This window comes from Flavobacterium sp. FlaQc-52, from assembly GCF_044007495.1.
Taxonomy (GTDB): Bacteria; Bacteroidota; Bacteroidia; order Flavobacteriales; family Flavobacteriaceae; genus Flavobacterium; species Flavobacterium cupriresistens.
In genome coordinates, this window is record NZ_JBIPCV010000003.1 from 57,672 (window position 1) to 115,342 (window position 57,671).

Consider the following 57,671-nt stretch of genomic DNA (forward strand, 5'->3'; position numbering starts at 1 on the left):
TGATTTCTTGAGCAGAAGGAACATTAGGCAAATGATTATTCTCTTTAGTAAATTTTTCTATTTCAACTAAAGTCGGCATCACGTAATCCGATTTCAAATCAGATTTCCCTGTGTAATATCTTTGAAAAACGTAATCGGCGGGAACTTGTAAATCTACTCTAACTTCCTCTGCATGAATCTTTCCTTTCACTGTAAGTTTTTCATCTGGCCTAATTGAACCTATACCGACATTCCCACCTATATCAATTTTTATTCTTTCTAGTCCATTAGTAAAAAAATTAACCCCAAAATAACCCGAATGAGATACTATTGGTTCATTTGCAGCATTTCTAGATATAGACATTCCATAATGCGCAATAGTACCTGTCGGAGTGGTTAATTTATCCGTTGTATTAAATCCAATCTTTTGATTAATTCCGGTACTTGAAATATCTCCATCAACTTGAAGTTTTGCAGCTGGATTATTGATACCTATTCCAACATTACCTAATGTCGGTGTTGTAGTTGAATTTATGGCTCCTTGTTGTGTGTAAATTTGCCCAAAAGTCAAATTTGTAACTAGTAACGCAAATAATAAATGTTTCATAGCAAAAAATGTTAGTTATTTAATAATTTTCAATAATACGAAAAAAACTACAAAAATAACTTACCTTTTCTGCTTTTTAAAAATATTATTTGAAATCATTTAGAGCTCGATTAAATTTTATTCCATAATAATTTTATGATGCAATTTTAATCCAATTTTCGCATGTTCCCATTCGCTTTACAAACGATTTTTTATATAGGTTTGGATTAAATCGATTGAATACATCTTTCTATTATTTAGTCATTACAAAAAGACAAATTTCAATCGATTCCTTATAACCCACATTCATTATACATACATCGAAAATGTAATATATCTGAAAATTATAAAGACTTCTCTGAAAAACTGTCTAAAATTAATTTGACTCCATTTACAACGTCTTCATACAATTAATCAAATATGTTTAGTACAACAACCATCTAAAACCTTCCTTTTTAACGTTACAATTTAAATTATATCAATGAGAGAACTTTAGCTTTTTTACTATCCATTTTTATTCTGTTTAACCTATTTTTACGCTTAAAAAATATAACTATTTTGAAAGTTGTACATGTTATTGAGGCTTTAGGTGGTGGGGTTTATACTTATTTCAGAGATCTTTCTACGTTTTTTGGAGAAGAGAAGCAAAGCAGAAGTATTTACACAACAATTATTTATAGCGGAAATCGAAAAGAAATTGACCCTAAGAAAATAAAAACCGATTTTTCAAATGGGGTCGATCTGATTGAGATTAATATGGTTCGGGAATTTTCACCTATTGAGGATTTAAAATCAGCTTTTAAATTATGGAAGGAGCTTAAAAGAATTAATCCTGATGTAATTCACCTTCATTCTTCTAAAGCCGGAGTATTGGGCAGAATAGCTTACTTTTTCCTGTTTAGAAAAAAGAAAGTATTCTATACACCGCACGGGTATTCTTTTCTGAGGACTGATATCTCAGACATAAAAAAGAAATTATACTGGCAAATTGAAAAGAGAATTCAGCAATTATTTGGCGGAATTACTATTGCCTGCGGAGATACAGAATATGAGATCGCAAAAAAAACAGGTAATTCCTTACTCGTTCGAAATGGTATTGCTATTTCCGAAATTCAACAACATTTAGCACCTCTTCAAAATGCAAAACTAACAATTGGTATTGTCGGACGCATTTCTTTTCAAAAAAACCCTGACTTATTTAATCTCATCGCATTGCGCTTTCCTGATTTTAATTTTGTCTGGATAGGAGACGGTGATTTAAATTTTTCACTTACAGCTCCAAACATAAGAATTACCGGCTGGTTATTGGACCGAAATGAAGTCTTGAAGGAATTAAACGCAGTTGATATTTACTTACAAACTTCTATTTGGGAAGGCCTGCCCTTGGCTGTTCTAGAGGCAATGGCTCTAAAAAAACCAATTATTGCTACCAAAATAATTGGAAATAAAGATATTGTTTATCATAATGAAACGGGGTTCCTCTTTGATGAAATCGCTGAATTAAACTCGTATTTTGAGGTTCTAAAAGATCCAAAGAACAGAACTCTTTTTGGAGAAAATTCATTTATAAGATGCAACAACTTATTCGATAAAGACAAAAACTTTCAAGAATTGTTATCGATTTACAATGCTTAATTTATCCTGCAACCAATAGCTTCCAAAAATAGAAATCCAAAATCCGCTGAAAGCTATTCCATCAAAACGAAGTAAAAAATCATCCGTTAAGTTTGAAGTGAAAAAGATTAGAAAAAATGAAAGTATTATGGCGTTTTTCAGATCATATCCCAAATAAGCAATAGTAAAAATATAGAGTGTTACTACTAACGGCCCTAAGATTCCAAATTTTAATAAAAAATCCAGAAACTGATTGTGTGTCGGAAACTCATACTTTGCTAAAAAGTGCTGATTTGTTTGTTTATAATACTTAACTAATTCCGGTTTGCCATCAGAAGCGCCAACACCAAAGGGAAGATTTTTTTTCGCTAATTCCCAAGCAGATTTCCAGATAGAAACTCGGGTCACAAGCGAATTGAAAACCTTGACTTCGGGATGATCAATTTCGTCCAATTTTCCAACTTTATCCATATGTGCAAATGTAACCGCTGAATATTTTTCTTTCATGTAAGCATCTTTTTGAACAAATAAAAATAAGATTACGCCTAATACCGCAAAAAGAACTCCGCTTACCAAAATCAGTTTTTTTAAATTGACTTTGTCTCTAATTTCCAAAAATAAAACAATTAAAAACCCAACAAATACATTCAGTAATGCCATTCTGGTATTAACAAAAAGCACGAAGAAAAACGACAGTAAAAACAGCAGTACGGCTGCGATCTTTAATTTTAGAGTCTCCTGATCTCTAAAACTGGAAAAAACAAAGTACAAAGCACAAACAGATACAAAAGCCAGGTGCATATTTAGTGCCGGCGCATGAATTCCAATTGTTTTAGAAAATTCATATCCCATTTCCCATAAATGAACTCCGTTTAGGTATTTATTCATTAATTCGGGGAAAATAATATTAAATCTGATAAAGAAAAACAACAAAATTAAAGTCGTTGCCACTACATAAATCTTCGTTAATTTAAAAAAATGAACACGCTGGTAGTTTCCTATAATAAACAAAGGGAAAATTACTAAAGAAGTGCTTTTTTCAATTGCTTTTAATCCTTTTGCAAAGGAATCATTATTCCAAAAAAACAGTAATTCCAATAAAACGGGTGAAGCAATACAGGCCATTAGTATCAAAGATGTTTTGGTATACTTTAGTTTTTTAAAAAAAAGCAGATTAAATACCGCAAACAGAATAATTAACAACGAACATGGTTTTCTAAAAATCATGGCAATTGCTATTAAACACAAAAAAAGATGAACTATATTATTGAATTTTTTTTCTGAAATGTTCATAATACAACGCAAAATAAATTAATGGAAAAATACCCGTTTTATGTCTAATTGCTGAACCTAAATCAGGTTCAAAAACGCCTTGAAGAATAAAAAAAGAAAACAAAACTAATAATATAAAAAGTTCAAACTGATATTCATTTCTGTTTCTCAAACACTTAGAAAAACGAACCAATAAAATGTAAAACAATAAAAGCTGCCATATAATGAATACCACAATTTGCGGTGAAAGTATGTGCTTTAATCCATTTACCGGGACATTTACTGTAAAAAAACCATAAAAAATTGCGATCATTTCTCCATACCATGTATCCGGTTTGACAGGTGATAAGATTAATGAATTTGCATCTGCTGAATTCATACGGGTTTTGTTAACCAATTCACGGCTCATTTCAGAAAAGTACTGTCCTTTTAAAATCCCACTGCTTAGGGACAAAAAAAAGGCGATTAGCAGGCCATAAAAAATAACGGTCATCGTTTTATTTTTAAAATTGATACAACTTATTAGATACATCCCTCCGGCAATTATAGGAATTAAGGCAAAATAAGGTCTGTAGAAGGCTCCAAAAACAACCAACATTAAAACGGACAGAACAACAGTTTTTCGGAAAGAAAACCGCTTATTTGCGCACATAAAAACAATTGGAGTGATAAACAAATAGGTAAGAAACTCTTTTGATGGCATTGCTATAAAAATAGCAATCATAAAAATACCCAAGTAGGCTAAAACATTCTTTACATTTAGTTTTTCAAAGCCTTCGGGAATCCCTATTTTATATAAAACATACATTAAAATAGGAAATTGTAAAAGAGCTATTAAAGGAAAAGGCAAATGCCGTAATCCGGTAACCTTATAAAACAAAATCGTAAGCGGATAGCTCCCAATATATCCCACCTCGTTTAATTTATCATAAATAATTATCGCAGAATCATAAAAGAATTTAGGTGGCAAAACAAAAAAAGTGGCAAAAGCAACAACTAAATTAGCCATCGCAATAAGCAAAAACGCTGCTGTACTTCTTTTAATTAAAAATTGCATAATAAAATAGATTTATTTTGATGCTCTATATTGTTTTGATAAAGCCGTCTTTATTCGGTAACCGTTTAGAAAAAATATCAATCCTCTAAAAGGTAAATACTTATAAAACCCCATAACTTTATCTACTTTTAAATTCCGTCCTCTTTGCAATAAATATTTCCAGGAAACCAAATCACTCCACATCTGTCTTTGTATTTTGGAAGACGACACATAAAAGTCTTTTAAAATTACGACATAACTGCAAGCCCAATAATTCTCTATAGCCTGATTTAATGCTACCGAACTCACTCTTGCTTCCTGTAGACCATGTTTAACAATAATGTATAAATCATTTACATTTTTTTCTGTTACCGAGGTAGTTGATGAACCTTTTCTAGCCTGACGGTATATGTAGAATGATTTAGAATAAACACTGAATGTATCAATAAAATACATTAGTTTCCCGCTCCATTCTATATCTTCTCCTTTTCTTCCCGGTGGAAAAAATAACTGATTATCTATCAAAATTGATCTTCTGACTACTTTATCCCAGGGAGCGGCAGCGTATAGATCGTAATAAACCAAATCTAATATGTTTTCTTTAAAACTTCCTTTTAGATTTTTTAAAAATTTTTGATTGTATTTACAGTTTACATCCTTATCCGAAAAAAAACGACTTTCTTCATGTAATATTAGGTCGGGATTTGATTCTTCGATTAAAGCATTCAAATTCAATAATGCATCGTTCCCGGTCCAATAATCATCACTGTCCATAAAAAGAATATAATCTCCTTTTGCAGCTGCTAAACCAACATTTCTGGCCTCAGATACTCCTTTGTTTTCTTTATCAATCAATCTAATCTGATGATACTGTTGCTGATAGTTTTTACAAATCTTTAATGACGAGTCTGTTGAACCATCATTCACTAAAATAAGTTCAAAATTAGAGTAATTCTGCTTTAGAATACTGTCTAAGCACTGCTCTAAATAATCCTCAACATTGTAAACAGGAACAATAATGCTAAAAAAAACTGTTTTATTTGAAATACTTGACTCTTTCATTTTAATGCAAAATAATATTTACTTTATCCTTTCTATAAATAATTATAGCCGAAATGCAATTCCAGAAAAAAGTACTTGAAACAAAAGCAACGGCCGCTCCGTTCATTCCGTAAATTGGAATTAAATAGCGATTTAAACCAAAATTTAAAATTACCGCACTAAGCAAAATAATTTGAAATATCTGCTGTCTCCCCGTCATGTTCAAATATACTGACGCAGAACCGAATGCAGAACAAATTCCCTGACCAATAATCAATATCAGAAAGGCTTGTTTCGCTGCAATATACTGATTCCCAAAAAAGGACAAAATATGCTCTGAAAAAAAACTAAGAATCAAGATCACTGGAAAGGTTATACCAAAAATTGCGCGAGCACTATTCTTTAAAATCCTGACTAATTCTGCCTTGTTCTGACCCGAAAAATGCTCCGAAATTTTAGCCGACACGGTAATATTTACCGTAACAATAATGATGGAAACAATGGTCATTATTTTAACTCCAACGGAGTAAAAAGCAACAGTTTCATCATTCCAATATTTTTTTAGAAACAATATATCAAAACTCATTAGTAAAAATAGCGCCATTCCGCTAATTGCGATGGGATATGATTTTACAAAAATTTCTTTAGTTGAAAAGTTTTCTGTTCTTTTTATAGCACTAATTTTGCTAAAAAAAACAAAAACAAAAAAAGTGCTGACAATTGATAAAACAACAAAACCAATTAAAAAAACATCTACCAGATACGTTTCTTTTTTATAATAAAATAAAGCAAACGATCCCAAAATTAATGGCACATACTTAATTATATTTCTAAATAATTCAGCAACATACAATTTATCTAATGCTCTGAAAATCTCTGTATTTAAAACCGAAATTCCATAAAAAAACAACGTTACTGATGCTTTTAAAATTATAGAATATACTTCCGGATCTGAAAAGTAATCGTTTATAGTTTCCTTATCAATAATCAGAACAATAATTAATGTTGCTAATGATGTGAAAAAGAGCATCGCAATCATTTTAGCATATATTACTTTTACTTCTTCTAAAGCATTCTGACTCGCCAATTTCCCTTTAAAATACAGAATTGACTGATCAAAACCCAGCAAACAAATACTACCAACGACCAAAAGAAAAGTACGCACAAAATCATATTGTCCGACCGTTTTTGCACTAAAGAACTTTGTTAAAAATACGGTAAACCCAAATAAAAGAAATGCTCCTGAAACCCTCAAAAACAAGGTAAAAAAACTTTGTTTCAGAAATGAATTTTGAGAAATCCTTTCAAAAATAGCTTTGGCTTTCAATTGAGATTCAGATAAATTGCTTTCAAGTGGTCTGCTCTTTTTAAGAATGAGTTTGTTTACTTTTTAGAAGTTCGTTTCTGTAAAACTTACTAAACAAATGAATAAAAATAAAAATAAGAATAAAGACAACAGGAAGTGTAAACTTGTTAATACTACTTATCTTTTTAATACTGTTTATATTTAAAGTTGAATTTACATCCTTAACCGTTTTATCAAAACGGATTAATTTTAACTTGTTATTGCCTTGCTCGTTAATCAAATACTGCTTCGTTTTTATAATATCATCCAACTGTGTATTCTCATTATAATACACTAATTTATCATTTCTTGAAGTGTTTTTTCTCGTACTCGAAAAACCATCCAAAACAGCATTAATCTGAGCAATTATAGTATCGTTTTGAGTAATTTGCTTCTCCAGATTTTTATATCCGATTTTTTGAAGTTTAGAAAAATACACTGAGCTATTTAAATATTTTAATAAAGGTGTAACGACATCTTTTTCATCTATGGTTTTATTTGAAACAAAAGATATCGTATGAAAAGTATAATTTTTACTTGTAATATTATCTTCTAAAACCTTTTTTACCTCACCAACCTCAGCCATTAATTTTATAAGTTCAAAGTTTTGTTCCTTGTCTTCTATAAATTTATAAACGTCAGCTACTGGTTTAATTTCAATTTCTCTGATCGCTTTCGGGTCTGAAATTCCAACTACATTTTTCAAAAAAACAGTATCTCCTGAAGCGATTTTAGCTTGTAATAAATCAATTTTTGAGTACAAATAGTCAACACTTCCAAAATTTGGAGTTACAATTATTCTATTATCGTATATTTTTTTTGAAAAATCTAAATACCAACCAATACTAAAACCAGCCACAACTAATACTAAAACTATAATCCAGTTTCTGACAAAAAACTGGATTCCATTAAAAATAGAAGTTTTTAGTGATTCAAAAAAGCCACCGATTTTTTTAGAAATCTGCAACAAATCAATTTCCTGATCTTCTTGGCTTTGAGGTACTTTTGTACTCATCTATAAGTTCTATTTTATGTTAAAAATTTGCTCTAAAATCTTAATCGTGATCAAATAAGTTGGTTTTACACCAGTCGTTCCAAGACCTCCTGAAGCTAAGGTGCTTCCTGTTTCTAAAGGATTATCTGATGCATAATAAGCATATCTTACTTTGATATCGTGTGGCACACTTTTTCTGATTTTTGATGCCGATTGTATTGCTTTTTGATAATAAGAACCTTCCATTTCAAGACCAATCACTCCCCAGGTCGATTCGTGAAAGAATTTTAACAAGTCTCTGTTCTGCAATGATGTCCCTAAAACAGTTACCATAGCACCTTCAAAAACGGCAATGTCATTTCCTTCAAACATGGCTCCTGTTAATTCATTTTCGAAGAAATAATTATCCGCTGTTCCTTCATTTATATGAGCAGTCGGAATCATGATATCTCCTTTTCCACCCTCTAAAATTCCAGCTTTCCCCATTATTGACACTGATTTTACTTCTAATAAAGTGTCTTTTTTGAACGGTTTTAAAAGTTCATCAATGGTTTCATACGCTTGTTCTCCAAAAGCATAATCCATTACAATGATTACCGGTTTTTCTTCCTCCAGTTTTGCTTTTGGAAAAGCTGTTTTTGTCCAGTCAATTTTTGCGGTATCAAAAATCTGAACGTCAATATTGGTTCCTGAGGTATCCAATAACGAAATCATTCCGTTTTTCAATGCCAGGTCTTCAACTCCTTTTCTGGTTTCTTTAGCACCTGATTTACTTAACTCTTCATAAATAAAGAAATCAGATTTGTCCTTGAATTTTGTTTTCAACAACGGAGTTGCAAAAATAGAATTCATTACACTGTGCATGTTGGCACTAATAACGTGTATTGGACGCTTTAGCAGATTATTTGCTTTTAAAACTTCCTTAATATTTGTTGCCCAGATCTCTCCGTGAATATGGTGTCCTAAACGCTCTCGTAAAACCGGACTAAAGGTAATCGTACGTTTATTGTTGTCAATTACTTCTTCGATTGCTAGTTTTCCTAACCAATAAATAACATGTAAAAAGCGATCCGGAACGTCATCTGAACCAAAAGCATCATAAATATCCAAAACCTCTTCAAAAGTTCTTCCTAAAATATTCGCAACATGCGAGATTGCTTTTTCCTTTTCTATTAAAGATAATTTTTTGGTTTGCATTACGGCTTGCTCCAGTTTCATCCAATCGCGTGAAACTTCGCCTCCATCATCCAGTAAAACTCTGTTTTTTATTTTATGTGATTCAATGAAAATAAACGTCAAATGCGTAAGTATATCGTAAATATCTGAACGACCACGTGTGATTTCAACATTCATTTGCTCCTCATCAATACGGTAACAGTTTCTTCTTCTTTTTGGAGGAACAATCGCTTGAAAATGAGATTTAGAATACCCTTCATCTGAGGTTAAATTAATAAATCGGCATTGTTCAATTCCAATTGGAAGACGTTCTATTACGTACAAAAGTCCATTTAACTCTACTTTCTCTTCAGCAATGTTTCCATAAATTTCCGGACGAAGCGCCAATAAAGATTCACGTAAACTATCCCCTGAGACTCCCATTGGTTTGTAAAAACCACGGTTGAACAAATGACGCATGGTAATGTACATTTTTTCTATCGCTGCTGATGATTCCTGTGCTCTTGATCTTGATATGTGTTTTGTCTCTTTCATTTTATTTAATTTTCAAACTTATAAATAATAAGCTGTATTTCTATTTTAAATTATCCGCTATATCCCTATTATTTGATAGTCGTGGAATTTTATTTTGTCCGCCTAATTTTCCCTGTGATTTCATATAGTCCTGAAATCCGTTTTTCGAAACTTTTGTCACCACTACTTTTCGCAAAACATTCCCGGTAATCAGATCATCGTAATAAATGTTTTGCTTGCGCATTGCGTTATCAATTGCTTCTTCAAAGACTTCCATACTTTCCGGCTCTGTTTCAAACTCTACAAACCATTCGTGATAAGGTAATCCGCTTGACGGTATGATTTGTGGTGCAACTGTAAATTCGTTAATTACGACTTTTGTTCCTTCTGTCGCCTCTTTCATTGCATTTTCTACTTCGTTGGCGATAACATGTTCTCCAAAAGCAGAAATATAATGTTTGATTCGGCCTGAAACAATCACGCGATGCGGAAACAAGGTAGTAAACTGAACGGTATCTCCAATATTATATCGCCAAAGTCCTGCATTTGTAGAAATAATCAATGCATAGTTTACTCCAATTTCTACTTCGCCAACTGTATAACTTTTTGGGTTATTTTCGAAGAATTCATCTGCTTTGATAAACTCGTAAAAAATTCCCGAGTTCAGTAACAAAAGCATTCCTTTAATTTTTTGAGAATCCTGATAGGCAAAAAAACCTTCAGAGGCCGGAAACAACTCAATGCTGTCTACTTTTCTGCCAATCATGTTTTCAAACTTGGCCCGATACGGTTCGTAATTAACTCCGCCGTAAATAAACAAATTAAAATTTTTGAATAACTCCCCTATTTTTTTTCCACCGCTTTTTTCCTGCAAACGCTCAAAATACATTTGAACCCAAGATGGAATTCCCGAAATAATGGTCATGTCCTGTTCAATTGTTTCTTCAACAATAGCATTTACTTTGGTATCCCAATCTTCGATGCAGTTGGTTTCCCAGGATGGCATTCGGTTTTTTTGCAAATATTTCGGTACAAAATGTGCTCCAATTCCAGATAATCTGCCAAATTTAATTCCGTATTTCTCTACTAAAATAGGGCTTCCTTGCAGAAAAATCATTTTTCCGTCAACAAAATCTGCATTTCCACTTTCGTAGATATAGTGCAAAATCGCATTTCGGGAAGCTTCAATATGATACGGCATTGATTCTTTGGTCAACGGAATGTATTTTGCTCCGGAAGTTGTTCCCGAAGTTTTTGCAAAATAAAGAGGCTTTCCTTTCCACAATATGTCCTTTTCGCCCATTCTAACCTTATCAATGTACGGTTTTAAATCTTCATAATCCCGAATTGGAACTCTTTTCTTAAAATCGTGAACAGACTTTATTTTATCAAAATGATGATCAACGCCAAACTGAGTTTCTTTAGCACTTTGAATTAACTGCTTAAAAACTTCTTGCTGGGTTTCGACCGGTTTATTGGCCCAGGCAAATGTTTGATAGTATATTTTACTGGCAAATAATTTTGCCGCTACAGCTTTAATAGACATCCTTTATGATATTATTTCTTCTCTTTTTTATTTTTATCTCCTATTTTTCCGTTGGACTCCTTCTCTGCTTTATTTACTTCTTCCCTTAATTTAAGCTCTTCTTCTGTAACTTTCATATTTACTTCAGCAGCTTCATCGGTTTCTGCGAGAATGGAATCTTTATTGAATTTTGCATACTCCAATTCACCCCTCAGCACTTTCTGAACTCCTTTTATATAAGCCTCATTTTTCTTTAAGGCTCTTTCTAAAGAATCTGATTTTATGGCTAACTCCGTGGCATTTCGTTTCAATTCAGAAGAAGAATATCCCGGAATAAACTCGCGCAGTGGTGTAAATGCAATGATGAAAGTAGTAATTAAAATCAAAAAAATACCGCCTAAGGAGAAAACAACAAACACATTCATCAAGGTCAGTTTCAACGAAAACTGCTCTTCGAAAGTATCTTCATTCAAAATAATTAACCGGTTTTTGATGAATAATTTTTTTCTGAAATTGAATTTCTTCCTGGCCATTATCGTTATTTATTGCGAGCAAATATAAGAATTAATCATCTTTCTGATACCTGCCAAAATTAAGGGAATGTTCGTAAATTACTATTTTATGGAATATTTAACGCCTATTAAGATAAAAAATTACCAGCAAAATCATTTCCCGTATGCTAATTCTATATACCTTTGCCTAAAATTAGATACAAATTTGCTTCGGCATTAAATATACAATCATGGGAAGATTAGGTCTTACAGAAATCCTCGTAATAGTAGGTATTGTGATATTACTTTTTGGAGGTAAAAAAATTCCAGAATTAATGAAAGGTTTAGGAAGCGGAATTAAGGAATTTAAAAATGCTGCCAAAGACGATCAATCTGCTCCTGCTGCCAAAAAAGAAGAGGAAGAAACAAAACAATAGTTTTTTTAAACGTATTAAAAATCCCAAGCTACACTGTAGTCTTGGGATTTTTTTTATCTCAAAAATTCCAATAAATTTGGAATTTGGAATTTCAATATTGGAATTTTTTTAAAGTACCATCGTCAATTGAATCCTTTTTCTGTCCTCATCAACCTCTGTTACTTTCACATCAACATGTTGATGCAGTTTTACCACTTCGTTTACATCGCTCACAAAGCCGGCTTTTAGCTGCGAAATGTGAACCAATCCGCTTTCTTTGATTCCGATATCAACAAAACAGCCAAAATTGGTAATGTTATTCACAATTCCGGGTAAAATCATTCCGGTTCTAACGTCTTTGATTGATTTTACATTGGCATCAAATTCAAAAACCTTTGCAGACTTTCTAGGGTCTAATCCGGGCTTTTCAAGCTCTTTTATGATGTCTTTTAACGTTAGTAAACCAATTTCAGGTGTAATATAGTTTTCGGCCTTAATTAGGGCTGTTTTCTCTTTGTTGGCAATTAAGTCGTTTACGGAAAGTTTCAGATCTTTTGCCATTTTCTCTACCACCGGATAAGCTTCCGGATGCACAGCTGAATTGTCTAATGGATTTTTTGCATTCGAAATTCGGATAAACGCCGCTCCCTGCTGATACGCTTTCTCGCCTAAGCGAGGCACTTTTTTTAACTGTTTTCTATCTTCGAAAGGGCCGTTTTCTGAACGGTATTGCACGATATTTTCGGCCAGCTTCTCTCCTATTCCACTCACATAGCTTAGTAAATGTTTACTTGCCGTATTGATATTGATCCCCACCGAGTTCACACAACGAATTACCGTATTGTCTAATTCTTCTTTAAGTTTCGTTTGGTCAACATCATGTTGGTATTGTCCTACTCCAATTGCTTTTGGGTCGATTTTTACCAATTCTGCCAAAGGATCAGAAAGTCTTCGCCCGATAGAAACCGAACCACGAACAGTAACATCATAATTTGGAAATTCTTCACGCGCAATTTTTGAAGCCGAATATACTGATGCTCCTGCCTCAGAAACAATAAAAACCTGCAACGGTTTGTCAAACGCAATTTTTTTAATAAAAAACTCTGTTTCTCTTGAAGCCGTTCCGTTTCCGATTGAAATGGCATCAATCTGATACGCATTTACCATCGAACGGATTTTCTTAATTGCCATGGTTTCCTCATTTTGAGGGGCATGCGGGTAAATGGTTTCGTTGTACAACAAATCACCTCGTTCGTCCAGACAAACTACTTTACAACCACTTCTAAAACCCGGATCTATCGCCAGAATTCTTTTTTCACCTAAAGGCGGTGCTAGTAACAACTGTCCTAAATTATTGGCAAAAACCTGAATAGAATTAGCATCGGCTTTGGCTTTGGCTTCCTGGAGGGTTTCATTTCCAATTGCCGGATTTAACAACCGTTTATAACTGTCTTCAATCGCCAATTGTAAATGTGCTGTGGTGCTATTTTGTTTTTTGATCACAATCTCGTCTATTATATCATAGGCTTCATCAAGATCCACTTCGATTTTCATTTTAACAAAACCTTCATTTTCTGCACGAAGCATTGCTAATAATCGGTGTGAAGGCGCTTTGGTTAAGGGTTCGTCCCAGTCAAAATACTGACTGAATTTCTTGGCATTTTCATCTTCCTCCTTCTTTTTTACCACTTTTGTAGCGATCGTTGCTTTGCGCTGATATAACCTTCTAAGTTGTTTACGAACATAAATATTCTCATTAATCCACTCTGCAACAATATCACGCGCACCTTGCATTGCAGCTTCTTCATTAATAACGTTATCATTAAGATATTGCGTCGAAATAAAATCAACGTCAACATCATTTTGCGACATTATAATTTTGGCCAACGGTTCTAAACCGAATTCACGGGCCACATCTGCTTTTGTTTTTTTCTTCTTTTTAAAAGGCAGATAAAAATCTTCTATCTCCTGTAAATCAAAACTTTGTTCAATTTTTTGCTTCAATTCCGGCGTAAGCGCTTTTTGTTCTTCGATAGATTTTAAAACTGCTTCTTTGCGTTTTACAATCGTATCATACTCTTTCTGAAGCTTCGCAATTTGTTCAATCACTACTTCATCCAGATTTCCCGTAGTATCTTTTCGGTAACGGGAGATAAACGGAATTGTACAATCTTCGTCTAATAATTTTACCGTGTTTTGAATGTTGATCGCTGCTGTTTGAACAGACTTGGCAATGAATTGAATATTAGTCATACTTTAATGAAATAATTTCTTGATTATAAAATGAGATAATTTGTAACCTGAAACGATAGCCACAAATTGATCATTCACTTGGCTAAAATAATATCTTTGTTTCTAATTTTAGTCCCATGAAAGTTTTATTACTCTATTTTTTAATTGTAAACAGTCTCACTTTTCTCATTGCTGGATATGATAAATACCTGGCAATCAAAAATAAAAGCAGAATTTCCGAAAATACATTGTTTACAATGGCCTTAATTGGCGGCTCAGTCGGATTATTACTGGCAATGATATTGTTTAGACATAAAACGAGTAAAACCTCTTTTATTGTAAAGTTTTTGATAATTATATTGCTTCAAATTTTAGCACTCTTTCTTAAACTAACTAACAAAATCTAAATAATTAGTATTCAAATTTTTAGATAATTATAGTTTATTTACCCGTTTTTGTGCTGAAACTTATTTCTTTGGCCTCAAAACTACTGATGCTTTTGTAAAATCTGAAGCTGCATTAACAACCATTCTATAATCTTGATATAATTCTTTTGGATAATTAATTGAATTATAGATTTCAAAAACCTCAACTATTAATTGGTTTCCTTCTATTTTAGCAATAGATTTAAAAGAACAGTTTTTACTTGCGTCCCCTTCCATTTTTTTATCTATTATCAAGTCCTTAAAACTCTCTACTTCGTAACCATTTGGAATATCAAAAATTATTTTATGCCTAAAAGTTTTGGCACAACCTAGATCAACATCCCATTTTCTTTCCGTTTCTTGGTATAAATTAATATGGCTACCGATTATTTTTCCAAGATTAACCAAAACTAGATTACCAGCATTTTCAATTAAAGACTCCTCAGCTTCGGCCTTAACTTTTACAACATAAGGTGTATTGATATAATTATACTTAAATTCTTGATTTTCGAAGCTGTAAGTAGTTATTTTTAAATTAAATTTATCCCCAAATGTTTTCGTCTTAATTGCTTCAACGAGTTCTTTTTCGTCTTTATTTTCTTTAAGATATTTTATCCAATTTCTATACATTTGTCCATCATACCCGCTGCTTGAATATGTTTTTTCTATTGTTGCAGTAGTCAGATCTTCTGAGAGCGAAACCGTACTTTGTGATTCGTTTACAGTATATTCAGCGGGAGCTATTGGAAAAGTAATTCTGGAAATTATATTTCCTTTTTGAGCTGGATTATAAGATACCCCTTTTGATCCTTGTATTTCATACATTGGATAACCATAACTTAAATATTTCTCATAAGGAGATAAAAATTTCCTTGTCTCCGGAATATAATACATAAACTCATGTGACAATGGCAAGACAAACCTTTCTCCATCTACTTCACCTAAAAATCTGGACATACCAACAACAACTTCGTATTGGATTTTTGATTCTTTTAATACAAATCCATACAATTCAAAAAGATCACTTGACTTCAATTTTTGTTTTCCATCGTTCAAATTCGTTATCTTTTTGGCTGTTTCTCCTCTCCAAACAAAATCAAAATTCTCTTTTATATAATTATCTATTGTAATTAACTTTTCTTCCGTTGATAGACTATTAATATTCAATTTTTCTATAAAATCACGAGCTTGATTTTTTTTGAAATATTGAAAAAATGGCTTCTTATAATAAGTAGGTAAAAAATAATTCCACCTATATGTATCTACCGGTGGTGTAGAAACCATATAAATTAATTTTATTAAATTCTTTACATTTCGCGCATTTGCCTCTTCTTTATATGGAGGAATATTTGAAGCTTTTGCAATGGTTTTGCCATTAAAATTGCTCATTTCAAATTCTGATGAAGCGAAAGTGTTGAACGTTACTCCATCTTTTGTAGTGGTAAACTCAGCTAATAAAACGGGAATATCTTTTTGAAAAATTTCAACTCCATACGAAGATGGACTTTCTTTTACAATAAAATAATACTCTAAAATATCTCCAGCTTCGACACCTTCAAAAACAATCGATTTTACTTTATCGATCTCAGTTTCAATAATTTTATCCTCAGGTAATATTTTTATATCTCCATTAGGTTTTATAACACGTGCATGAAAATCCCTAACATCTCTGATATACCCATTATCTTGAGCTTTAATCTTATTGTATTTATTAATTTCCTCCGCTTTATTAATTTTTATTGCAGTGTGGTTCATTGCAAAAGTAGCAAAGGCATAATATCCTACTCGCGTATGTATCCAACGTTTATCAAAAAGAACTACTGCGGGTTGATTTTTATATTCTTCCGGAATTTCATTAAAAATAGGTTTTTCATCCCATGCGTAATTTTTTATTTCTTGCGAATAACTGTGAACAGAAAAAAATAAGACAAGAATTAAGGTAATTTTTTTTATCATTTTGAAAGAATTATAGATTGATTGTATTGTTTAATTACTGCTTTTATAAAAGAATTCCATAACACAAAATCTTTAGTTTCTAGCAATAATTTTTTATGTTCAACCCTTTGTGTTACATTGATTGTGTTTTTCTGTACTTTGTATTGAATGGCAAAACTTCCTAAATCATTTTCTGTTTTTACACTTTCCGGCAAAAATTCAACTTTATAGTTTGAAGGTAATTCATACTCATATTGGATTTCGTATACATAAGTAAAACTATTTTCTATTGAAAGTTTTCTGTTTTCTACATCTATTAAACTTTCTTTTAAAGGAAAAACTAATACCGGTTTTAATAATAATTTACCATTAACATCTTTTACTCCGTCTTCTAATTTTAATTTAAAATTTACTTTTGAAGGAAGTTCTTCATAATCATTCTTTTGTAATTCCTTTATTTCTAATTGTATTTTTTGATTATAAGCTGTAACCGTATTTTTCCAAATTTCATTTCCTTTTTGATTGTACGCTGAAAGATTATTTAATAATTCACTTTTTTTTAGTCCTGAAACTGTTGCACTTACATCTCCTAAAATATGATTATTTTCGATATTCAATTTCATAAAAATTGCCACTTTATTCTTATCGGATTCGACTTGCGGAACAATCTCTAATTTAAAATCATTTTCCGTTTTACCACCTATTAAAGCTTCTTTTCCTTGTATAAAAGGAGACGGAAATGTAAAAGGGCAAAATTTATCTGTTGCATCCAAAAAATAACTTTTACCATCAATAACAACATTAGTTATCATGTGATTATCAACCAAAGGAGTTGGAACTTCGGCATAGGTGTAAGGTTTCCCACGAGTTCCGATCCAGGTAATATTAGAATCTAAATTTGCATATCGTAGCATTTGATTCAAAATATTGGCCATGTCCTTACAATCACCATATAATTTTTGATAAACAGCTCCGGCATCTCTGGGAATAAAACCTTCCATTCCATCTTCAAAAGCAACATAATGCATATTTTGTTGCACCCATTGATAGATTGCTTTAGCTTTCTCAAAATCAGTTTTTTTATCTTTTATTATATCTAATGTTTTGTTTTTTAAAACTGTTTGATCTGTTTTATTAATATCTTTTAAAAGTGAAAAATACCATTCATATAATCTTTCCGGTGTGCCTAATAGTTCCTTTTTGTTACCTTCATAAGTATAACTTTTGATGTAGTAAATAACGTGTGGCATAAAATATAGTAAACTTGGCATGTTTTCTTCCTTTTTAAACTCCGGAATATCTTTTGCCTCCCAAGTGTAAACATCAAAGCCATCTTTTTTTGTTTTGGTAAAAACAATTTTGTCTTGGTAATTCCCAAAAACTTTATACCCAATTTCTATACTGGGCGCACATTTAATTTGAAATTTTGAAGCTTCTGTTTTTATTGAATGTTGAAATTGAAAAAAGGATAACAAACGAGGTTGTTTAATTTTACTTTTATAAGAGAATTCAATTATCGAGTTGTCTTCTACTTTTGGAAGTACAAAATATTTGAATTGACTATCGCTCTTATAAATATTTTCAATTTTTGTATCATATGTTTGAACAGATGAAGAATTTAAATCTGTTCTTTTTTGAGTTTCTACAACAAAAGTAGATCCTTTAATATCTGAAATCTCATTAAAACTATCAAATGGAATTCGAATCGAATATTCTTCTGTATTTTTACTTTTCGAAACTACTCTACTTTCATATACAAAAGATTCAATTTCTAAACCATTATCAGAATTAATAACAATGGTTTCGCTTGCCAAATTTATTTTAGACTTTTCCTGAGAAAACAATTGAAAGGAAAACAGGAATATTGTAATGTATTTTTTCATTTTTTTTATAAGATATTCTTTAAAATGACTACTATTTGAAATAACTTTTTTCAATAATAGCCGCAGAAAACTTTTCTTAAACTATAAAATCTTAAGAATTTTCTACTTTTCTATATTTTTGATTGAATACTGACTAGTAACTTTTCTCCTCTATACTTTTAGCAACAGTATTAGAAGAGAAATTCAACCAATAAATTTATATTCAATTTTTTGAGGGCAAAATAGCGCACAATTTCATCATAAAGACAAAGCCACAATTATTAATGTTAAAACACTAACAAAAGCGGCTATCAATTTATCTATTTTATAACCAAATGTTTATTTTCTGTAATTGTGGTTTTAAACATACCACAAAATATATTAGCAACTTATTTTATCCACTCTATTTTGGTGTCTTCCACCTTCAAATGCTGTAGTTAAAAACGTTTCAACTATTTCTACAGCCTGAGGAATAGAAGTAAAACGTGCCGGAATACTAACAATGTTAGCATCATTGTGTAAACGGGTTAAATAAGCAATTTCTTTAGTCCAGCAAAGACCAGCTCTTACTTTTGGGTGTTTGTTTGCTGTCATTGCTATTCCGTTTCCACTGCCGCAAATTACAATTCCGAAGTCGGCTTTCCCCTCAGATACATCAGTGGCCACCGGATGTCCAAAATCAGGATAATCAACAGAATCCTCAGAATCAGTTCCATAATTGGTTACTTCATATCCTTTTGCTTTCAACATCGCAACAATTGCTTTTTTATACTCTGGTCCTGCGTGATCGTTTCCTATCGAGATTTTCATTTTTAAATACTATTAAGTTGTGTGGCACAAATTTAACCAAAGAATTTTGAAGTAAATCTATTTCAAAAGAAAAGTTGAACACCGATTACACTAATTTTCACTAATTCCTCCTTTTAAAATTACAGGAATAGACATTTTATGAAATTTGGGAAAATTAGCGCGATTAGTGACTGAAATAACTATTTAATTTTCAATACATTAAGGTTATTAACAATTATTAATACCTATATAAATAATTGATAATCAACATATAAATGGTGCACTTTTATTATAAACTAACTTAAAACCTAAAGCTCAACACGGATTACACTAATTTTCACTAATTCCTCTTTTTAAAATTCTACGAATGGGCATTTTACGAAATTCGGGAATGAAATAACTATTTAATTTTCAATACATTAAGGTTATTAACAATTATTAATATTCATATAAATCACTGATAATCAAGACATAAATGGTGCACTTTTATTATAAACTAACTTAAAACGTAAAATTCAACACCGATTACACTAATTTTCACTAATTCCTCTTTTTAAAATTGCAGGAATGGGCATTTTATAAAATTCGCGTAAATTAGTGTAATTCGTGGTTTAAATAACTATTTAATTTTCAACACATTAAGGTTATTAACAATTATTAATATCTACATAAATAACTGATAATCAATATACAAATAGTGCATTTTTATTATAAACAAACTTAAAACGCAAAGCTGAACACGAATTCTACCGATTTTCACTGATTTTTCTTTTTAAAAATTACATAAATAGATATTTCATAAACACTTTTTTCCAATTAGTGAAAATTAGTGTAAGTAGTGGCAAAAAAACACTAAATAACTATCTGATTTTAAATAAATTAACGTTATTAACAATTGCTAACATCTATCTAAATAACTGATAATCAATATACAATTAGTGTATTTTATTCTAAACCATATCCTAATTATTACCTATATCTAACTCGTTGATACTAAACATAACAAACACTAAATAAAATAACTTAAAAATATAAAGTTAGCCACAAATTATACCAATATTCACTAATATTTCTTTTAAAACTACAGAAATACACACGTTATCAACATTTTTTTTCAATTTGCGGTAATTCATGTAATTCGTGGCAAAAAAAAGCTAAATAACTACCTAATATTAAATACGTTAACGTTATTAACAATTATCAACATCTGTATAAATTACTGATTATCAATATATCAGTAGTACATTTTATTTTAAGCCAATTTTAAAAGAAAAGTTTGCCTCGAATTACACCAATCTTTACCAATTTTTCTTTTAAAATTTATAGAAATAGCCACTTTATAAACACTTTTTTCAATCCGTGGAAGTTATTGCAATTCGTGGCGAAAAAACATCTAATACAACTGCCTTAATTTCAAAATGTTAACGTTATTAACAATTTTAGTATCTCCATAAGAAGCTGATTATCAATTAAGAATAAACAATGTTTTTGTTAAAATTTTAGAATGTTAATACTGAAACCTAATTCATTGATATTCAGTTAACCTTAAATTAACATTATCTGTTAATAACTAAAGATAGAAAATTAGAAGTTTTTTTTGGTCGTGTCGAAAAAAAACCTAATCCAAAACCGGAATGAAATAACCTAATAAAGTTTCATGAATTTTTAGAAAAGTTATCAAGATCAAAAATACCATTTTCAACAAAAATCGACATATGAACTTATCTACAAAATCAATTCATTTTAGGTTGTCAACCGTTGTTAATTAAAATTCAAAAAGTCTTAAAAACTAATCCTTTAACAAAATATAAGTATGTTGATAACTCTAGATAACTAAGAGAAACTTCATTTCAATACTTTTAAAAATAAAATTATTGTACCTATTAACACGCTATAATAACAACCAAAATTTAATTAAATTTAAAATTTCTTTTTTGTTGTATTTAATATATGTTGACAACTTTGAAAGTTTAAAAAGAAAAAAAACTGAATTTGAGTTTTCAGATTGATTTGTAATTGAAATTGATTTTTGAAATTGTAAATTGTTTCAAACGATTTTCAAAGGATTGTTGAGATTGTCCAGGATTTCCTGAACTTGTTCGAAATCGTTGGGATGTACTTTGAGTTTGATTCCACCCAGCGCTGCAGAGTAGAAGGGAACCACAGATAAAGTGATTTCGTTTTCAAAAAAATAAGGAATTCCTTCTTGCTCCAGTAAGTGTTTGAGAATTACCGTTTCGTGCTCGAAATTGAATATGGCAATCGTTTTAAAGGTTTCCATAAAAGGTCTTTTTGTAAAGATACGAAAGTTATATTTTTAATAATTCTATTTGTTAAAATCTGTTATCTGATATCTTATTTGTAATTTTAAACCTTATAAGAAAAGATATATGAGTAAGAAAATTAGAAAGCCGATAAAAAATGAGAAAGATTTCTCCAGTAAGATAGTAAAGATTTTATCGCAAAGCCCGAATAAAGCATTTAATTACAAACAGATAGGAGCAAAGTTAGAACTTGATGATACCAAAAGCAGAAACCAGATTATTAAAGATTTAAAGATTCTGGCTGCTTCAAAAAAAATTATAGAATCTGAACCCGGTAAATATTTAGTAAAAGCAGAAAGTCAGGATTACTACGAAGGAACAATTGATATGACAAGCCGTAAAACAGCTTATTTCATTTGCCCTGATTTTACAGAAGATGTTTTTATCCCAACGAATAATTTGAATCGTGCCCTGGATAAAGACAAAGTTAAAGTATACGTTTACAACCGAAGAAAAGGGAAAAGACCTGAAGGTGAAGTAATTGAAGTTGTAGAAAGAAATAAAACTGATTTTGTCGGAGTTATTGACATTCAGGCCAATTTTGCCTTCGTTTCTACAGCAAATCCTAAAATGTATACCGATATTTTTATTCCAAAAGATAAAATAGGCGAAGCAGAAAATGGTGATGTTGTTTTGGTTACCATTGAAGATTGGCCAAAAAGAGCCGATAGTCCGTTTGGATCTGTGGTTCGTGTTTTAGGAAAACCCGGAGAACACAATACAGAAATTCATGCTATTTTAGCAGAATATGGTTTGCCGGCAGATTTTCCGGTAGAAGTAGAGGTCTATGCACAAAAGATAGACACTACCATTCAGGAAGCTGAAATTGCAAAACGTCGTGATATGCGTGATACGCTTACGTTTACGATAGATCCAAAAGATGCAAAAGATTTTGATGATGCCTTGTCTTTCAAAAAGTTAGAGAATGGAAATTATGAAATCGGAATCCATATTGCCGATGTTTCGTATTATCTGGAAGAAGGAACTATTTTAGATGATGAAGCTTATCAACGTGCTACTTCGGTTTATTTAGTTGACAGGGTAGTGCCAATGCTTCCGGAAGTTTTGTCTAATTTTGCCTGTTCGCTACGTCCGAATGAAGAAAAATATACATTCTCTGCTGTTTTTGAAGTTTCAGAAAATGCACAAGTTATCAACCAATGGTTTGGAAGAACTGTAATTTATTCTGATCAGCGTTTTGCTTACGAAGAAGCACAATATATCATTGAAACAAAAGATCATACCATCCCGGTTGATATTTCAATTACCGGAAGTTCGTATTTAGTTTCAGATGAAATTGTTCAGGCTACTTTAAAATTAGATGAATTAGCTAAGATTCTGAGAAGAAAAAGAATGGCCAATGGTGCGATTTCGTTTGATAAAGTAGAAGTAAAATTCAATTTAGACGAGCAAGGAGAACCGGAAGGTGTTTATTTCAAAGTTTCAAAAGATGCCAATCATCTGATTGAAGAATTCATGCTTTTAGCCAACCGAAAAGTGGCCGAATACATTGGAAAACAAAAGAAAACATTTGTTTACAGAATTCACGATGAGCCAAATGAAGACAAACTAATTGCCATGCAATCGGTTATTGCGAAGTTTGGTTATAAGATTGATTTTAGAAACAAAGGAGATATTTCGAAATCATTGAATGCTTTGATGGAAGAAGTAAATGGTAAAAAAGAGCAGAATTTAATTGATACTCTTGCCATTAGAAGTATGAGTAAAGCCAAATATTCGACAGAGAATATTGGACATTATGGTCTGGCTTTTGATTATTACAGTCACTTTACTTCGCCAATTCGTCGTTATCCGGACGTTATGGTGCATCGCTTATTGCAGTATTATTTAGACAAAGGAGCTTCTGTAGACGAAGAAGTGTATGAAACAAAATGTTTGCATTGCTCAAATATGGAAAGTTTAGCGACTAATGCGGAACGTGATAGTATCAAATACATGCAGGTGAAATACATGCAGGACCATCAGGACGAAGAGTTTTTGGGTGTTATTTCAGGTGTTACGGAATGGGGAATTTATGTTGAAATCGTTTCGAACAAATGTGAAGGAATGGTTAGAATTCGCGAAATAAAAGACGATTATTATACTTTTGATGAAAAGCAGTATGCCTTAGTTGGTGCGACTTCAAACAGTATTTTACAATTAGGAGATGAAATTTACGTTAAAGTAAAAAATGCAGATTTAGTTAAGAAACAATTGGATTTTCATTTTTTAAGAAGAGCTGAATAATTGTTAAATTAAAAGAAAAGTAACATGAAAAAATTAATTATAGGTGCCGCGATATTAGTGGCACAATTGTCTTTTGGACAAGTAACCAAAGAGTTAGGAGATTTTGATTCTGTAAAAGTTTTTGATAAGCTAAGTGTAAAACTGGTGCCGTCTTCAGAAAATAAAATTGTTATAAAAGGGACTCGTGAAGCAGAAGTTGAAGTGGTTAACAAAAAAGGATTATTAAAATTAAGAATGCCTTTCCCTAAATTATTATCCGGTAATGATTTGGATATTACGCTGTATTACAAACATCTTGAGCTAATAGATGTTAATGAAGGCGCAACTGTAGACGGAAAAGAAGCTATAAAAGCTACTGTTTTTAAAGTTAGTGCACAAGAAGGCGGAAAAATCAATGTAGTATTAGAGGTAGATAAACTAAATGTAAGCTCTGTTTCCGGTGGTGAAATCACTTTATCAGGTAAAGCAGCGAATCAGGATGCAAGTTTGGGAGCAGGAGGATATCTTCTGGCAAGTAAATTAAGTACCTCTCAAACGAAAGTAAGCGTTTCTGCGGGAGGAAAAGCAGATGTGAATGCTTCTACCCTTGTAGATGCAAAAGTAAGCGCAGGAGGCTCTATTTACATTTATGGAAAACCAAAACAAATCAATCAGAAAACGGTTTTCGGAGGAAAAATTGAAGAAGTAAAGTAAATTAATTGTATTTGAATGATAAATGATATTTTAGCTGGACTGCCGTGGGGACTTTTTCTGAGTTTTATGGTAGGTCCAGTATTTTTTATACTGCTGGAAACCAGTATTACAAAGGGATTTAGAGCTGCAATAGTTTTTGATTTCGGAGTAGTATTAGGTGATATTTTTTTTATAGCTATTGCTTATTTAGGGAGTTATCGACTCATCCAGAGTTTAAAAGATAAACCGGCTCTTTTTATTTTTGGTGGAATTATAATGCTGGCGTACGGTATTATCTCCTTTGTAAAACTAAAGAAAGAAGAAAAGATTAATGACGAAGAAATTGATCGCGATATTATAAAAAGAAATTATGCCAGTTTGTTTGTAAAAGGTTTTTTATTGAACGTTATCAACATTGGTGTCCTTGGTTTTTGGTTAGCGGTTATTATTTCTGTCGGACCAAAATTACAAATGCAGACTCCAAGGATGATGACTTTTTTTACTTCAGTTATCATTACTTATTTGGCAGTTGATTGTATTAAAATATTATTAGCCAAGCAATTAAAGTCTAAAATGACACCGACAAATATCTTAAAAATCAAAAAGGTAATTAGCATCGTTTTAATGGTTTTCGGATTAGTTTTAATCGTACAAGGCTGGTTTCCTAAAGAAAAAGAAATGGTAAAAAATGCCTTTGAAAAGATTGAAAATAAGTAGTTTAGCATTTAGATAAAAATAGAAAACCTCTCAATTTGAGAGGTTTTTTTATGTTTTATAAAAATTACACCTAACAGGTTTTTAAAACCTGTTAGGTGTAGTAAATAATATCTTTTAGATTCTAATCTAAATTTGTAGTTAGTTTATATTTTCCTGCTTTCGTAATAATTTTCCAGAACGATAAATCCATTTTGAATTATATCTCTCATTGCATTATCTTTTTCCTCAGCATCTTTATCATCGATATAATTAACAGCAAAAGACATATTTATAAAACGATCACTTAAAGGATAAGTAACATGTAAGCTTAGTTTTTTTTCTTTTTTAAGTTTAATTGTTCTGATAAAGACATTTGTTTCGTCAGATTTAACAATCGATTTATTGATTTCTCCCGGTACTGATTGTTTATTTTCAAATAATGCCTTAATAAGCTCATTAGTATCTCCTGAATACTTTTTATCAATTAAAATCGAAACAAAGGGGACACCTTTAGATATATAACTACCATCTTTTTGCAACACGTATGGTGTTATTTTATCTTTGTTTTGAAGGATATAAACTTTAGTTTTTCCTAATTTTAGAATAGTTGCAGGTTGGTTATTACTTAACAAAGTGTCTCGGGCTATGTTTTGAGCAGATGCAAAACTTGAAAATAGAATTATAAACAGTAGCTTTCTCATATTTATGTTTTTTAAATAAAAATAGGGAATAATACCTATTAAATGTAACTTGCTTTAACATAATTTATTAAATACAAAAAGGTAGTATAATTTTATGCCTAACAGATTTTTAAAACCTGTCAGGTGTAATGTATTGATTGTTTTTTCTCCTTCATCAAAAGAAAAAACGGAACCTTTAAGCTTTGCAACTTTACAACCTTTACAGTATTTTAGGAGATTGGAATTTGGAATTTTAAAAAATTGGGATTTAAGAAAATTTTCAGCATAAAAAAAACCTTCAAATTGCTTTGAAGGTTTTTGAGGCATCGTCCGGATTCGAACCGGAGTAGGAGCTTTTGCAGAGCCCAGCCTAGCCGCTCGGCCACGACGCCGTACTTGAACGGATGGCAAAAGTAACTAAAATCTTTAAATTTCAAAAGTTTAAAGAGAAGAATTTTAAAAAAATACGCCTTTTTTAAAAAGGATTACTTTCTCTTTTCCGTCATTTTTATGGTAACCGTCTCAACATCACCACCAATAGGAGGATTTATTTTAGATACCCAAACGGTAGTTTTTTCTATAGATTTTATCTCTTCCAGAACACGAAGTACGATTCTTTTAGCCACATGCTCTAATAAATGCGAACGAATAGCCATTTCTTCGGTTACAATTTTGTTCAAATGGACATAATCTACCGTGTCAGCTAAGTGATCTGTAGTTGCTGATTGCTGTAAATTAGCTTTAATTTTTAGATCGACAGTGTAATCAGATCCAATTTTTCCTTCTTCAATTAAACACCCATGGTACGAAAAAGTACGGATGTTTTTTAATTTTATAACTCCCATTTTATCTTTGTTTCAAGTTTTAAGTTTCAGGTTTACTGTGACTAAAATAACTTTAAACCTGAAACCTGAAACCTTTTTTTTTATCTTTGCTAAAATTACTATAAAATAATGGCATCAGAAGAGAAATCACTCAATTTTATTGAACAAATCATAGAAGAAGATCTGAAATCAGGTCTGTCAAATAACAAACTTCATTTTCGTTTTCCACCCGAACCAAACGGTTATTTACATATCGGACATGCAAGCTCTATTGCATTAAATTTTGGTTTAGGACTTGATTATCAGTCGCCTGTAAACTTACGTTTTGACGATACTAATCCGGAAAAAGAAGAGCAGGAATTTGTTGATGCAATTAAAAAAGATGTTAAATGGCTAGGGTATACCTGGTCAGAAGAACGTTATGCCTCAGATTATTTTCAACAATTGTATGATTGGGCAGTTTTATTAATTAAAAATAATAAAGCCTATGTTGACAGTCAGTCTTCTGAAGATATGGCCATTCAAAAAGGAACACCTTCAACTGAAGGAGTAGACGGTCCGTATAGAAATCGTTCTGTTGAAGAAAATTTAGATTTATTCGAAAGAATGAAAAACGGTGAATTTGAAGCCGGAACTCATATTCTTCGTGCAAAAATAGACATGAAATCGACAAACATGTTGATGCGTGATCCTATTATGTACCGAATTTTGCACAAAGAACACCATAGAACAGGAGATACCTGGAAAATCTATCCAATGTACGATTGGGCACACGGACAAAGTGATTATTTAGAACAAATTTCACACTCGTTTTGTACGCTTGAATTCTTGCCTCACCGTGAATTATACGATTGGTTTTTAGATCAGATTTTAGATGAAAATAAGTTACGTCCAAAGCAAAGAGAATTTGCAAGACGTAATCTTTCGCATACTGTTGTAAGTAAAAGAAAGTTACAGCAATTAGTTAAAGAACAACATGTTAATGGTTGGGATGATCCTAGAATGTCGACTATTTCGGGCTTAAGAAGAAGAGGATATACTGCTGCTTCTTTACGTCATTTTGCTAATACTATTGGTATTGCAAAGCGAGATAATTTGATTAGTGTATCGGTTTTAGAATTTTGTATTCGTGAAGATTTGAACAAAATTGCACCTCGTGTAATGGCTGTTTTAGATCCTGTAAAATTGGTTATTGCAAATTATCCGGAAGGAAAAGAAGAGTGGTTAGAAGCCGAAAACAATCAAGAAGATGAAAGTGCTGGTTTCAGAAAAGTACCTTTTTCACGCGAATTGTTTATAGAAAGAGAAGACTTTTTAGAAGAAGCTCCGGCTAAATATTTCCGTTTGACTTTAGGAAAAGAAGTACGTCTTAAAAATGCGTATATCATTAAAGGGGAGAGTGTTATAAAAGATGCTGAAGGTAATATTACCGAAATTCATGTAACTTATGATACGGATTCTTTAAGCGGAAGTGGGACAGAAGCAAGCCAAAGAAAAGTATCAGGTACCTTACATTGGGTTTCTATTGCTCATGCCGTTAAAGCAGAAGTTCGTTTGTACGATCGTTTGTTTACAGATGAAGCTCCGGATGGTTATAAAGACAAGAATTTCTTGGATTTTGTGAACCCAAATTCATTAGAAATTGTGACAGGTTTTGTAGAACCAAGTTTGGCTTCAGCACAAAATGAAGACAAATTTCAGTTCCAACGTTTAGGTTATTTTACGGTTGATAAAGATTCAACTGCTTCAAAATTAGTCTTTAACAAAACGGTTGGATTGAAAGATGCCTGGGAAGAAAAAGGTAAAAAAGAAGAAAACAGTATTAATAATTCTTTGAAAGATATCAACAAATATTTCAAAGTGGAAACAAAAGCAGAACGTATTGCAATTGAAAGTGCAATAGGGGAGAGCATAAAAAATGTTAGTAGTTTCTCTTTATTGCAAAATTCTTTAAAGAAAAATAGCAATAATAATAAGAGTTCGTTATTATTTGCTCAGTTTATTTTGAAATATTCAAGTTTGAAATCTTCTGATTTTGAAGAAGAAGAAATCAAAAAATTATATACAATGTCTTTAAGAAGTGAATCGACTTATGTAAGATCAAAAGCACTTTTAAATTTAAGAGATTTGGAAAATGAAGCTTTCAAAAATCAGTTTGAAGATGATATTTTGAAATTATATTCAAATCCGCCGAAAAATGCTTCTGAGAGAGAAATTGAAATTCTTGGAGAAATGGTAAAGAAATAATATCAAGATTATTTATTAAAAGCGCTTTTATAAGCGCTTTTTTTTATTATATAGTTTTTCTATTGAAAATTGTAATTTAATAATTTTTATAGATTAAAAATAGCTTTCATAAATTGATTTTAAGACGTCTTTTAGTTTTTGTCGACTCATTAATCATCTTTTGAAAAATAATTAAAGAAAGAGCTTTATTTTAATTTTAGCGTCTGTTTCACCTTGCTTTTAGGGTTATCAACATTAGATTGTTTATAAAGTTGAGAATTATAGTCCTTTTGTAGTTTTTTGCCACTCGAAGAATGGATTAAGTTTTAAAAAGAGACTTTCATACTTTAGTATAAATTTTATTGATAATTTTTTTTGTAATTGTATATTTTAATTATTATATATTTTATCTATTATAAAGTTAATATTTATAATTATTATATATTGAAAGTAACTTTCATAAATGTTTTTTAAGGCATCTTTTTATTTCTTGCGACTACTAAATCGTATTTCGAAAAATATTTGAAATAGAAGCCTTATTTTAAATTTACCTTTTTTTGCCTTCATTTTTGGGTTGTGAAGCACTGAATCCTCTATAAAATTAAGAATGCAATTTATTTTATAGATTTTGACTCCTAAAAAAAATAGAAGAGGACTAAATGGGTTTTTAGACTAATCATCAATTATGCTGATAGTTGTTTTATTATTTTGAGTATTCATTTATTATTGATTATGATTATTGATTTTTAAAATTTAATAGTTATTTATAATTAAAAACGGCTTTCATAAATGTATTTTAAGACGTTTTTTTATTTCCTCCGACTCCTAATTCCTCTTTTTTAAAATCATTAAAAAGAGAGCTTTATTTTAATTTTAGCCTTATTTTTGCTTGAATTTTTGGTTTATTAACACCAAATTGTTTATAAAGTTGAGAATACAATTGGTTTCCTACTTTTTGAGAGATTTGTCATTTTTAATGTGTGTGAATTTCTGTAAAAAGAGAAACGCTAAGTTTTAATCAATTTTAGTTATGATAAAATCAATTGAGTAAGTATTTTACAATTATTTATAAAAACTATTATTTTTTGATTTTTTATAGTTGTTTGTAATTAAAATTGACCTTCATAAAACTATCGTAAGCTGTTTTTTATTTTCTTTTATAGCAATAGGTGTATTTTAAATTATTGTTGATTTGGGTGCTTTATTTAAGTTTTTATCTTCGTTTTTCTTAGTTTAACGGGTTATTAACATAGAATTGTTTATAAAGTTGGTATTTTTACGATCATACCAGAAGTCAGTAATGATTTTTTAAAAATTCATGATTTCGTATTAAGATGTTAAAGAGAGTTTCGCTGGAATCAAAAAAGCAATTTTTGTTTTAGTGTGTACTCTAAATTGATTTCTTAAAATAATAATTTTATGATCTAATTCTTATTGTGTTCCAATTTTGATGCTGTTTTTTCTATAAAACATTTTTCAAATTGGTTTCATAATTTTCGAAATTTCATAACATTGATTATGCGATAGTTTTGAATTTTAAATTTCGTTCTGATTTTTAGTTTTAATTTTAAATCTAAATTTATGAAAACACTATATTTTACATTAGCCGTATTATTTGCCAATGTGGCAATTTCTCAAACACATCAAATTGCAAAACACAATGGAGAACAAATGGATGTTAATTTCATTAAAAGTGAAAATGATTTAATTTATTATTCTTTAAACGGAAGTGCTGAAGAAATGAAAATTAGCAAATATGCAGTTTCTCAAGTTACCAACAAACAGACCAATCAAACTCAAAAAGTTTCAGATAGGGTAGAAGTAGTTTCAAAATCTGATTACAATAAGGTTCAGGTTTTGTCTCAGGATAAAACGGTTGGTTTAAAAAAAGTGGCAAACTTTGAAGGAGTTTCTGTTAAGACAAAAGGAGAGGGACCATTGGGACAGCAAAAGCAAACTGCGATGTTGATTAAAACAAAATCAGCTTTAAAGGGTTATCCGTTTGTAAGTATTGTCGAGAAAGATAACGGGAAATACGAAGCAGTTGCTTATGTGTATTAATTAGTTTGTTAATTTTTTGTAAACATCTTTTAATCAATATTTTATAATTATAAAAAAGAGTATCTTTATTAATCACTTAAATCTAATAATATGTCTAATAAATCAAATACAATCGCCGCAATTTTGGCCGGTGCCGCAGTAGGAGCCGCAGTAGGAATTTTATTTGCTCCGGATAAAGGATCTAAAACACGAGCAAAACTTAAAGAAGGTTTAGATGATGCAACACATAATTTGAAGGATTCAATAGGAGCAAGTTCAGAAGTGTTACGTGAAAAATTTGCACATGCAAAAAAGAATCTTGACGGAACATACGATGATTTACTTTCGAATATGAGTTACAAAACAGAAGAAGTAATTTCATTTTTAGAATCTAAGCTTGCGGATTTGAAAGCGCAAAACGCCAAACTTCAAAAGTAAATTTCTAAGTCAGGCACAAAACGAATTTTTTAATAGGTTGCATTTCCAGTTTATTTGGTTACTTTTAATAAGGAAATGGCAATTTTTAAAGTGCGTTTTGTGCTTTATTATTTAACTAAAAATCAAATTATGGCTTTTGAAGAATTAAAAGAACATACCGAAAATATGCAAGATCAGGCTAAAGAGTATTTAGACAGTCACTTAGCATATTACAAACTTTGGGGTTTTAAAGTAGCCATGAAGTCTACCACACTAATTTTTAAGTTTACTTTAATTTTATTGTGTTTTGCTATGGTTTTGTTATTTGGTTCTGTTGCAGCAGCGTTTGCTTTTAGCAACATGTTTGGGAGTTATACCTTAGGATTTTTAACAGTAGGAGGGATGTATTTGGTGGCGACTATTTTACTTTTCTTTATCAAAGACAAGTTTGTTGAAGGACCAATTTTGGAGAAATTTTCAGAAATCTTTTTTAATGATTAATTATGGAAACAAAAAAATACGCTTCATACGCTGAAATTGAAAGAGAGTTAGAAATACTGAAACTTCAAAAAGACATTAATTATCAGAAATTAGTTTTAAGTTTTCAGAAAACTAAGGAGACGATAACACCACAGAATATTGTTAATGGCTTTTTGTCCTCGTACAAAGAGTACTTTTCAAATTCTTATGTGAGTATTTTACAGTCTATTTTGCCCTATATTATCGGGTGGTTTATCAATAAAAAAAGAGGCAATTAAGCCTCTTTTTTGTTTTTATGATTATTTTTCTTCCGGTGTTATATCATCTTCATAACCCGATTGTGGCTGAATTGGTTTCGGTTTTTCAATTTTCTTATTGTTTTTCTTCATCATTTCACCAACTTGGTTAGAAGCAGTAAACGAAGCAACCATATTATTTAGCATATCACTTCCGGCTTGCGGAGAGTTTGGAAGAAGTATTAAATTAGAATTGGCATCAGCTCCAATGGCTTGTAACGTATCATAATGTTGTGTCACTACAATTAGGGCAGAAGCTTCTTGAGAATTAATTCCAACATTGTTCAAAACTTCAACACTTTCTACTAAACCTCTTGCAATTTCACGACGTTGATCTGCAATACCTTGACCTTGCAAACGTTTACTTTCTGCTTCGGCTTTTGCTTTGGCAACAATTCTGATTCTTGAACTTTCTGCCTCAAACTCAGCAGCAGTTTTTTCTCTATCGGCCGCATTAATTCTGTTCATTGCATTTTTTACCTGGATATCCGGATCAATATCAGTCACCAAAGTATTGATAATATCGTACCCATAAGTAGTCATCGCTTCATTTAATTCTCTTTTTACTGCAATGGCAATATCATCTTTTCTTTCAAAAACATCATCCAGTTTTAGTTTAGGAACTTCAGCACGAACCACATCAAATACATAAGCAGTAATCTGATCGTGTGGATATTCCAGTTTATAAAAAGCATCGTATACTTTTTCCTGGATCACTTTAAACTGAACCGAAACTTTCATTTTGATAAAAACGTTGTCTTTAGTTTTGGTTTCAATGATAACATCTAACTGTTGAATTTTCAAATTAACACGTCCTGCTAATCGGTCAACTATCGGGATTTTCAATTGCAATCCTGAATTTCTAACGCTCAAGAATTTTCCAAATCTTTCTATAACTACTGAAGATTGTTGTTTCACAGTAAAAAAGGAAGACATTAGAATAAAGAACGCAAATACTAAAATGATAATAAATGGTGTGAACATAATGATTTTGATTTAGTTTTATGATCCGGTAAATTACGAAAATTCCTCGGATTTATTTTTTTTGCAACTATAAAAAAACGCTAAGAACATTTAAAGGATGTTTCTTAGCGTCTGAATTTTATTGAAAGTTGGTTTTATATCGAACTTATTGCTTTCTGAATTCTCGAAATAGTTTCTTCTTTTCCGATGATTTCTACAATGTCAAATAGGTGAGGGCCTTTAAGCGCTCCAACCAAACTCAGTCGGAAAGGTTGCATTACTTTACCCATTCCAATTTCGTTTTTTGTCAACCAATCTTTTACAATTGTTTCGATATTCGAAGAAGTAAAATCAGTAATATTTTCTAAAACAGAGATCAGTTCCTGCATTAAAGCCGGTGTTTCTTCCTTCCAGTTTTTGCTTGCTTTCTCGTCATAAGAAGTCGGTGCCTGGAAAAAGAAATCAGTAAGATCCCAAAATTCAGAAACAAAATGAGCACGTTCTTTAATAAGAGACACAATACGTGTTGTCAGTTCGAGCGAAGTCGAGAACCCTTTTTCTTCCAAAATAGGAGTAAAGTCTTTAGCTAAATCTGCATCATTTTGTTTGATCAAATGCTGGTGATTGAACCATTTGTTTTTCTCAGGATCAAATTTTGCTCCTGATTTGTGCACTCTGTTTAAGTCAAAAGCATCTACTAGTTCCTCCAATGAAAATAATTCTTTATCCGTTCCGTCATTCCAACCTAATAAAGCAAGGAAATTGATAACAGCTTCCGGGAAAAAACCTTTCTCTCTGTAACCCGATGAGATACCTTCTTCGGTTTTCCATTCTAACGGAAACACAGGGAATCCTAATTTATCACCATCTCTTTTAGATAATTTTCCATTGCCAACTGGTTTTAATATCAAAGGTAAATGAGCAAATTCAGGAGCATCCCATCCAAAAGCTCTGTATAATAAAACGTGAAGTGGCATAGATGGCAACCATTCCTCACCACGAATTACATGTGAAGTTTCCATCAAATGATCATCCACAATATTAGCTAAGTGGTAGGTTGGCATTCCGTCACTTTTAAACAAAACTTTATCGTCAAGAAGATTCGTTTCAAACTTTACATCTCCACGAATGATGTCTTTCAAATGTAAAGTTTCATCAACCGGAGTTTTAAAACGGATCACATAATGTTCTCCATTTGCGATTCTTTTAGCAACTTCATCAGTAGAAATTACAAGCGATGTATCTAACTTTTCACGATTGTGATGGTTGTAAATAAATGTTTTTCCATCTGCTTCATGTTCTTTTCTTAAAGTATCAAGTGCTTCCGGAGTATCAAAAGCATAATAAGCCCAACCCGAATTGATCAGTTGATCGGCATATTCTTGATAGATTGCTTTACGATCACTTTGTCTGTACGGACCAAATTTTTCATTTTTTCCAACGGTTTCTTCTGGAGCAATTCCCAACCATTCTAATGCTTCCATTATGTAAGCTTCAGCACCGGGAACAAAACGAGTCTGATCTGTATCTTCAATTCTTAGGTAAAAAACGCCGTTGTTTTTTTTGGCAAATAAATAATTAAATAGGGCAGTACGAACACCACCAATATGTAATGGCCCTGTTGGACTTGGTGCAAAACGCACCCGAACTTGCTTTGACATTTGTTTGAAATTTTGATGCAAAGATACGATATTAGTTAAAATCCAAATTTTTTAAAATTCCAAATTCCAAAAGACTACAGCAGTTGGAATTTGGAATTTATTTTTTGGAAATTGAATTGCTATAATTAGTACTTTTATAGGTTATAAGTAAAACAGATTCATTTTGAAAACAACGTCTGCCATATATCTAAAGCTAGAAGCCTTTATTAAAAAATATTATACCAATGAACTCATAAAAGGAATGCTTCTTTTTACCGGTTTTGGACTTTTGTATTTTTTGATTACTCTTTTTATTGAGTATTTCCTTTGGTTAAAACCATTGGGAAGAACCCTTTTGTTTTGGCTTTTTATAGGAGTGGAAGTTTTCCTTTTGTTTCGTTTTATTTTGTTTCCAATTTTTAAGTTATTCAAACTTCAAAAAGGAATAGATTACAATCAGGCTTCTGCTATTATTGGAAATCATTTTACAGAAGTAAGTGATAAACTGACTAACTTTTTACAATTGTCAGCCTCTGAGAATTCGGCAGAAAGTTCAGAATTAATGCTGGCTTCAATAGAGCAAAAAGCAAATTCATTGCAACCAATTCCATTTGGAAATGCAATCAATTTTAATTCGAATAAAAAGTACTTGCCATTGGCATTGATTCCAATTTTGCTTTTTGCAGTGTTTTATATTTCAGGGAACAGCACGATTATTTCTCAAAGTTTAAATAGGGTAGTCCATTTTAATGCTACTTTTTTACCTCCTGCACCTTTCAAATTTGTGGTGTTAAATCAGAATTTGCAAGCAGAACAAAACAAAGATTTTGTTGTAAAAATGGAATCTGTTGGAAAGATCGTTCCGGAGAATGTTATGATTCATATTGGTGATGAAAGTTATTTTATGGAATCTTCTGAACCAGGAAAGTTTGAATTTAAAATCGAGAAGCCGATAGAGAATGTTACTTTTTCGTTTGAAGGAAATTCGGTTTCATCTAATGAATATGAATTGAAAGTAATCACCGTTCCATCCATTGCCAATTTCGAAATGATTTTAAACTTCCCATCTTACTTAAAGAAAAAGTCAGAAACCATTCAGGGAACAGGAAATGCTATTGTACCGGAAGGAACTTTAGTGACGTGGAAAATGAAAACTCAGGCTACGGAAGAGATCGTTTGGAAGGATGAAAAATCAGTTTTTAAGTTCAATAAAGCCGAAAATGAGTTTAAATTGAGTAAAAACATAGGTCAAAATACAGAATATCAAATTCTTACCTCCAATAATAAGGTCAAAAACTACGAAAAACTCGATTATCAGCTTTCTGTTATCAAAGATCAGCATCCAACGATCACTGTTGCACCGGCACCGGACAGTTTGAAGTTAGACAAAAATTATGTTTTAGGAAGATTGGGTGACGACTATGGTTTATCTAAATTACAGATTGTTTATTACGAACGCAACAAACCACAGACTGCCAAACGTGGAACTATTCCGGTAAAACAAGCTGTTTTTGATCAATTCGTTTTTTCGTTTCCAAGCAATTTGGCAGTTGAAGAAGGAGTATCGTATGAGTACTATTTTGAGATTTTTGACAATGACGCGCCTCATAATTTTAAGAGCACAAAGTCTTCTGTGTTTTCAGATCGAGTGGCTACTACTGATGAAGTGCAAGACTTAGAATTACAACAGCAAAATCAAAACATTAATAGTTTAGAGAAATCTTTAAAGAATCAAACCAAACAGTTTTCTGAAATGGATAAGATTCAGAATACCGGAAAAGAGAAAGATAATTTAGAGTTTAAAGATCAGCAAAAGATAAATGAGTTTCTGAAACGTCAGAAGCAACAGGATGAATTGATGAAGCAGTTTGCAGAGAAGATGAACAAGAATCTGGATAAATTCAAAGAAGATAAAAAGGATAAAACTGCAGAAGATTTACAAAAGCGTTTAGAGAATGCAGATAAAGATTTAGAAAAAAATCAAAAGTTATTAGACGAATTGAAGAACTTAAACGATAAATTAAACAACGAAGAGTTGTTTGATAAGATGGAAAAGTTCAAACAAATCAGTAAAAACCAATCGAGAAACTTAGAGCAATTGGTAGAACTTACAAAGCGCTTTTATGTTTCAAAGAAAGCCGAACAAGTGGCAGATAAATTAGATAAGCTTGCTGAGAAAGAAGAACAGCTTTCTAATAAAGAAAAAGAAAACACTTCCGATAAACAAGAAGAAATTAATAAAGCATTCGAGAAAATTCAGGATGATTTAAAGGACTTAAAAGAAGAAAATAAATCATTAAAAACTCCTTTAGAAATTCCTTCAGATGCTTCAAAAGAAAAAGACGTAAAAGAAGATTTGAATAAAGCTTCCGAAGAATTGAATAAAAGGAATACTTCTTCGGCCAAACCAAAACAAAAGAGTGCTGCTAAGAAAATGAAAAGCTTGGCACAAGAGATGAAGTCCGGTATGGAAGGTGAGGAGAAAGAACAAATGGAAGAAGATGTAGCTATGCTGCGTCAGATTCTGGATAATCTTTTAGCTTATTCTTTATCTCAGGAAGATGTAATGAAACAATTTAGATCGATGAAATTGGGATCATCTATATATACGAAGAATATAAAAGTGCAGCAAAATCTAAAACAACAATTCAAACACGTTGACGATAGTCTGTTTGCTTTGTCTTTAAGAAACCCTAAAGTAGCCGAAGATGTAACGAAGGAAATTGGGAATGTACAATACAATATTGATAAAGCTATAGAGTCGTTAACCGATGTTCAGGTTCCAAAAGGAGTTTCGCACCAACAATATGCTGTTTCATCTGCCAATAAATTAGCTGATTTTTTAAGTGATTTATTAAACAACATGCAGATGTCAATGTCTAAACCCGGAAGCGGAAAACCAAAACCTGGTGATGGACAAGGAATGCAATTGCCGGATATCATTCAAAAGCAAAAAGGATTAGGGGATAAAATGAAAGAAGGAATGAAACCGGGCAGTCAACCGGGACAAAAACCGGGAGAAGGTAAAGACGGAAAATCAGGTCAGGGACAAAGCGGTCAAGGTAAAGATGGACAAGGTAAAGATGGTAAAAGTGGAAATGGAGGAAGCAAAGGAAACCAAAATGGTAAAGGAGAAAAGGACGGAAAAGAAGGTGAGGATGGAGAAGGAGATGCTGAAGCGATAATGGAAATTTATAAAGAACAAGTTAAACTTCGTGAAGCATTACAAAAGGAGTTAGCCAAACAAGGATTAGATTCTCAAGGAAGATCTGTTATTGAGCAAATGAAACAATCCGAAAAGCAACTTTTGAATAAAGGTTTTAAGAATGAAAATTTGCAAAGAATATTAAATATCCAACAAGAATTATTGAAATTAAACAATGCAGTGCAGCAACAAGGTCAAGATACCAAGCGCCAATCTGAAACAAATAAAGCTGAATTTACAAATAGAACTAATGCGTTGCCAAGCTCGTTATTGGATTATTTAAACAGTGTGGAGATTTTAAATAGACAATCACTACCTTTGCGCTCGAATTTTAATCAAAAAGTTCAAGAATATTTTAATACAAAATGATCAATTTTAATTACGAAACAGAATTTAATTTAGAGAACGAAGAAGCCTTTACTGATTGGTTGAGTGCTGTAATTGTTTCTGAAAACAAAAACGAGGGAGAGATAAATTACATTTTTTGTGACGATGAATATCTTCATAAAATAAATGTAGAGTATCTGGATCACGACACACTAACGGATATTATCAGTTTTGATTATACAGTTGGTAACGAATTAAACGGAGATATTTTTGTTTCTGTTGAAAGAGTAGAAGACAATGCTAAAGATTTTAATGTTTCTTTTGATGAAGAATTGAAGCGTGTTTTAGCCCACGGTATTTTACATTACTGTGGATACAAAGATAAAAGTGATGCTGATGCAGCGTTAATGCGCTCAAAAGAAGATGAAAAAATCGCCATGTTCCACGTGGAACTATAGCTTAAACATCTTTTTTAAAGTTTGAAATAAGGTGTTCCACGTGAAACATATTTTGTTTTTGTAGACAGATTGAGAAAACGTTCCACGTGAAACATAAAGAAATTTTGAGATTGAGTTCTTGAAACGTTCCACGTGGAACGCTCAGTTTTGAAATTTCGAAATCAAATCCGTTCCACGTGGAACAGTTTTAACCTCGTTTTAGCGCAGCTAAAACCCCAAGTTTTGGAATTTGGATTTTCATTTTTTTTTAATTTGACAACAGTTCCACGTGGAACAAAAGAGTATAAAGTTAATTCTGAGAGCCATCTTAAAGGGTTTCCGGAGAATAATAAAACAAAATGTTTTTAGAAGAATACGATGTTATTGTGGTGGGTGCTGGTCATGCCGGTTCCGAGGCCGCGGCAGCGGCAGCAAATTTGGGATCCAAAACGCTGCTGGTTACAATGAGTTTGCAGAACATTGCGCAGATGTCTTGCAACCCTGCAATGGGTGGAATTGCAAAAGGACAGATCGTTCGTGAGATTGATGCACTCGGAGGATATTCCGGAATTATTTCAGATCGGACGGCAATTCAATTTAAGATGTTGAACAAGTCAAAAGGTCCTGCAATGTGGTCGCCAAGAGTTCAAAGTGATCGAATGCGTTTTGCCGAAGAATGGAGAATGATGTTGGAGGGAACTCCGAATTTGGATTTCTACCAGGAGATGGTCAAAGGTTTGATTATTGAGAATGGCAAAATCAAAGGTGTGAAAACTTCGCTTGGAATTGAGATTCGTTCGAAATCGGTGGTCTTGACGAATGGTACTTTTTTGAATGGTCTGATTCATATTGGAGACAAACAGTTTGGTGGGGGTAGAGCAGGCGAAAGTGCTGCGTACGGAATCACCGAAGATTTAGTTCAGGTAGGATTTGAATCTGGAAGAATGAAAACAGGAACGCCACCGAGAGTCGATGGACGTTCTTTGGACTATTCTAAAATGAACGAAGAAAAGGGAGATGCGAAGCCGGATAAGTTTTCGTACTCCGATGTGACGTCACCTTTGATTCATCAGAGATCATGTCATATGACGTACACGTCCTTGGACGTGCATGATATTTTGAGATCTGGTTTTGATCGTTCACCAATGTTCAACGGTCGTATAAAAAGTATCGGCCCAAGATACTGTCCTTCGATAGAAGATAAGATTAATCGTTTTGCTGATAAAGAACGTCATCAGTTATTTGTTGAACCGGAAGGTTGGAATACTTGTGAGGTTTATGTGAATGGATTTTCGACTTCGCTTCCTGAGGATATTCAATTTAAAGCATTGCGTTCTGTTGCCGGTTTTGAGAACGTGAAGTTCTTCCGTCCTGGTTACGCGATCGAATATGATTATTTCCCGCCAACACAATTGAAGCATACTTTGGAAACAAAGCTGGTGGAAGGATTGTATTTCGCAGGACAAATAAACGGAACGACCGGATATGAAGAAGCTGCATCACAAGGTTTGATGGCCGGTATAAATGCGCATTTAAAAGTGCACGAAAAAGCGCCATTGATTTTGAAACGTGATGAAGCGTATATCGGAGTTTTGATCGATGACTTGATTACGAAAGGTACAGAAGAACCATATCGCATGTTTACTTCAAGAGCAGAGTATAGAACTTTGTTGCGTCAGGATAATGCCGATTTTAGATTGACACCAATGTCACATGAAATTGGTTTGGCTTCTGAAAAGCGTTTGCGTAGAATGGAACACAAATTAAATGAGTCTGAAAAGATGGTTGCCTTTTTCAAAGAAACAAGTGTTTCGGTTGGAGAGGCAAATCCTATTTTAGAAGCGAAGGATACAGCATTGATTACACAAGGTGATAAAATGTTTAAAGTGTTCTCACGTCCACAAATTGATTTGGAGGATATCATGAAATTTGAGAAAGTGAAAGAATACATCGCAGCAAACGATCTTGATCAGGAAATTTTAGAGCAAGCCGAAATTCAAGTGAAGTATTCCGGATACATCGAGAAGGAAAGAAATAACGCAGACAAATTGACAAGACTTGAAGAAGTAAAAATTCCGGAGAATTTTGACTATAACAAAATCAAATCAATGTCAATAGAAGCAAAACAAAAATTAAGCAAAATTCGTCCCGTAACCATTTCGCAAGCATCAAGAATCAGCGGCGTATCACCAAGTGATATTTCGGTGTTATTGATTTATATGGGAAGATAAAGGTATTTTAGATTGTGGATTTTAGATTTTAGATTGTTGAGCGTAAAGGTTAGATTCTGAATTTTTAGATTTCACGCAATCTAAAATCTAAAATCCGCAATCTAAAATTTAAATTGTTCCACGTGAAACTATTTTGTGATAGATTTTATTTAAGTTATTGTTTAGTGATGAAGATAATTGAGAAAGAAGTTTTATCATTGCAAGATAAAGAAACGTTGTTGCAACTTTGGAATAACGAATATCCGGTGAAATTAAATTATCAGGCAATGCATGACTTTGATTTGTATCTGGATGCTTTGACGGAAAAGAAGCATTATTTGTTGCTTAATGAGAATAGCAGGATCAAAGGCTGGGCTTTTACTTTTTTACGAGAGGAAGAGGATTGGTTTGCTATAATTTTGGATAGCGATATTCAAGGGAGTGGTAACGGCAGGCTTTTGATAAACGAATTAAAAAAGAATAAAAAAAGTTTGAATGGTTGGGTGATCGATCATGAGAATGACTTGAAACAAAATAAAGAGCCATACAAATCTCCATTGCCATTTTATATTAAAAATGGATTTGTAGTGATTGAAGACAAGAGATATGAAGGCGAGAAAATGTCTGCCGTCAAAATAAATTGGAAGTATTAAAAAAGTATATAAAATAGAATAAGCCCTAAAAGTGAATTTTTCATTTTTAGGGTTTGCTATAAAGTTAAATCAAAACCCCAATATTTATAAAATGAACGTTTTAAATAAAAAACACTTTCTTACGGTAAAAGATCATTCCGTTTCTAAAGAAATTTTCGAATTGTATTATGATGAAAACCTGGACATGTTAATTACGTCTCCACAGCCGGATTTAGAAAATTTAGGAAGGTATTACGAAAGTGAAGATTATATTTCGCACACAGACAACAAACGTTCGTTATTTGAAAAAGCCTATCACTTTGTGAAAAATATTGCCTTAAAAAATAAGCTGAATTTGATTAACGCAGAGCAGGCTCAGAAAGGCAGAATTTTGGACATTGGTGCCGGAACTGGCGATTTTTTATTAACAGCAAAAAATGATGGTTGGGAAACGATTGGAGTAGAACCAAGCGCAAGAGCAAAAGAAATTGCAGTTAAAAAAGGAATTTCATTTGTGGACGAAATCAACGCTCTGGAAAATAATTCGTTTGATGTAATTACAATGTGGCACGTTTTAGAACATGTTCCAAATTTGGAATTGCAAATTGCGGAATTGAAACGTTTATTAAAACCAACTGGAACTTTAATTGTTGCGGTTCCAAATTTTAAATCATACGACGCAAAACATTACGATACATTTTGGGCAGCTTATGATGTGCCGATTCATTTTTGGCATTTCTCTAAAAAAGCCATTCAATCGCTTTTTGAAAAAGTGGATATGAAATTGGAAAAAGTGCTTCCGATGAAATTTGATTCTTTTTATGTGAGTTTATTATCCGAAAAATACAAAACAGGAAAAATGAACTACATCAGTGCTTTTTTGATCGGTTTGAAGTCAAATCTAAAAGCCAGACGTACGATGGAATATTCTTCGCACATTTACGTGCTAAAAAACAGCTAAAACTTATTTTTAGCGCGTTTTAGCGACGTTTTTAGGCAAGAAGGACTCTGAATATGTCTTTTTTTAGAAATTCGCTTAAAAACGAGCTATGAAATCCATTATTAATAACAGTAAATTATACATAACTTAAGTCCGATAACAAAAATTGATACAAGAAAAAAAGAGCATTTTTTAAACTTTATGTTGATGCTATTTATTTTTTTATATTTTTGTCTTCAACATTAAAAAAATAGAAATTAAAGAAATGAAAAAAGCATTAGTAATTATCGCGGTTTCAATTTTAGTTGTTTCATGTGGTAAAACAGCAGAAGTTAAAGAAGTAAAAACAGCTTACGTTGATACTTCGGTTTTAATGAAAGAGTACACTGAAGCAAAAGATCTTGAAGCAAAATACAAATCTCAAGCAGAAGAAAAAGGAAGACAACTGCAAGCTGAAATTACTCGTTTTAAACAAGACGCTGCTAATTTTCAAAGTCAAGCGCAAGCAAACGGTCAGGCATGGGCACAACAAAGAGGTGCTGAATTGCAAAAAAGAGAGCAACAATTGGGTTATGCTCAACAAGCTTTGTCGCAACAATTGCAACAAGAAAGCGGAGTTGAAATGGATTCTCTTGTAAGTGGAGTGAAAAAATACATCAAAGAATACGGTAAGAAAAACGGTTATTCTTATATCTACGGTACAGGTGATGCTGCAACAGTATTATATGCTGAAGATAAATACGATATTACAAAAGTAATCGTTAAAGAATTGAACGATAAGTACAAATCTGCACCGAAAACAGAAGAAAAAGCTCCTGCTAAAGAGGGTATGGAAGCTAAAAAATAAAACACAAAACAAACTAATTTCTAAAAACCTAAATCTACACGGATTTAGGTTTTTTCTTTTATAAAAAATACGATACTTTTAGTTTTTCAATACAAGCCATAATGCAAAACGTTTCAGAAGCAGCAGCTTACACCTTACAATTTATCAATCAAACGCAAAAGTCGATCTTTCTGACGGGTAAAGCCGGAACAGGAAAAACGACACTTTTGAGGGAAATTATTGCCACAACGCACAAGAATACTGTGGTGGTTGCCCCGACCGGAATTGCGGCTTTAAATGCGGGCGGCGTGACGATTCATTCGATGTTTCAGCTGCCATTTTCCGCTTTTATACCCTCTTTTGAGGCGAATTCGCAGTTTACCGAAACGGTGAAATTTGAGAATAAAGATACGTTGCGCAGGCACTTTAAAATGAACAGTCTGAAGCGTAATGTAATCCGCAATATGGAGTTACTGATTATTGATGAAGTAAGTATGTTACGGGCCGATTTGCTTGATGCTATTGACTTTATGATGCAGACTGTTCGCAGAAATTCGTATGCTTTTGGTGGCGTTCAGGTGCTTTTTATAGGTGATTTATTGCAGTTACCGCCCGTAATTAGGGATGAAGAATGGCGAACGTTACGCAATTATTACAAAGGAAAATTCTTTTTTCATTCTCACGTAATGCAGCAAAATCCGCCTTTGTACATTGAGTTATCTAAAATTTACCGTCAAACAGACGATGCCTTTATTTCGGTTTTGAATAACCTGCGTAACAATCAGATTTCAGCAGATGATGTGCAGTTTTTGAACCAATATGTACAGCCTGATTTTGATTTAAAGAGTAATCCGGGTTATATTACTTTAACGACTCATAATGCCAAAGCAGATTCTATTAACGAGCAGGCGATAAACGATTTAGCGGGAAAAGAGTATTCTTTTCAACCCTTTATCGTGAGTGATTTTCCGGAGAAAATTTTTCCGGTAGAAGAAAATCTAAAGTTGAAAGTGGGAGCACAGGTCATGTTTGTAAAAAACGATTTGAGCTTTGAAAAACGCTATTTTAACGGAAAAATGGGGATTATTAAGTCCCTTTCACCGGAAGAAATCTTTGTGCATTTCCCCGAAGAGAATAAAACAATTGAAGTAGAAAAGTACGAATGGAAAAACATTCGTTACAAAGTAAATGAGCTCACCAAGGAGATTGAAGAGGAAGTTTTGGGCACATTTGCGCATTATCCGATCAAATTGGCGTGGGCCATTACAGTACATAAGAGCCAGGGATTAACTTTTGACAAAGCTGCGCTTGATGTATCGCAAGTTTTCCTTCCCGGACAGGCGTATGTAGCATTATCGCGTTTAAGGTCCTTAAATGGGCTTATTTTGCTTTCTCCGATGCGTATGAATGGGATTTCTAACGATCAGGATGTGATGGATTATGCTTTGAATAAAGCTACGGAGGACGTTTTAGAGAAATCGTTGCATTTTGAAACAAAAAACTTTATTCATAACTATTTGATTAACAGTTTTAATTGGTCGGATTTGGCACAAGAATGGCGCAATCACCGTTTTAGTTACAACGAAAATGCTGCTGCGTCAGAAAAAGCCAAACATGCTATTTGGGCACAAAAGCGCTTAGAAACCATAGAGCAGCTGATAGATCCTTCGCAAAAGTTTATCCAACAACTCAACAAAATTTTCAATAAAGAAACAGTCGATTTGTATTTTGTTGAAGAAAGAATGGTGGCAGCATATGATTACTTTTTCGGTCCAATGGACAAATTAGTGACGGATCTTCTACAAAAAATGGCTGAAATTCAGAAGTTTAAAAAAGTGAAAGAATTTTATGAAGAGCTGACTTTGCTGGATGATTTGCAAACAAAAGCGGTTTTGCGCTTAATGAAAGCTAAGTTATTGATCGAAATTGTGGTTGCGGGAGAAACGATTTGCAAAGAAAAATTGACTTCATCAGCTATTAAAAATTTCAAAATAAATAAGCTGGAAAAGATTCGTGAAGAGTTTAAAATGAGCAACACGGATATCTTCAATGTGGAAGAACCGGTTGTACGTTACACTTCAAAAAAGCGCGACAATAATGAGCCAAAAACGATCAAAAAAACCACGGTAGAAGAAACCTACGACCTATGGATAGAAAAGAATTCGATTCAGGATATTGCCCGAATTCGAAAGCTGACGGTGCAGACAATTGAGATGCATTTTGTCAAACTAATTCAGTCTAAAAAAGTGGATATTTCAGATGTATTGCCGTACGATAAAATACTGGCTTTGCGAGAGGCTTTTCAATTTTATCAAGAAGAATCACTTAACCCATTGAAAGAAAAATATGGTGACGAATTTACCTGGGATGAACTTAAAATGTTTAAGGCAAGCATAAACTAAAATTACAAGTTTTTAAATTCCAAATTCCAAGTTCCAAGTTTCAAGTTTCAAGTTTCAAGTTCCAAGTTTCAAGTTCCAAATGCGGGATAAATTGGCACTATAAGTTGTTTAATGGTTAATTTTAGACGGGTGTCACCCTGAGCGAAGTCGAAGGCTGGGGATGAAATATTTTATTGAAATATTCGAAAATAAAAGTAATATGTTTAATAAAAATTTATTTTGATAACGGTTAATTGTTGTTGTTTTGTTAATGCGATTTTATAGCAAAAGAGAACCTAGCTGTGCTTGTACTTAAAAAGAACGTTTTGTATTGCTTTCATTTTGTTTTTTTGAATTATTTTGAAAAATTAAAACGCCTTAGATTCGAAAATAGTTTCACGTGGAACATTTTGGATTTACTAAAATAGTATACTAATTGCCTGTTTTATTCTATTAATATATTGATTATTAGTGTATTAATTTATAACAATAATTTTTTGACGAATACTCGTTTGGTTTCTAAATGCCAAAACGACGGAAAAATAGTGGTAAAACACGATTCTTGAATCGATAATTTTTGCAATTTTTAAGATAAGTGAATCACTCGCGCAAACCCTGTGCAGGAATATTTTAGGTAGAAGTTGCATGACCAGTTTGGATAAACTCCTGAGCTTTTTATCAAAACGATTTAGTTGTGGAGTAGAGGCAGGGAGTTTGTTGTGAAACTTATTGAATTTTGCACAATTTCAAAGAGTGAGTTATGCTTTGCTTAAATTCGAAAAAAAAATCGGCGCTTTCGGCGTTTTTTAGTATTAATAACAACAAATAGTGATTGGATAAAAGTAAAATGGTTGGTTAGTTTGAAAACAGTCGCAAAACCATGCTTTTTAAGCCGTATTTTTTGTTTTTACAATAAAAAGCCATTCTTCCGCCTGAAACAAAAAACAAGCCTTTAAATCTCTTTATTTGTTCTTTGTAAAAGTAACTTTAAGATCAAAAGCCATTTTTGTAATGTAGTTTTCACGTGGAACGGCTAAGCTTTGCAAAAAGAATGCACATTAGTTTTGCACCTTCAAATTTCACTGATGTACGTTATGTCATCCTGAGCGAAGTCGAAGGCTGGTCTGGAGGATAAGTGTCTATCAAATTCTAAACTTCAGGAAGCACAGAAAAACTGAAAAAAGGCGAAAATTTTCTAACGTAGCCTTCGACTTCGCTCAGGGTGACTGTTGGGTTAAATTAGAGACTTTAGGAAGTAGAAAAACAAAAAAAATTCATGTGAAACAAGAAAACAATCGTTTGATCTCTTTATTTCGTTTTTGATAAAAGTGGCTCCAAAATCTAAAGCAATTTTTGTAATGTAGTTTTCACGTGGAACGGATAAGCTTTACAGAATGATGTACGTTAGGTTTACACCTTCAAATCTCACTTATGTACGTTATGTCACCTTGAGCGAAGTCGAAGGCTGATCTAGGGACAAGTATCTAGTAAATTCTGAACTTTAGGAAGCACATAAAAACTGAAAAAAGGCGAAAATTTCCTAACACAGCCTTCGACTTCGCTCAAGATGACAGTTGGGTTAAATTAGTGGATTTAGGCCGTAGAAAAACAAAAAATTTCGCGTGAAACAAAAAAACAATCCTTTGATCTCTTTATTTCGTTTTTGATAAAAGTATCTCCAAGATCTAAAGCCATTTTTGTAATGTAGTTTTCACGTGGAACGGCTAAGCTTTACAAATTACTGTACGTTAGTTTTACACCTTCAAATCTCGCTGATATACGTTATGTCACCCTGAGCGAAGTCGAAGGCTGGTCTAGGGATAAGTAACTAGTAAATTCTGAACTTTAGGAAGCACAGAGAAAGTGAAAAAGGTGTAAATTTTCTAACGCAGCCTTCGACTTCGCTCAGGGTGACAGCTGGATTAAATCATAGATTTTAGGCAGTAATAAGATAGGGAATTATGTAACTTATTTTAGGGATGTAATTTTTTTAGAAGTCAATTTTTTCAAAAAAAAAATCGGCGCCTTCGGCGTTATTTGTGAATTAAATCGGGGAGTTTTTTGTCGAAATTAAAACGACTGCGGGACAAAATTAGCAGGATGTAAAGACTTTTGCCTTTGATAATTCGTTTTTTTAAACAGCGTCTTGGCAATATTTAAAAGTAATTGATAAAAAAATATCATTTTCATTTCAACAAACTTTCATAAATAATTAAACTTCTGAAGTCAAAAGTTATTTTCACGTGGAACAGATATACGAGAAGTAGATTTTGTAAAACTGACACGAGTATAAATAAAAAATCCTTTTTTCGGTTTAAGAAAAAAGGATTTAGTTAAGTAAGTGGCAATTGAAAATTTATAACGTTTCGACTAAAATCCAGGCATCCGGATTTTCTCCTTTTTGAATTTCTTTCTGTGCTTTTTGTGCTTCATTCATTGTGGCATAACTTCCGTATAAAACAGGAAACAGACCATGTTTGTTTTCGCCAAGCATTCTGGCTTTGTAGCCGTCTTTTACCAATTGGTTATAGGCTTTTCTGGCATTTTGTTCGCTTCTGAAAGCACCTGCCATAATGTGGTAAGGCATTGTTTTTATTTCTACTTCTTCAGTTGCAGTTTTAGCAGAATCTACAGAAAGTGTGACAGCCGGTAATGGACTTTGTATAAAAAAGGTCGCTTCCTGGATTTTGTTTTGTACTTTTTTCTGTACAGCACTTTCTACAATAAGAGTCTGACTTGCAATTTGATTCTGGTACAAAGGATATCCGATACTTCCGGTAATTCCTAAACCTAGAACAAAAATAGCAGCATATCTCAAGTATGGTTTTGAAGTTCTAACGTGCTCTTCATTATCGTATAAAGCAACTGTTTCTCTTTCTTCCATTTTTTCCAGTTTTTTCTCGAACAGTTCTCTTTTTACTACAGGAGAAACAAACGGACTTAACCCAAAAGAAGTAGATAAGAAGTTGGTCTGATCATTAGGTGTAAAAACCATGTTTTGGTCAGCGTTTAGACGAATATCACCAATGTTTTTAAAATTCAGAACACCATGTTCGTCTAATATTTTTTTCCAATTTAGAACTTCATGTGTAATAGCACTTACGGCAAAACCATAAGAAGTATTTTCAGTCTGAGCGATATGATTGGCTAATAATCCGTCATTGTTTTTTAAAAGACTATTGAATGCGATCGTTTTCTTAGGTGGAGAAAACGAATTGGTGCTTTCATTAAGTCTTGCCGGGTGATTTTCGGTTAGAAATGCTCCAAACCCTGGAACCGTTACACACTGATAACGATACAATAACTGCGATATGTAAGTTTCGATTTTCATAGTAACAAAGTTAGGTAATGAATATAGTTATCAAAATTTTATTCACAATTGTTATTAACAATTCGCTTTATTTTATATACAATTAATTTTCAAATGGTTAAGTGTTTTTGCTTCATGTCGAGTAGGATGCGAAAACGATTTATCTTATTTTTTATTAAGAAATTACTTTAATTTATGGATATTTGCTACCTCAAATCGAATTTTTAATAGACTCTATTTTACATAATATTTTAGCAAGATGTCAGATCAGGAATTATTTTATTTATTAGCCTTACTTAAAGTGGATGGAGTTGGAGATATTTTGGCAAAAAGATTGTTGCTGCATTGTGGTAGTGCGGAGGCTTTTTTTAAAACGAAAACCAATCAGCTAGCTGCTATTGACGGAATCGGCTCTGTTTTATTGAAAAATGTAAAAGACAAAACCGTTTTTGAAAAAGCAAATGCCGAATTAGAATTTATAAAAGCAAATGCAATAAAGGTTTCTTTTTTTCAGGAAGAACAGTATCCGGAGCGTCTGAAACATTGTTTTGATGCGCCGGTTTTGATTTTTTCTGCGGGGAATATTGAGTTAAAAAACAGAAAGATAATTAGTATAGTCGGAACGCGTCAGATTACCTCCTATGGTCTGGAATTTTGTAGGACACTACTGGAAGATTTAGCGCCATTGGATCCTGTAATTGTTAGCGGTTTTGCCTATGGAGTTGATATTGTTGCACATCAATTTGCAATGGATAATAACTTACAGACTATTGGTGTCTTAGCCCACGGATTAAATCAGGTTTACCCTAAAGCACACAAAAAGTATATCGCTCGAATGGAAGAAAAAGGGGGTTTTATTACCGAGTTTTGGAGTTCGTCTAATCCGGACAGGGAAAATTTTGTTCGTCGAAATCGCATTGTTGCCGGAATCTCGGAGGCCACAATTGTAATTGAATCTGCAGATCGGGGAGGGTCTCTCATTACAGCCGATCTTGCAAATGAGTACAACCGTGATGTTTTTGCTGTTCCGGGCCGCGTTACAGATGTGTACAGTAATGGTTGTAATGATCTGATTAAAACCCAGAAGGCCAACGTGCTTACCAGTGCCGCAGATTTGATCTACATGCTGAACTGGGATATTGAAAATAAAGTAAAAACAATTCAAAAACAGCTGTTTGTAGCTTTAGATGCAGAGGAACAAAACATTTACGATTTTCTAATAAAAAACGGAAAAGAAGTACTGGATATCATTGCGCTTCGTTGTGATTTTCCTGTTTATAAAATTTCCGGAATCCTTTTAAAAATGGAGCTTAAGGGAGTAATAAGATCTTTACCGGGTAAATTGTTTGAGGCTATTTGATCTTTATTTTTAATTAGATTAGGTTTGAAATATTAAAATTTTATTTTTGCCCCTCACTTTTAACCCTTTTTTAATGAATATTATTGAATTATTCGAAAATGCCGGAATTTATAGAACAAATTTAAGAGAATTTAACCCTGAGGATATTGCAAAAATTGAGAAACAATTTGAAATTGAACGTGCACAGCATTCTAATTTAGATTCAAGTGTAGCTTCAAATTTGATTTTAGCAATGAATGAATTTCCAAATGAGCTTTTGTCTATTTCAAATAATCGAATACTTTATAATTTATTTTCTAAGAAAAATTATTCACGTAATAGATTTAGTTCTGATAATGCTGTCTCAGTTAGTTTAGAGGCCGTAAAAGTATTCATTATTAGATTTTTATCAGAAGCATTGACGTTGTTTATTGAGGAAAGAATGGCTCAGAACGATTTTGAAGCTATTGAAGACATTTTAATGGTCAAAGAATACTTGCCGGAAGAATCATTAGACCTTTTGCGTGAGAGAGTTACAGGTAAATTAGATTTTGTTTTAGACAAGTTAGATCAAAATTTTTCGATGGGGGATCACAATATTAAGTCTATTTATTTTATAAAATTCAGACCTTTTTATGCTTTGCTTGCAAATTTTAAATCAGTTGATACAGATATGAAAATTAGATTGCTGCAAAAGAAAATAACCAGCCCCATTTTAAATCAAGAAATAAAATCGATTTTTACGGAAGCTACAATAATTGCGATGAGTAATTATAATGCCCTTAATCCGGAATTGGATAGTTTTTTAAAAGCAAACAGAGAAAAACTTACGGAATCATATGAAACAACATCATCCTCAAGTGATTCAGGTATGTCGCCATGGGCAATAGTAGGAATAATTGTTCTTGTTTTAAGAGTGATTTTCTTTATAGCAAGATTAGCTAAGTAGTTATTTTTTTGAGTAAATTTTAATGTTTTATTTAGAATAACGTCTTTTCTGTTTCTCGTAAATATAAGTTAGAAAGGACATAAATAAAATGCCGGATTTCGGTGATTTTTTCAAACAAAAATCCCTTTCCAAGCTTCCCGCTCGAAAAGGGATAAACAATGTCTTAAAACGACTAATTATGATGGTTCAAAGCCAAGTTTAATGCGAGCACGTTGTAAAACACCGTTCGCGATGAGTGCTGCTTTATCAGCTCCTTTTTTCAAAAGTAATTCTACTTCAGTAAGGTTCGTGATATAGTAATTGTATTTTTCTCTTTCGGTTTTGAATTTTTCTGTGATCAATTCAAACAAGGCTTGTTTGGCATGTCCATAACCATAGTTTCCGCCCAAATAATTGGCTCTCATTTCGGCAATTTGTGCTTCGGTTCCCAGTAAAGAATAGATAGCAAAGGCATTACAAGTGTCCGGATTTTTTGGATCTTCAAGTGGCGTACTGTCTGTCTCGATGCTCATTATCTGCTTGCGTAAGGTTTTATCGTCAAGGAAAATATTGATGATATTATTGGCAGATTTACTCATTTTTCCGCCATTAGTTCCGGGGATCAACATGCCGTCTTCCTGAATTATAGCTTCTGGAATTACAAAAGTTTCACCCATTTGGTGATTGAAACGAGAGGCTACATCACGAGTAATTTCCAAGTGTTGCAATTGGTCTTTTCCAACAGGAACAAATTGAGCGTCATACAATAAAATATCAGCGGCCATTAACATCGGATAAGTAAAAAGTCCAGCGTTTACATCGTCTAAACGATCTGCTTTATCCTTGAAAGAATGCGCTAATGTCAGACGTTGAAACGGAAAAAAACAGCTTAAATACCAGGTTAGTTCTGCTGTTTGAGCTACATCAGATTGTCTGTAAAAAGTAACTTTATCGGGATTTAAACCACAGGCCAACCAAGCTGCTGCTGTACTGTAGGTGTTTTCTCTTAATGTTTTACCATCTTTGATTTGTGTAATTGAATGTAAATCAGCGATAAACAAAAAAGATTCGTTTGCCGGATTGTTAGATAATTCAATTGCGGGAATAATTGCTCCCAATAAGTTGCCTAAATGTGGTGTTCCTGTACTTTGAACACCGGTAAGTATTTTTGCCATTCTAGTTTTCTCTTAACCGCAAAGATGCAAGGTTTTAACCGCAAAGTTCGCATGGTTTATTGTTGATTTTAACCCTAAATTTCGTATTTTTTAATTGGAAAGTTTGCCAGGTTTATTTTCCTGATCGCAAAGTTCGCAAAGTTTTTTGTAAAGTACACAAAGTTTATTTGTTCTTTGGCGTAAAGTTGGCAAAGTTTTTACGAAAATAAATTCTTTTATAATAAATCACCTTCGATTTATTACTTTTGAAACCATGAAAGGAATAAAAATTGTTTTTTGGGTCATTTGGCGCATTTGGTTTTATATTTTAATGGCCATCCCGATATTGATTATGTTGCCGTTTTTACTGGCTTCCATTATAACCGAAAGTGGTTATCCGTATTTTTTCAGAATGGCGCGAATTTGGGCGAAATTCATCCTCTACGGAATGGGATTCTATTACAAAATCAAACGGGAACAAAAGCTTGAAAGAGGCAAAAGTTATATGATTGTGGCCAATCATACTTCAATGACAGACATTATGTTAATGCTGGCCATTATTAAAAATCCATTTGTTTTTGTTGGAAAAAAGGAGCTTGTAAAGATTCCGTTGTTCGGATTTTTCTATAAAAGAACTTGTATTTTGGTAGACAGAAATTCGTCGAAGAGTAAAAATGATGTTTTCAAACGAGCTCAGGATCGTCTAAATCAAGGATTAAGCATCTGTATTTTTCCGGAAGGCGGAGTTCCTGATGATGAATCGATTTTACTGGACGAGTTTAAGGATGGGGCGTTTAGATTGGCCATAGAGCATCAAATTCCAATTGTTCCGATTGTTTTTGCGGATAATAAAGAACGATTTTCGTATACTTTTTTAAGCGGAAGTCCCGGTAAAATGAGAGGTAAGATATTATCATTTATTGAAACTAAAGGACTTACGGGCGAGAACAGAAAAGAGTTGAGAGATCAGGTAAGACAGGTGATTTACAATAAATTACTGGAATTTAAGAGCGTAAAGTAAAAGCAAAAACGATTAAATATTAAACCCGGCATTGAGTATGAATCATGCCGGGTTTTCTTTTGAATTTAAAACCCCTTTTATATTCAAAATCTTATTTTATCAATACTTTTATCGAAATCAAAATCAATTGCTTTTTAGTTTTTTCCTTAATTGTTTTAAAGGAAATAGCCTTGGTAATTAGATTTTTAACTTGTAATAAAAGTCACATGATAATGATTAGATGAATAAAAAGGAAAATGGTTGCGTCAAGAAGTAGATTTTTTTCCATTTTTTTTCAAAATAAAAAACCCGACCGCTTTTAGAACGGTCGGGTTTATAGTATAAGAATCTGCAACAATCAGATTTGTAACGTTTTATGCGTTAGCTAATTCTTTGATGTGCGCTTTAATTTTTGCTTCTAATTCGTCAGCTAATTCTGGATTATCTTTTATTAAAGACTTAACGGCATCACGTCCCTGACCTAATTTAGTATCACCATAGCTGAACCATGATCCTGCTTTTTTAACGATCTCAAATTCAACAGCTAAATCTAAAATTTCTCCTGTTTTTGAAACTCCTTCGCCATACATGATGTCAAATTCGGCAGTTTTGAATGGTGGAGCTACTTTGTTTTTAACGATTTTTACTTTGGTTCTGTTTCCGATTACATTTTCTCCGTCTTTAATTTGTGAAGAACGACGAATATCAATACGTACCGAAGCGTAGAATTTTAGGGCGTTACCACCTGTTGTGGTTTCCGGATTTCCGAACATTACACCAATTTTCTCTCTCAACTGGTTGATGAAGAAAACCGTACAGTTTGTTTTGCTGATTGTTCCGGTTAATTTTCTTAAAGCCTGAGACATTAAACGAGCATGAAGCCCCATTTTCGAATCTCCCATTTCTCCTTCAATTTCACTTTTTGGAGTTAAGGCTGCAACCGAGTCAATTACCACAATATCAATTGCTCCTGAACGAATCAGGTTTTCTGCAATTTCTAAAGCTTGCTCTCCATTATCCGGTTGAGAAATAATTAAGTTTTCGATGTCAACGCCTAATTTTTCAGCATAATTTCTGTCAAAAGCATGCTCGGCATCTATAAAAGCAGCAATTCCACCCGCTTTTTGAGCTTCGGCAATCGCGTGTAAGGTAAGTGTGGTTTTACCGGACGATTCTGGCCCGTAAATTTCAATGATTCTTCCTCTTGGGTAACCATTTACCCCAAGAGCTAAATCAACACCAAGAGAGCCAGAAGAAATGGTTTCTACCTCTACAATGGCTTTGTCGCCCATTTTCATTACGGTTCCTTTTCCGTAAGTTTTATCAAGTTTGTCAAGCGTAAGTTGTAGCGCTTTTAATTTGGCCTCTTTGTCTGAACTCATCTTTTCTTTCATCTAAATTGTTATAATTTTTTTCTTTTTCAAAGCCAATCAAAATCGCAAATAACGTCCTGATTTAGATTTGAAAGGGCTTGTAATTTTGTAAAAATACTTCTTTTTTTTGAAGTTACAACGTTGTTTTATTGCTATAAAAACAATGCTTTTAGTTCTGTAGCTTCCTCAGCTTTTATTTTACCGGCAAGCAACAAACTCAATTGTTTACGACGTAAAGCGGCATCATAACGCTGTTTTTCAAGTTCCGTTTCAGGTTCGATCGCCGGAACTTCAACCGGTCTGCCGGTATCATCTACCGCAACAAAGGTGTAAATGGCTTCGTTGGCTTTTGTTCTGTTTCCAGATTCGCGGTCTTCTACCCAAACGTCAATAAAAACTTCCATAGAACTTTTGAAAGAACGGGATACTTTTGCTTCAACGGTAACAACGCTGCCTAAAGAAATAGCTCTGTTAAAAGCAACGTGATTTACAGAAGCTGTTACTACAATTCGACGTGAATGTCTTCGGGCTGCGATACTTGCCGCACGGTCCATTCGGGCCAAAAGTTCACCACCAAAAAGGTTATTCAAAGGATTTGTTTCGCTTGGTAAAACTAAATCGGTTAAAATAGTTAGAGATTCTGCAGGATGTTTTGATTTCATTTTTTTAATGTAAAAATTTATTTTTTTGCCACGAATTTCACGAATTGGCACTAATTGTTTTTTTACCACTGATTAAAAGGATTTGCACAGATTATTTAATCATTTTAATCCTTTATTCTGTGGTTTTTTTTCCTCATAATTGAGTGAGGTTAGCAAATCTTTATCAAAGTGCATAAATAGACTTTCTTAGATTTGATGTTTTATCTTAACTATTCAAACATTATGTAAAATAGGATTTGGCAGATTTAATTCAGCCAGTAAACCGCCATAACTGCCGGAATAAAATAGATAACAATGGTTCTTGCACCATCGTAATCCTTAGCTAATCGTTGACCGAAGAGCATCATTAACAAACAAATACAAGAGAAAATAGCGCCGTAGAAACCAAATTCACGACCGCTGTCTGTAAGCAATTGTATGACACCAACCACGCATAAAATTCCCGAAATTAATTCTAAAATTAAAAGGTGAAACAGGGCTAGTGGTACTTGATTTTTTAAGATTGTTTTGGAAAAATGCTCCTTCAACCAGGAAACATTATCCTTCCAGTAGAAAACTTTTTCATAACCGGATTGCAAAAAAGTTAAGGCCAGAAAAACTAGCAGTAAAATTGTGGCAGTATTGTTCATTAGCAAATTATTTTTTGTGAATTAAACGTGTGAGTTTTATAGATAGATCTGTTAAAATTATTTTTGCATTTCCATTCCGTTCAATGTGATACATCGCCTCCGAAAGTTCTTTGAAAATGTCATGAATATTGTTTCCGTTAACAAATGGTGCAAAATTTTCGAGTTTAAATTTATCTACTTTCGGCTCAATGTAAACGAGGCTTGGTGCTTGATAATTAAGCAAAAGCGCCTGTCGGAACATTTCGATGCAGTACTGGATAAATTTCTTCTGACTTTCACGTCCAAGAGCGGCTATTTCTTCGCTCCAGGAAATTAAATCCTGAATGGCAGCGGCATTACCTTTGGCTCTGAAAGCAGCGCGTACCCAATTGACAAACCATTGTTCAAAAGGATATTCCGAGTCATCTTCTTTGAGTATAGAAAGTGCTTTACTAAAATTTCCCTGTGCCTGATGTGCTATTTTTAAAGCTAAGTTTAAATCGATATTTTCTTTCGCCACTAAGGCTTCAGCGATCACCTTTTCGGGTAATCCGTTAAAATGAATCACTTGACAACGAGAACGGATCGTTTGAATGATATCTTCTTCATTTTCAGAGATCAGTATAAAGATAGTTTTATCTGAAGGCTCTTCGAGAAGTTTTAATAATTTATTTGAAGCAGCGATATTCATTTTATCGGCCATCCAGATAATCATAATTTTATAACCGCCTTCGTACGATTTTAAGGCAAGTGATTTCAAAACTTCCTGTGCGTCTTCGACTCTGATTTCTCCTTGTTTGTTTTGAACACCCAAAATTTTATACCAATCGAATAAACCTCCGTAAGGCATTTCTTGTATAAAAGAACGCCAGTCCTGAATAAAATCTAAACTTTTGGGTTTCGTTTTTACATCTTCGGTGGTGACGGTTGGATAAATAAAATGGAGATCGGGATGTGAAAGGTTTTGGAATTTGAGATTACAGGAATCATTTCCGTTTGAGTTTTCAGTGCCCGTATTGTTACATAAAATATATTGCGCGTAAGCAATAGCAGTTGATAGCGTACCACTTCCTTCTGGCCCGACAAATAATTGTGCGTGCGGAATTCTTCCGGAAGATGCACTTTGTATCAAGTGACTTTTGATGTAATCTTGACCTAAAATTTGAGAAAATTGCATGTAGCAAAGATAGAAGAAAATGATGTAGTCAAAAATTTTCGGAATTAAAGATTAATTATGTTTCTGTTTTTTTATTTTTAACAGGCAGCGTTTTGTTAAATTGTTTATTTTTTTTGGCTCGCCTTGGGTAAGTACTGGGTGGGATTTGGTGAGATATTAATGGTTTTTTGTTAATAGTTTTTATAAAAATATTTAAAACATATCTTTTTTTTACCTACAATAATGCGTAAAGAGGATCATATATAAAGTCAATTCCTACAAATATATATTTTAACAAAATTAACAAAAAACTCGCTAAAACGCATATTTTCTCGACATACGGCAGTTTTTCGGAGGATCTAAAAGCTTAATTTTTCAAAAAAGAAAATATTAAAGTTGCGTTTTAACATAATTTACATATTTTTGTTTTCATCAACAACCAATTTT

45 protein-coding genes and 1 tRNA gene (1 of these 46 only partly in view) are annotated in these 57,671 nt (G+C 32.6%); 21 read left to right on the plus strand and 25 right to left on the minus strand.

The annotated features are described in order from the left end of the window. Nucleotides 1-586 carry the 5' portion of a hypothetical protein gene (locus tag ACHRV5_RS06955; RefSeq protein WP_395426240.1) on the minus strand. It extends 128 nt beyond the left edge of the window, so the window shows 586 of its 714 coding nt (coding positions 1-586); it begins with the start codon at nucleotides 584-586; its stop codon lies beyond the left edge, outside the window. Between the two features lie 537 nt (nucleotides 587-1,123). On the opposite strand from ACHRV5_RS06955, the gene ACHRV5_RS06960 reads away from it, so the two are divergent. Further along, on the plus strand, nucleotides 1,124-2,200 hold the full coding sequence (locus ACHRV5_RS06960) for a glycosyltransferase (RefSeq protein ID WP_395426242.1): 1,077 nt from the start codon (nucleotides 1,124-1,126) through the stop codon (nucleotides 2,198-2,200). Here ACHRV5_RS06960 and ACHRV5_RS06965 read toward each other — a convergent pair. The 8 genes from ACHRV5_RS06965 to ACHRV5_RS07000 are packed head-to-tail and all read right to left on the minus strand — an operon-like array spanning nucleotide 2,180 to nucleotide 11,614. Then, entirely contained in the window at nucleotides 2,180-3,406 is a 1,227-nt protein-coding gene (locus tag ACHRV5_RS06965) for an O-antigen ligase family protein (RefSeq protein WP_395426244.1), read from the minus strand. The genes ACHRV5_RS06960 and ACHRV5_RS06965 overlap by 21 nt on opposite strands. 37 nt (nucleotides 3,407-3,443) lie before the next feature. Then, nucleotides 3,444-4,508 (minus strand): hypothetical protein, encoded by a 1,065-nt coding sequence (locus ACHRV5_RS06970; RefSeq protein WP_395426245.1) that lies wholly within the window; start codon nucleotides 4,506-4,508, stop codon nucleotides 3,444-3,446. 12 nt (nucleotides 4,509-4,520) lie between these two features. After that, the gene (locus tag ACHRV5_RS06975; protein ID WP_395426246.1) at nucleotides 4,521-5,549 is read right to left on the minus strand and encodes a glycosyltransferase family 2 protein; all 1,029 of its coding nucleotides are present in this window, start codon (nucleotides 5,547-5,549) and stop codon (nucleotides 4,521-4,523) included. A 1-nt stretch (nucleotide 5,550) separates the two neighbouring features. Continuing rightward, nucleotides 5,551-6,855: an oligosaccharide flippase family protein gene (locus ACHRV5_RS06980; protein ID WP_395426247.1), complete on the minus strand. Its 1,305-nt coding sequence runs from the start codon at nucleotides 6,853-6,855 to the stop codon at nucleotides 5,551-5,553. A gap of 40 nt (nucleotides 6,856-6,895) precedes the next feature. Then, entirely contained in the window at nucleotides 6,896-7,888 is a 993-nt protein-coding gene (locus ACHRV5_RS06985) for a hypothetical protein (RefSeq protein WP_395426248.1), read from the minus strand. 9 nt (nucleotides 7,889-7,897) lie between these two features. Beyond that, nucleotides 7,898-9,577, minus strand: a complete 1,680-nt coding sequence (locus ACHRV5_RS06990; protein WP_047774606.1) for a DUF6909 family protein — start codon at nucleotides 9,575-9,577, stop codon at nucleotides 7,898-7,900. Nucleotides 9,578-9,617: 40 nt separating this feature from the next. After that, entirely contained in the window at nucleotides 9,618-11,102 is a 1,485-nt protein-coding gene (locus ACHRV5_RS06995) for a GH3 auxin-responsive promoter family protein (protein WP_230004071.1), read from the minus strand. Nucleotides 11,103-11,113: 11 nt separating this feature from the next. After that, the gene (locus ACHRV5_RS07000) at nucleotides 11,114-11,614 is read right to left on the minus strand and encodes a hypothetical protein (protein ID WP_047774604.1); all 501 of its coding nucleotides are present in this window, start codon (nucleotides 11,612-11,614) and stop codon (nucleotides 11,114-11,116) included. 209 nt (nucleotides 11,615-11,823) lie between these two features. Here ACHRV5_RS07000 and ACHRV5_RS07005 point away from each other — a divergent pair, with 209 nt between their 5' ends. Beyond that, nucleotides 11,824-12,009: a twin-arginine translocase TatA/TatE family subunit gene (locus tag ACHRV5_RS07005; protein ID WP_047774603.1), complete on the plus strand. Its 186-nt coding sequence runs from the start codon at nucleotides 11,824-11,826 to the stop codon at nucleotides 12,007-12,009. A 108-nt stretch (nucleotides 12,010-12,117) separates the two neighbouring features. Here ACHRV5_RS07005 and ACHRV5_RS07010 read toward each other — a convergent pair whose 3' ends face one another. After that, a complete protein-coding gene (locus ACHRV5_RS07010) occupies nucleotides 12,118-14,241 on the minus strand; it encodes a Tex family protein (RefSeq protein ID WP_395426249.1) in 2,124 nt (707 codons plus the stop codon). Nucleotides 14,242-14,357: 116 nt separating this feature from the next. Between ACHRV5_RS07010 and ACHRV5_RS07015 the strand changes: the two genes are divergently transcribed. Next, nucleotides 14,358-14,627: a DUF1294 domain-containing protein gene (locus ACHRV5_RS07015; protein ID WP_395426250.1), complete on the plus strand. Its 270-nt coding sequence runs from the start codon at nucleotides 14,358-14,360 to the stop codon at nucleotides 14,625-14,627. 60 nt (nucleotides 14,628-14,687) lie between these two features. On the opposite strand, the gene ACHRV5_RS07020 is transcribed toward ACHRV5_RS07015, so the two are convergent. The 4 genes from ACHRV5_RS07020 to ACHRV5_RS07035 form a co-directional block, all read right to left on the minus strand. Continuing rightward, entirely contained in the window at nucleotides 14,688-16,601 is a 1,914-nt protein-coding gene (locus ACHRV5_RS07020; RefSeq protein ID WP_395426251.1) for a hypothetical protein, read from the minus strand. Next, nucleotides 16,598-18,463, minus strand: coding sequence for a DUF3857 domain-containing protein (locus tag ACHRV5_RS07025; protein WP_395426252.1), 1,866 nt, complete (start codon nucleotides 18,461-18,463; stop codon nucleotides 16,598-16,600). Before ACHRV5_RS07025 ends, ACHRV5_RS07020 begins: the two co-directional genes overlap by 4 nt. A 360-nt stretch (nucleotides 18,464-18,823) precedes the next feature. Then, nucleotides 18,824-19,252, minus strand: coding sequence for a ribose 5-phosphate isomerase B (gene rpiB / locus ACHRV5_RS07030; RefSeq protein WP_047774594.1), 429 nt, complete (start codon nucleotides 19,250-19,252; stop codon nucleotides 18,824-18,826). A gap of 2,026 nt (nucleotides 19,253-21,278) precedes the next feature. After that, nucleotides 21,279-21,512 carry a DUF2007 domain-containing protein gene (locus ACHRV5_RS07035; RefSeq protein ID WP_047774592.1) on the minus strand — a complete coding sequence of 78 codons (234 nt, stop codon included), beginning with the start codon at nucleotides 21,510-21,512 and terminating at the stop codon, nucleotides 21,279-21,281. Nucleotides 21,513-21,621: 109 nt separating this feature from the next. On the opposite strand from ACHRV5_RS07035, the gene rnr reads away from it, so the two are divergent. The 3 genes from rnr to ACHRV5_RS07050 are packed head-to-tail and all read left to right on the plus strand — an operon-like array spanning nucleotide 21,622 to nucleotide 25,191. Beyond that, nucleotides 21,622-23,802, plus strand: coding sequence for a ribonuclease R (gene rnr, locus ACHRV5_RS07040; protein WP_047774591.1), 2,181 nt, complete (start codon nucleotides 21,622-21,624; stop codon nucleotides 23,800-23,802). Between the two features lie 24 nt (nucleotides 23,803-23,826). Next, nucleotides 23,827-24,495, plus strand: a complete 669-nt coding sequence (locus ACHRV5_RS07045) for a head GIN domain-containing protein (protein WP_395426253.1) — start codon at nucleotides 23,827-23,829, stop codon at nucleotides 24,493-24,495. 15 nt (nucleotides 24,496-24,510) lie between these two features. Next, on the plus strand, nucleotides 24,511-25,191 hold the full coding sequence (locus ACHRV5_RS07050) for a LysE family translocator (protein WP_047774587.1): 681 nt from the start codon (nucleotides 24,511-24,513) through the stop codon (nucleotides 25,189-25,191). Between the two features lie 143 nt (nucleotides 25,192-25,334). Here the strand turns inward: ACHRV5_RS07050 and ACHRV5_RS07055 are convergent, their stop codons facing one another. The 3 genes from ACHRV5_RS07055 to folB all read right to left on the minus strand — a co-directional run bounded on the left by ACHRV5_RS07055 (nucleotide 25,335) and on the right by folB (nucleotide 26,695). Then, on the minus strand, nucleotides 25,335-25,871 hold the full coding sequence (locus ACHRV5_RS07055; protein WP_395426255.1) for a hypothetical protein: 537 nt from the start codon (nucleotides 25,869-25,871) through the stop codon (nucleotides 25,335-25,337). 300 nt (nucleotides 25,872-26,171) lie between these two features. Beyond that, nucleotides 26,172-26,242: transfer RNA gene (locus ACHRV5_RS07060), tRNA-Cys, on the minus strand. A 93-nt stretch (nucleotides 26,243-26,335) separates the two neighbouring features. Next, nucleotides 26,336-26,695 carry a dihydroneopterin aldolase gene (gene folB, locus ACHRV5_RS07065; RefSeq protein WP_395426256.1) on the minus strand — a complete coding sequence of 120 codons (360 nt, stop codon included), beginning with the start codon at nucleotides 26,693-26,695 and terminating at the stop codon, nucleotides 26,336-26,338. Between the two features lie 108 nt (nucleotides 26,696-26,803). On the opposite strand from folB, the gene ACHRV5_RS07070 reads away from it, so the two are divergent. The 5 genes from ACHRV5_RS07070 (at nucleotide 26,804) to ACHRV5_RS07090 (ending at nucleotide 32,115) form a co-directional block, all read left to right on the plus strand. After that, the gene (locus ACHRV5_RS07070; protein ID WP_395426257.1) at nucleotides 26,804-28,921 is read left to right on the plus strand and encodes a glutamine--tRNA ligase/YqeY domain fusion protein; all 2,118 of its coding nucleotides are present in this window, start codon (nucleotides 26,804-26,806) and stop codon (nucleotides 28,919-28,921) included. 1,560 nt (nucleotides 28,922-30,481) lie between these two features. After that, nucleotides 30,482-30,961, plus strand: coding sequence for a hypothetical protein (locus ACHRV5_RS07075; RefSeq protein ID WP_395426258.1), 480 nt, complete (start codon nucleotides 30,482-30,484; stop codon nucleotides 30,959-30,961). Nucleotides 30,962-31,051: 90 nt separating this feature from the next. Further along, entirely contained in the window at nucleotides 31,052-31,378 is a 327-nt protein-coding gene (locus ACHRV5_RS07080; protein ID WP_047774575.1) for a YtxH domain-containing protein, read from the plus strand. A 129-nt stretch (nucleotides 31,379-31,507) separates the two neighbouring features. After that, on the plus strand, nucleotides 31,508-31,858 hold the full coding sequence (locus ACHRV5_RS07085; RefSeq protein ID WP_047774958.1) for a hypothetical protein: 351 nt from the start codon (nucleotides 31,508-31,510) through the stop codon (nucleotides 31,856-31,858). A gap of 2 nt (nucleotides 31,859-31,860) precedes the next feature. Further along, on the plus strand, nucleotides 31,861-32,115 hold the full coding sequence (locus ACHRV5_RS07090; protein WP_047774574.1) for a DUF6327 family protein: 255 nt from the start codon (nucleotides 31,861-31,863) through the stop codon (nucleotides 32,113-32,115). A gap of 21 nt (nucleotides 32,116-32,136) precedes the next feature. On the opposite strand, the gene ACHRV5_RS07095 is transcribed toward ACHRV5_RS07090, so the two are convergent. Continuing rightward, nucleotides 32,137-33,117, minus strand: coding sequence for an SPFH domain-containing protein (locus ACHRV5_RS07095; protein ID WP_047774572.1), 981 nt, complete (start codon nucleotides 33,115-33,117; stop codon nucleotides 32,137-32,139). A gap of 134 nt (nucleotides 33,118-33,251) precedes the next feature. Continuing rightward, the gene (gene gltX / locus ACHRV5_RS07100; protein ID WP_395426260.1) at nucleotides 33,252-34,757 is read right to left on the minus strand and encodes a glutamate--tRNA ligase; all 1,506 of its coding nucleotides are present in this window, start codon (nucleotides 34,755-34,757) and stop codon (nucleotides 33,252-33,254) included. 163 nt (nucleotides 34,758-34,920) lie between these two features. Between gltX and ACHRV5_RS07105 the strand changes: the two genes are divergently transcribed. The 7 genes from ACHRV5_RS07105 to ACHRV5_RS07135 all read left to right on the plus strand — a co-directional run bounded on the left by ACHRV5_RS07105 (nucleotide 34,921) and on the right by ACHRV5_RS07135 (nucleotide 45,715). After that, nucleotides 34,921-38,310 carry a hypothetical protein gene (locus tag ACHRV5_RS07105; protein WP_395426261.1) on the plus strand — a complete coding sequence of 1,130 codons (3,390 nt, stop codon included), beginning with the start codon at nucleotides 34,921-34,923 and terminating at the stop codon, nucleotides 38,308-38,310. Further along, entirely contained in the window at nucleotides 38,307-38,726 is a 420-nt protein-coding gene (ybeY, locus tag ACHRV5_RS07110; RefSeq protein WP_395426262.1) for an rRNA maturation RNase YbeY, read from the plus strand. Before ACHRV5_RS07105 ends, ybeY begins: the two co-directional genes overlap by 4 nt. 338 nt (nucleotides 38,727-39,064) lie before the next feature. After that, nucleotides 39,065-40,936 (plus strand): tRNA uridine-5-carboxymethylaminomethyl(34) synthesis enzyme MnmG, encoded by a 1,872-nt coding sequence (gene mnmG, locus ACHRV5_RS07115; RefSeq protein WP_395426264.1) that lies wholly within the window; start codon nucleotides 39,065-39,067, stop codon nucleotides 40,934-40,936. A 167-nt stretch (nucleotides 40,937-41,103) separates the two neighbouring features. Beyond that, entirely contained in the window at nucleotides 41,104-41,568 is a 465-nt protein-coding gene (locus ACHRV5_RS07120) for a GNAT family N-acetyltransferase (protein ID WP_395426479.1), read from the plus strand. Between the two features lie 91 nt (nucleotides 41,569-41,659). Beyond that, complete coding sequence (locus tag ACHRV5_RS07125; RefSeq protein WP_395426266.1) at nucleotides 41,660-42,508, plus strand: class I SAM-dependent methyltransferase; 849 nt, start codon at nucleotides 41,660-41,662, stop codon at nucleotides 42,506-42,508. A 244-nt stretch (nucleotides 42,509-42,752) separates the two neighbouring features. Beyond that, entirely contained in the window at nucleotides 42,753-43,334 is a 582-nt protein-coding gene (locus tag ACHRV5_RS07130) for an OmpH family outer membrane protein (RefSeq protein ID WP_395426267.1), read from the plus strand. A 101-nt stretch (nucleotides 43,335-43,435) separates the two neighbouring features. Continuing rightward, nucleotides 43,436-45,715, plus strand: a complete 2,280-nt coding sequence (locus ACHRV5_RS07135; protein ID WP_395426269.1) for a helix-turn-helix domain-containing protein — start codon at nucleotides 43,436-43,438, stop codon at nucleotides 45,713-45,715. 2,335 nt (nucleotides 45,716-48,050) lie between these two features. On the opposite strand, the gene ACHRV5_RS07140 is transcribed toward ACHRV5_RS07135, so the two are convergent. Beyond that, entirely contained in the window at nucleotides 48,051-49,025 is a 975-nt protein-coding gene (locus ACHRV5_RS07140; RefSeq protein WP_395426270.1) for an SPOR domain-containing protein, read from the minus strand. A gap of 238 nt (nucleotides 49,026-49,263) precedes the next feature. Here ACHRV5_RS07140 and dprA point away from each other — a divergent pair, with 238 nt between their 5' ends. Both dprA and ACHRV5_RS07150 read left to right on the plus strand, forming a co-directional pair. Beyond that, nucleotides 49,264-50,364, plus strand: a complete 1,101-nt coding sequence (dprA, locus tag ACHRV5_RS07145) for a DNA-processing protein DprA (protein WP_395426272.1) — start codon at nucleotides 49,264-49,266, stop codon at nucleotides 50,362-50,364. Nucleotides 50,365-50,437: 73 nt separating this feature from the next. Continuing rightward, nucleotides 50,438-51,292 (plus strand): hypothetical protein, encoded by an 855-nt coding sequence (locus ACHRV5_RS07150; protein WP_395426273.1) that lies wholly within the window; start codon nucleotides 50,438-50,440, stop codon nucleotides 51,290-51,292. Nucleotides 51,293-51,468: 176 nt separating this feature from the next. Here ACHRV5_RS07150 and trpS read toward each other — a convergent pair whose 3' ends face one another. After that, entirely contained in the window at nucleotides 51,469-52,446 is a 978-nt protein-coding gene (gene trpS / locus ACHRV5_RS07155; RefSeq protein WP_230004024.1) for a tryptophan--tRNA ligase, read from the minus strand. Between the two features lie 253 nt (nucleotides 52,447-52,699). On the opposite strand from trpS, the gene ACHRV5_RS07160 reads away from it, so the two are divergent. Next, nucleotides 52,700-53,446 carry a 1-acyl-sn-glycerol-3-phosphate acyltransferase gene (locus ACHRV5_RS07160; protein ID WP_047774535.1) on the plus strand — a complete coding sequence of 249 codons (747 nt, stop codon included), beginning with the start codon at nucleotides 52,700-52,702 and terminating at the stop codon, nucleotides 53,444-53,446. 353 nt (nucleotides 53,447-53,799) lie between these two features. On the opposite strand, the gene recA is transcribed toward ACHRV5_RS07160, so the two are convergent. The 4 genes from recA to ACHRV5_RS07180 all read right to left on the minus strand — a co-directional run bounded on the left by recA (nucleotide 53,800) and on the right by ACHRV5_RS07180 (nucleotide 57,245). After that, complete coding sequence (recA, locus tag ACHRV5_RS07165; RefSeq protein ID WP_047774954.1) at nucleotides 53,800-54,807, minus strand: recombinase RecA; 1,008 nt, start codon at nucleotides 54,805-54,807, stop codon at nucleotides 53,800-53,802. Between the two features lie 143 nt (nucleotides 54,808-54,950). Next, nucleotides 54,951-55,460: an acyl-CoA thioesterase gene (locus ACHRV5_RS07170; RefSeq protein ID WP_230004023.1), complete on the minus strand. Its 510-nt coding sequence runs from the start codon at nucleotides 55,458-55,460 to the stop codon at nucleotides 54,951-54,953. 245 nt (nucleotides 55,461-55,705) lie between these two features. Continuing rightward, on the minus strand, nucleotides 55,706-56,089 hold the full coding sequence (locus ACHRV5_RS07175) for a hypothetical protein (RefSeq protein WP_047774533.1): 384 nt from the start codon (nucleotides 56,087-56,089) through the stop codon (nucleotides 55,706-55,708). A 7-nt stretch (nucleotides 56,090-56,096) separates the two neighbouring features. Next, nucleotides 56,097-57,245, minus strand: coding sequence for an ATP-binding protein (locus ACHRV5_RS07180; protein WP_395426276.1), 1,149 nt, complete (start codon nucleotides 57,243-57,245; stop codon nucleotides 56,097-56,099). Nucleotides 57,246-57,671: the final 426 nt, after the last annotated feature.

Bases quoted from the DNA above. Each gene is read 5' to 3' on its own strand.
- ACHRV5_RS06975 (WP_395426246.1), bottom strand. From the start codon at position 5,549: ATGAAAGAGTCAAGTATTTCAAATAAAACAGTTTTTTTTAGCATTATT.
- ybeY (WP_395426262.1), top strand. From the start codon at position 38,307: ATGATCAATTTTAATTACGAAACAGAATTTAATTTAGAGAACGAAGAA.
- ACHRV5_RS07075 (WP_395426258.1), top strand. From the start codon at position 30,482: ATGAAAACACTATATTTTACATTAGCCGTATTATTTGCCAATGTGGCA.
- folB (WP_395426256.1), bottom strand. From the start codon at position 26,695: ATGGGAGTTATAAAATTAAAAAACATCCGTACTTTTTCGTACCATGGG.
- trpS (WP_230004024.1), bottom strand. From the start codon at position 52,446: ATGGCAAAAATACTTACCGGTGTTCAAAGTACAGGAACACCACATTTA.
- ACHRV5_RS07180 (WP_395426276.1), bottom strand. From the start codon at position 57,245: ATGCAATTTTCTCAAATTTTAGGTCAAGATTACATCAAAAGTCACTTG.
- ACHRV5_RS07160 (WP_047774535.1), top strand. From the start codon at position 52,700: ATGAAAGGAATAAAAATTGTTTTTTGGGTCATTTGGCGCATTTGGTTT.
- ACHRV5_RS07095 (WP_047774572.1), bottom strand. From the start codon at position 33,117: ATGTTCACACCATTTATTATCATTTTAGTATTTGCGTTCTTTATTCTA.
- mnmG (WP_395426264.1), top strand. From the start codon at position 39,065: ATGTTTTTAGAAGAATACGATGTTATTGTGGTGGGTGCTGGTCATGCC.
- ACHRV5_RS07150 (WP_395426273.1), top strand. From the start codon at position 50,438: ATGAATATTATTGAATTATTCGAAAATGCCGGAATTTATAGAACAAAT.
- ACHRV5_RS07000 (WP_047774604.1), bottom strand. From the start codon at position 11,614: ATGGCCAGGAAGAAATTCAATTTCAGAAAAAAATTATTCATCAAAAAC.
- ACHRV5_RS07055 (WP_395426255.1), bottom strand. From the start codon at position 25,871: ATGAGAAAGCTACTGTTTATAATTCTATTTTCAAGTTTTGCATCTGCT.
- ACHRV5_RS07170 (WP_230004023.1), bottom strand. From the start codon at position 55,460: ATGAAATCAAAACATCCTGCAGAATCTCTAACTATTTTAACCGATTTA.
- gltX (WP_395426260.1), bottom strand. From the start codon at position 34,757: ATGTCAAAGCAAGTTCGGGTGCGTTTTGCACCAAGTCCAACAGGGCCA.
- ACHRV5_RS07090 (WP_047774574.1), top strand. From the start codon at position 31,861: ATGGAAACAAAAAAATACGCTTCATACGCTGAAATTGAAAGAGAGTTA.
- ACHRV5_RS07015 (WP_395426250.1), top strand. From the start codon at position 14,358: ATGAAAGTTTTATTACTCTATTTTTTAATTGTAAACAGTCTCACTTTT.
- dprA (WP_395426272.1), top strand. From the start codon at position 49,264: ATGTCAGATCAGGAATTATTTTATTTATTAGCCTTACTTAAAGTGGAT.
- ACHRV5_RS07045 (WP_395426253.1), top strand. From the start codon at position 23,827: ATGAAAAAATTAATTATAGGTGCCGCGATATTAGTGGCACAATTGTCT.
- ACHRV5_RS06995 (WP_230004071.1), bottom strand. From the start codon at position 11,102: ATGTCTATTAAAGCTGTAGCGGCAAAATTATTTGCCAGTAAAATATAC.
- ACHRV5_RS07120 (WP_395426479.1), top strand. From the start codon at position 41,104: ATGAAGATAATTGAGAAAGAAGTTTTATCATTGCAAGATAAAGAAACG.
- ACHRV5_RS07130 (WP_395426267.1), top strand. From the start codon at position 42,753: ATGAAAAAAGCATTAGTAATTATCGCGGTTTCAATTTTAGTTGTTTCA.
- ACHRV5_RS06965 (WP_395426244.1), bottom strand. From the start codon at position 3,406: ATGATTTTTAGAAAACCATGTTCGTTGTTAATTATTCTGTTTGCGGTA.
- ACHRV5_RS07020 (WP_395426251.1), bottom strand. From the start codon at position 16,601: ATGATAAAAAAAATTACCTTAATTCTTGTCTTATTTTTTTCTGTTCAC.
- ACHRV5_RS07135 (WP_395426269.1), top strand. From the start codon at position 43,436: ATGCAAAACGTTTCAGAAGCAGCAGCTTACACCTTACAATTTATCAAT.
- ACHRV5_RS07005 (WP_047774603.1), top strand. From the start codon at position 11,824: ATGGGAAGATTAGGTCTTACAGAAATCCTCGTAATAGTAGGTATTGTG.
- ACHRV5_RS07035 (WP_047774592.1), bottom strand. From the start codon at position 21,512: ATGGAAACCTTTAAAACGATTGCCATATTCAATTTCGAGCACGAAACG.
- ACHRV5_RS07070 (WP_395426257.1), top strand. From the start codon at position 26,804: ATGGCATCAGAAGAGAAATCACTCAATTTTATTGAACAAATCATAGAA.
- ACHRV5_RS06970 (WP_395426245.1), bottom strand. From the start codon at position 4,508: ATGCAATTTTTAATTAAAAGAAGTACAGCAGCGTTTTTGCTTATTGCG.
- rnr (WP_047774591.1), top strand. From the start codon at position 21,622: ATGAGTAAGAAAATTAGAAAGCCGATAAAAAATGAGAAAGATTTCTCC.
- ACHRV5_RS07125 (WP_395426266.1), top strand. From the start codon at position 41,660: ATGAACGTTTTAAATAAAAAACACTTTCTTACGGTAAAAGATCATTCC.
- ACHRV5_RS06985 (WP_395426248.1), bottom strand. From the start codon at position 7,888: ATGAGTACAAAAGTACCTCAAAGCCAAGAAGATCAGGAAATTGATTTG.
- ACHRV5_RS06990 (WP_047774606.1), bottom strand. From the start codon at position 9,577: ATGAAAGAGACAAAACACATATCAAGATCAAGAGCACAGGAATCATCA.
- ACHRV5_RS07025 (WP_395426252.1), bottom strand. From the start codon at position 18,463: ATGAAAAAATACATTACAATATTCCTGTTTTCCTTTCAATTGTTTTCT.
- ACHRV5_RS07140 (WP_395426270.1), bottom strand. From the start codon at position 49,025: ATGAAAATCGAAACTTACATATCGCAGTTATTGTATCGTTATCAGTGT.
- ACHRV5_RS07080 (WP_047774575.1), top strand. From the start codon at position 31,052: ATGTCTAATAAATCAAATACAATCGCCGCAATTTTGGCCGGTGCCGCA.
- ACHRV5_RS07085 (WP_047774958.1), top strand. From the start codon at position 31,508: ATGGCTTTTGAAGAATTAAAAGAACATACCGAAAATATGCAAGATCAG.
- ACHRV5_RS07175 (WP_047774533.1), bottom strand. From the start codon at position 56,089: ATGAACAATACTGCCACAATTTTACTGCTAGTTTTTCTGGCCTTAACT.
- rpiB (WP_047774594.1), bottom strand. From the start codon at position 19,252: ATGAAAATCTCGATAGGAAACGATCACGCAGGACCAGAGTATAAAAAA.
- ACHRV5_RS07050 (WP_047774587.1), top strand. From the start codon at position 24,511: ATGATAAATGATATTTTAGCTGGACTGCCGTGGGGACTTTTTCTGAGT.
- recA (WP_047774954.1), bottom strand. From the start codon at position 54,807: ATGAGTTCAGACAAAGAGGCCAAATTAAAAGCGCTACAACTTACGCTT.
- ACHRV5_RS07010 (WP_395426249.1), bottom strand. From the start codon at position 14,241: ATGACTAATATTCAATTCATTGCCAAGTCTGTTCAAACAGCAGCGATC.